The following is a 57,671-nucleotide window of genomic DNA, read 5'->3' as shown; positions in this document are numbered from 1 at the left end:
TCAAACCCTCTTTCGAACCGACGCTTCTCGTAGCACGAAGACGCGTGCCATCCACTTTTGCGGCGGGCAAACCGCGAAAGCTTCGCCGCGCGCGGGAGTACTTCGCGTGTGCGCGGGGCGCGCCCCGAGCGGCGCTGCCGGATCAGCTCTTGGCCTTGGTGGCCACCGGCTCCGGCAGCGGCTTGGCCGCCAGCGTGCGCACCTGCTGTACGAGGTGGTTGTGCGCGTCGAGGAAGGCCGCGGCGATCACCTTGGCCTCGTTGGTATTGCTCCAGCCGAGGCCGCCGATGCCACCGCCGCCGCCGGCGACCAGGCCGCCGAGACCCAGGTCGGTGCTGCGCGCCGCGCCGGTGGCCGACGACAGCTGCTCGGTGGTCTCGTTGTCGGTCAGCAGCAGCACGACCTGCGCTTCCTTGAACTTGACCTGCTCGGCGGCGCCGGCGAACTTGTTCAGCACGGGAATAGCCGCCAGGATGCCGCCGAGCTGGCGACCGGCGTCCTGCTCGCTGAAGGTCAGGCTGGGCACGACGCTGTACTGCGCGACGATGCCGCGGCCCTTCTTGACGCTGCCGTCCTCGCGCAGGATGCCCTGCTCCTTCAGCTCCTGCTCGCGCACCGTGGCCTTCAGGCCGCTGTTGCGGTCGACGATGCGGAAGCAGCCGCTCTGCTGCATCAGCACGCGCACCAGCGGCAGCGGCGACTCGGGCAGGCCGCCGCGGCCGATGCCGGTGTAGCCGTTCTGGTTCTCGACCAGCGAGACCACCGCCACCGGCGCGTCGCACTTGACCAGCTGCTTGGCCGCGTTGTTCGCCCCCTGCGGGCCGGCGCCGCCGGTGACCACCGAGCCGCCCTGGCCGAGCTCGACGCCCTGCTTGCCGCAGCCGGCGATCAGGACGAGCGGGACGAGCGGAAGAAGAGCGGCGGCCACGCCGGCGAGTCGGGTACGCATGGTGATGGGGTCGTGTTGAGGAGGTTCAGGCCGCGGGCGCCGCGGCGGGCCGGCTGCCGAAGATCGCGCTGCCGATGCGCACGATTGTCGCGCCCTCGGCGATCGCCGCCTCGAGGTCGGCGCTCATGCCGATCGACAGCGTGTCCAGCGCCAGCCCGTCGGCCTTCAGCGCCTGGAACAGCTCGCGCAGCGCCCGGTGCGGCGCGCGCTGGGCCGCGAAGTCGCCGGCCGGCTCGGGAATCGCCATCAGCCCGCGCAGGGTGATGCGCGGCAGCATCGCCACCGCCCTGGCCAGCGCGGGAACCTCGGCCGGCTTCACGCCGCTCTTGCTCGATTCGCCGCTGATGTTGACCTGCAGGCAGACCTGCAGCGGCGGCAGGTGCGCCGGCCGCTGCGCCGACAGCCGCTCGGCGATCTTCAGCCGGTCGACCGAGTGCACCCAGTCGAAGGTCTCGGCGACGACGCGCGTCTTGTTGCTCTGCAGCGGCCCGATCAGGTGCCACTGCAGCGGCGGCTGCACGTCGGCCAGCGCGGCGATCTTGTCGAGCGCCTCCTGAACGTAGTTCTCGCCGAAGGCGCGCTGGCCGGCGGCGGCCACCGCGCGCACCGCGTCGGGGCCGAAGGTCTTGCTGACCGCCAGCAGCGTGACGCTTGGCACGGGCCGGCCGGCCTGCGCACAAGCGTGGCCGATCCGCTCCCGGACTTGTTGTAACTTGATGGACTCGCTCGTCATAATCGCCCGAGCCTACTGCACACCCCTCATGGACATCACGCAACTGCTGGCGTTCTCCGTCAAGAACAAGGCCTCGGACCTGCACCTGTCCGCCGGCCTGCCGCCGATGATCCGCGTGCATGGCGACGTGCGCCGCATCAATGTCGAGGCGCTGGACCACAAGGCGGTCCACGCGATGGTCTACGACATCATGAACGACGCCCAGCGCAAGCAGTACGAGGACGTGCTGGAGGTCGACTTCTCGTTCGAGATCCAGGGCCTGGCGCGCTTCCGCGTCAATGCCTTCAACCAGAACCGCGGCGCCGGCGCGGTGTTCCGCACGATTCCCAGCAAGATCCTGACGCTGGAGCAGCTGAACACGCCGAAGATCTTCGCCGACCTCGCGCTGAAGCCGCGCGGCCTGGTGCTGGTGACCGGCCCGACCGGCTCCGGCAAGAGCACGACGCTGGCCGGCATGGTCAACCACCTCAACGAGAACGAGTACGGCCACGTGCTCACCGTCGAGGACCCGATCGAGTTCGTGCACGAATCGAAGAAGTGCCTGGTCAACCAGCGCGAGGTCGGTCCGCACACGCTGAGCTTCGCGAACGCGCTGCGCTCGGCGCTGCGCGAGGACCCGGACGCGATCCTGGTCGGCGAAATGCGCGACCTCGAAACCATCCGCCTCGCGCTGACCGCCGCCGAGACCGGCCACCTGGTGTTCGGCACGCTGCACACCTCCAGCGCCGCGAAGACGGTCGACCGCGTGGTCGACGTCTTCCCCGCGGCCGAGAAGGACATGGTGCGCGCGATGCTGTCCGAGTCGCTGATCGCGGTGATCTCGCAGACGCTGTGCAAGCTGAAGGACGGCTCGGGCCGCGTCGCCGCGCACGAGATCATGATCGGCACCTCGGCGATCCGGAACCTGATCCGCGAGAACAAGATCGCGCAGATGTACTCGGCGATCCAGACCGGCCAGAACCTGGGCATGCAGACGCTGGACCAGAACCTGGCCGACCTGGTGCGGCGCAACGTCGTCTCGCCGATGGAAGCCCGCGCCAAGGCCAAGTTCCCCGAGAACTTCCCCGGTTGACCGCAGCGCCGCCCTCGCCCACACCCCGCCCGCTGCCCGCGCGCCGCCCCACCGAAGTCCCCTCGTGAAGACGCTGTTCAGCCGCCTGCGCAGCCGCCGTACCCCGGCCGGCGAGGAAGTCACCGACTCGGTGCTCGCCTCGAGCATGTTCCCGGCCGACGACGCCGCGCCGATGGTCGACTGGGCCACCCGCGCCGCCGAGCTGAAGGCCCATCCGCTGCCGCCGGCCGAGGCGGCCGAGCGCATGCTGCAGCTGTGGCGCGCCGATCAGCCGCTGGGCTCGCTCGGCGACGATGCACCGGCGCGGCTGGCGCGCTGGCTGCAAGGCGCCGACGTGCCCGCCGACCGCGAACTGCTGAAGCAGGACGAGATCGGCGACCACCTGCTGGTGCTGCTGGAAGGCCGCGTCGTCGTCGAGCGCAAGCATCCCAACGGCACCGCGACGCGGCTGATGGAAGCGCGCGCCGGCGACCTGCTCGGCGAAATGGCCTTGTTCGACGGCGGCCCGCGTTTTTCCGCCTGCCGTACGCTGACGCCCTGCTGCGTGGCCGTGCTCGACAGCGCCGCCCTCGATGGCCTGCTGGCCGAGGATTCCCCGCTGGCGGCCGCGCTGCTGGTATCGATCACGCGGCGCATCGCGCTGCGGCTGCGCCAGACCGGCGCGCGACTGTCCGCGCTGCTGGCGCCGCAGTGAGCTGGATGAAAGAGAGTTAGTCCATGGAACGCGACCAGGCCTCGAAGTTCGTCAACGACCTGCTGCGCCTGATGATCTCGCGCAACGGCTCCGACCTGTTCCTCACCGCCGACTTCCCGCCGGCGATCAAGGTCGACGGCAAGGTCACCAAGGTGTCGCCGCAGCCGCTGACCGGCCAGCACACGATGGCGCTGGCCCGCTCGGTGATGAACGACAAGCAGGCGGCCGAGTTCGAGAAGACGAAGGAATGCAACTTCGCGATCGCGCCGCAGGGCATCGGCCGCTTCCGCTGCAATGCCTTCATCCAGATGGGCAACATCGGCCTCGTCTTCCGCACCATCCCGCAGGTGCTGCCGACGATCGACCAGCTCGGCCTGCCGCAGGTGATGAAGGACATCTCGATGACCAAGCGCGGGCTGGTCATCATGGTCGGTGCCACCGGCTCGGGCAAGAGCACGACGCTGGCGGCGATGGTCGACTGGCGCAACGAGCACTCGCACGGCCACATCATCACGATCGAGGACCCGGTGGAGTTCGTGCATGCGCACAAGAACTGCATCATCACGCAGCGCGAGGTGGGCCTGGACACCGAGGGCTGGGAGCAGGCGCTGAAGAACACGCTGCGCCAGGCGCCCGACGTGATCCTGATGGGCGAGATCCGCGACCGCGAGACGATGGAGCACGCGGTGGCCTTCGCCGAGACCGGCCACCTGTGCATGGCCACACTGCACGCCAACAGCTCGAACCAGGCGCTGGACCGCATCATCAACTTCTTCCCGGAAGAGCGCCGCCAGCAGCTGCTGATGGACCTGTCGCTCAACCTGAAGGGCATCGTCTCGCAGCGCCTGCTGCCGCGCGAGGAAGGCAAGGGCCGCATCGCCGCGGTCGAGATCATGCTGAACACGCCGCTGGTGTCCGACATGATCTTCAAGGGCGAGGTCGGCGAACTGAAGGAACTGATGAAGCGCTCGCGCGAGCACGGCATGCAGACCTTCGACCAGGCGCTGTTCGACCTCTTCGAGGCCGGCCTCATCAGCTACGAGGATGCGCTGCGCAATGCCGATTCGGTCAACGACCTGCGCCTGACGATCAAGCTGCACAGCGTGCGCGCGCGCAGCAAGGACCTCGCGGCGGGCACCGAGCACCTGACGATTGTTTGAGCCCCCGGCCGCCGGGCGGCCGCCCCCCGCTACTTCGCCACCACCGTCACCGCGATGCGGTGATGCCGGCCGCTGCCGTCCATCGCGGTGATCGTGTGGCGGCCCGGTTCGGCCAGCCGCAGCGTCCACGCCTCGCCGCCGCGGCTGCGCTGCGCGTGCCGGCCATCGATCAGCCAATGCACCCAGGCGGCGCCGCCGCGGGCCTCGGCCTGGCCTTGCGCCGACAGCGCGACCGGGATCGCGTTCGCGCCCGGCGCGGCGCGCAGCACGGCGCCATCGTCGAGCCCGACGATGCGCAACGGCAGGCCGGATACCGCCGCCCGTTCGCCGCAGGGTGACGCCGCGGTGTCGCTGCGGAAGGCTTCGAGCGCCGCGGGCCAGCGCGCCTGCGAGGCATGCGGCCGGCCATCGGCGCAGTGGCCGGCGGCCCGCAGCAGCCCGTCGGTGCGGCCGCGCTCGGGCAGCGTGGGCGGCAGCGCGCCGTTCAGCGCCCAGCCGCTGCGGCGTTCGAGGCAGTGTTCCGGCGCGGTCGCCTCCAGCGCCTGCCCCAGCGGCCAGCAGCTGAGCGCCGGCTGCACGCTGGCCGGCCGGGCCAGCGTCGCCGGCGCGGCCGCATCCGGCAGCACCGCGACGATGTCGTGCAGCAGCGGCGCGGCGGTGTTGGCGCCGAAATGGCCGGGGTTCGGCGTGCCGTCGGGCCGGCCGACCCAGACACCGAGCGTGTGCGTCGGCGTCACGCCGATGGCCCACGCGTCGCGGAAGCCGAAGCTGGTGCCGGTCTTCCACGCGATGCGGCGCGGCGCCGCGGCGAAGGGCCGTTCGGGATGGCCGCCGCCTTCGAGGATGTCGCGCACGATGAAGGCCGCGCCCTCGCTCATCAGGCGCTGCTCGACGCGCGGCTCGTCGGGCATCAGGCGTGGCTTGCCGGCCAGGCCGCCACGGGCCAGCGCGCGGTAGGCGCCGACCAGCTCCTCCAGCGTCGTGCCGCCGCCGCCGAGGATCAGGCTCAGGTTCGGCGCATCGCCCTGCAGCAGCCGCAGGCGCACGCCGGCGCCGCGCAGCTGCGCCGCGAAACGCGTGGGGCCGATGCGGTCGAGCAGGTCCACCGCCGGCACGTTCAGCGACTTCTGCAGCGCCTCCGAGACGCTGACCGCGCCGCTGAAGCTGGCCTGGAAGTTGCCCGGTTGATAACCCCCGAAAGACTGTGGCGCGTCGATCAGCAGGCTCTCGCTGTGCACCAGCCCGTCGTCGAGCGCCATCGCGTAGAGGAAGGGCTTCAGCGTCGAGCCGGGCGAGCGCACGCCGCGGGTCATGTCGACATGCGCCGCGCGCTTGCCGTCGCCGAAGTCGACCGAGCCGGCGTAGGCCTGCACCTCGAGCGTGTCGTTGTGCATCACCAGCACCGCGGCCGAGACCTTCGGCGGCAGGCGGTTCGCGCGGTCGAGCAGGATGCGCTCGATGCTCGCCTGCAGCTCGACGTCGATCGTCGAGCGCACCGGCGTGCCGGGGGGATGCCGCTCGGCCAGCGCACGCCGGCGCAGCCGCTCGGCGGCCAGCGGTGCCAGCCACTGCGCGCGGATCGGCTGCGCGGCGACGCGTTCGAGCCTGGCGTCGGCCACCGCGGCCGCACTCCAGCGGCCCTGCTGCGCCAGGCGCTCCAGCACCTTGTCGCGCGCGGCTTCGGCCGCTGCGGGGGCCCGGTCCGGCCGCAGCCGCGACGGCGCCTGCGGCAGCGCGGCCAGCAGCGCGGCTTCGGCATGGCTCAGGCTGGCCGCTGACTTACCGAGGTAGGTGCGGCTGGCCATCTCGACGCCCTCGACGATGCCGCCCATCGGCGCATGGTTCAGGTACAGCGTCAGGATCTCGGTCTTCGACAGGCGCAGCTCCAGCTGCAGCGCCCGCAGCAGCTGCCGCAGCTTCGCGCGCGCCGTGCGCTGCGCGCCGGGCGCCGGCGGCTCGAGGATGCGCGCGACCTGCATCGTCAAGGTCGAGCCGCCGGACACCACGCGGCCGGCGCGCACCCATTGCCAGCCGGCACGCAGCAGCGCCAGCGGGTTGACGCCCGGATGCCAGCGGAACCAGCGGTCCTCGTACTGCAGCAGCGCCTCGAGGTACAGCGGCGCGACCTGCGCCGGCGTGACCGGCTGGCGCCAGACGCCGTCGGCGCTCGGGTAGGTGCGCAGCGGCGTGCCGTCGGCGGCGACGATCACGCTGCCGCGCTCGGTCGGCGGGATCGGCGGCGGCAGCGCCTGGTCCAGCGCGAGCAGCGCCGTCAGCCCGCCGGCCGCGGCCCAGCGCCAGCGCGAGCGTGTCGCCCACGAGCGCACGCGGGCCCCCCTAACGTCCCGACGACGCGGCCGCGGCCGGTGCCGCCGCCGCCACTGCCCCGCCGCCGCGTGGATCGGTGATCACGATCGGCGGCTCGATCGGCCCGATGCCGCGCAGCTCCGGCCGGTACATGTCCTCGGCGAACGGCGAGGGCACGACGAAGCGGCCCGGCGACACCACGCGCAGCAGGTAGAACACGTTGAGCCAGTTCTGGTCGATGCGTGCGGCGGCGACATAGCGGTCGTCGCGGAACTCGCGGTGCTTGATGCGGCCGTCGGCCATCGCCTCGCCGACGTTGATGCCGCCGACCGAGAACTCCTCCGCCTTCGGCCCCTGCGACAGGTTCAGGTTTTCGACCTCGAAGCCGGCCGGGATGCGGTCGACGATCAGCGCGTCCTCGATGCGTTGCCTCGAACGCGCCTGCACCCGCACGATCAGCATGTCGCCGACCGAGAAGCTGCGGCCGGCCGGCTTGCCGGTGAGGTCGAACCACTCGCGCTTCAGCTCGATCACGTCGGCCTTCGGCGCCGGCGTCTTCAGCGGGTAGCCGGTGGCCTCGATCTCGACGAAGAGCGCGGCATCCGACTGGCTGGCGAGGCTGATGCCCCTGGCCAGCGCCGCGGCGTCGAAGTGGCGCATCTCGGTAGTGGCCGACTTCAGCGTCTGCTGCTTCTCGCCGGTCTTCAGCGATACGCTCCACGGCTGGTCGCCGCGGCCGCCGGCCGCGCGCGCGGCCAGGAACAGCGCGAGCCGCTCCTGCGTCGAGTAGTACTGGCGCGACCCGAGCCGGTCGGCCAGGTCGAACAACAGGTTCTCGCGCCGCGCATGCGTCACCTCGTGGCGGTTCAGCAGCGCATAGGCGAGCGCGAGGTCGCGCGCCGGCGAGCCGTAGTCGCCCAGCCACTCGTAGCCCCAGCCGAAGTCGCGCGCCTGGATGCCGTAGGACCGTGCCATCGCATCGTCGAGCGCGACCTGCGAACGCGCGGCGTCGCCCATCAGCTTCAGCGCGATACCCAAGTGCACCAGCGGCAGCGGCGAGCGCGCGCGGTCGCGGTACTGGTCGTGCAGCAGCCGCAGCATCGCCAGCGGCGCCTTCTGCTCGCGCGCCAGCATGTAGCCCACGTGCGCGAGCTCGGCGAAGCGCTTGTGGCCGTCGCGCACCAGCTCGTAGTCGCGCGCGTTGAAGGTGGGCGCCGGGCCGCTGGCCTTGGCCGAGGCGGGCAGCGACGGGAAGCGGTTCGGCGCCTGGTTCAGCTCCTGCAGCAGCCAGTCCTGGCTGCGCTTGAGCATCGCCTCGGGCACCGTGAAGCCCTGCTGCTTCGCGTCGTGCAGGAAGCCGGTGACGTAGGCCGACAGCCAGGACTCGTAGGGCCCGTCGCCCCACAGCGTGTAGCCGCCGTTGGCCTTCTGCATGCCGGCCAGGCGCCCGATCGCGCCTTCGACGAACGCCGCGCGTTCGGCGCGGCTGCGCGCCTGCAGGCCCAGCGCCTGTGCGCCGGCTTCGTCGATGAACAGGTGCGGGTACGCGGCGCTGGTGGTCTGCTCGAGGCAGCCGTAGGGATAGTCGAGCAGGCCCTGCACCAGCCGGCTGACGTTCAGCGGCGGCTTGTTCGACAGCGAGACGCTGACCCCGGCCGACCCCTTGAAGTAGCGCTCCAGCAGCGCCGGCTCCAGCTTCAGCGTGCCACCCGGATCGAGCTTCGCGCGGCGCACTTCGCGCTCCTGCGCCGCCGGCGGCTGCACCTGCAGCACCGACTCGCGTGCGATGCTGATGCCGCTGGCGCTGGTGAGCTTCAATCGCAGCCGGCCGAGGCCGTAGGCGTCGGTGGCTTCGACCGGAAAGCGCAAGGTCGTGCGCTGCTGCGGTTTCAGCTGCACCGAACGCTCGCCATCAGCGACGCGCACCGGCTCGGCGCCTTCGAGCTTCAACGTCACGCTCTGCGGCTCGGCGGTGGTATTGGTGACGTCCAAGGCGAGCGTCGCCGCGTCGCCCGGCGAGATGAAACGCGGCATCGCGATCTCGGCGACGATCGGCGCGGCGGCCACCGTCTGCGCTTCGCCCGAACCGAACTTCTCGGCCGTCGCGGCCACCGCCATCAGCTTCAGCGTGCCGTTGAAGTCGGGGATGTCGAGGTTGACCGTCGCTTCGCCCTTGGCGTCGAGCTGCACCGGCCCGCTGAACAGGTCGACGAGCTTGACCTTCTTCGGCAGGCTCTTCGTGTCGCGCGCGCTCGAGTCGCCGCCGTAGGCCAGCTTGCCGCGCTGGCCGTCCATCTTCTCGATCAACTTGCCGTACATGTCGGCCAGCTCGGCATCGAAGCGGTGCTTGCCGAAGAAGAAGTCGGCCGGGTCGGGCGTCTTGAAACGGGTGATGTTCAGGATGCCGACGTCGACCGCCGACAGCGTGACAAACGCCGGCTGGCCGGCGAGGCCGTCGACCTTCAGCTTCACCGGCACGCGGGTTTCCGGCAACACCTTGGCCGGTGCCTGCAGCGCCACCTTCAGCTTGCGGTCGTCGCGCTGCAGCGGCAGGTGCACGAGGCCGAGCGCCCGCGCGGGCGTTACCTTGTCGCCCGCACTGCCGGGCCGGAACGCGCTGACCGCGACGTACAGGTCATGCCGGTTCCACGCCGCATCGATCGGCACCGACAACGTCGTGCCCTTGGCCGACACCGCGATGCGCTGGCTCCACAACAGCTTGTCGCCCTGCACGGTGACCAGCGCCTGGCCGTCGTGCGGCGGCGTGATGGTCAGCTGCGCGGCTTCGCCCGCCTTCAGCGGGGCGTTGGCCAGCTTGACCTGCACACGGTCTGGCCGGTTGCCGATGCTCTCGGCATCCTGCGCACCCCAGCCGGCGTAGAAGCGGTAGCGCAGCTTCAGCTTGGTCTGCGGGTCCTCGACTTCGAGCCGGTAGCGGCCGTAGCCGACCGGCAGGCGCAGCTTCGTGCGCGGGCCGGCCAGCACGACGCTGGCGCTGTCCAGCGGCTCGTCGTTCTCGGTCCAGCCGGAGTGCCAGCCCTTCTGGTCGTCGTAGCGCCAGTAGTACTGCCGGTCCTCGCGGATCAGCTTGACCGGGACGCTCATGTTGGACGGCAGCGCGACGAACTGGCCCTGCGCATTCAGGCGCGTCAGCTCGAACTCGGCGATGGCGCTTTCCTGCGCGACATCGCGGTCGAACAGCGGCCGCACCGCCAGCAGCGTGCGCGCCGGCCACACCGCGCGCTCGATCGAACGCACCACCGGCCGGCCGCCGGACTCCAGCAGGCTGAAGCTGCCGCGCACCAGCAGCGGCGACATCGCACCGGTGCCGGCCACCGGCAAGGTCACCGTGGCGTCGCCGTCTTCGTCGAGGCTCTGCTCGGGCACCTCCTCGCGCTTCTTCAGCGTGTCGTCGGCGACATCGCCGAAGACGAAACCGGGCCACTGCTGCGGCAGCGCGAAGCGCTGGCGCTCGGTGGTCGCGCTGACCAGCAGCCGGTTGCCGGCCGCCGGCGCGCCGAACAGGTAGGCGCCGCGCACCTGCACGTCGAACGCGTCGTTGCGCTCGAGCACCGGCTTGGCCGTCGTCAGGTCGAGCTTCATGCGCTCGGGCAGGAACTCCTCGACCTGGAACTCGAAACTCGCATCGGGCCGCTTCGCGCCGGGGTCGGCACGCAGTTCCATCGACCAGCGGCCGGTCTGCGCGTCGGCCGGCAGCGCAACCGTGCGCTGGAAATAGCCGGCCTGCTGCGCATTCGGCGCCCAGGTGGCGGTCGACACCGTGCGCCCATCGGGGCGCTTGAGCACCGCGGCCAGCGGCTGCGGCGCAATCGCCCGGCCATCGGCATTGCGTGCCAGCACCGACAACGCGAAGCGTTCGCCCGGGCGGTACAGGTCGCGGCCCGCATAGGCGAAGAGCTTGGTATTGCGCGACGGGTGGCCGCCGACATCGAACTCGGACAGGTCCAGCCCCGGCTCGCGCAGCGCGATGACGCTCATCTCCTTCGCGCGGCGCGCGACGAGCAGGGTCGCGCCCTCCGGCACGGTCGGGAAGTTCGCGTGGCCCGCGCCCGAGCCCGCGGCCTTGCCGAGTGAACGGCCATCGCCGTCGAGCAGCTCGAACTCGACGCCCGACAGCGCGTCGCCCGTCTTCAGCGAGGTGGCGAACGCATCGAGCGCGCCGACATGGCGCTGCGCGTGCAGGCCGATGTCGCTGACGTAGAAGTAGGTGACCTGGTAGTCGTTGGCGAAGCGGCCGGGCTGCGACATCACCGCGATGTAGACGCCCGGTTCCTGCAGCTCCTTGATGTCCTCGACCGGCAGGAAGGTCACGCGACGGCGGTTCTGCGCCGCCTCGGTCTTGAAGCGCCCGGCGTAGACGCTCTTCGTGCTGTTGTGCAGCTGGTCGAGGTCCCAGCCGTTGACGCGTCCTTTGAGCGTCGGGTTCGAGCCGCCCTCGTAGTCGCCTTCACCTTCGCCCTCGGAGGGTTCGGACGAGCGGCGCGAGCCGGCCACGCGTTCGAAGAAGCGCGGCAGGTCGTCGGGCTGCACGCGCAGGAACTGCAGGTCGACCTCGGGCACGTTCAGCGTGACGATCGGCAGGCCGCCGTTCTGCTGCGCCGGCAGCACGACGCCGCGGCTGGCGAAGTAGAACGACGGCGACATCGCCTCGCTGGCCAGTTCGCAGCGCTTGGGCTCGGCCAGCGTGCGGCCGTCGGCGGCGCGCAGGCCGGCCTGCACCTCGATGCGGAACTGGCGCTGCGGCGCGATGTACGGGAAGTACGCGATGCGCGGGTTGTCGCCGATCACCCAGCTGCCCTGCAGCAGCTTGCCCTGCGGGTCGGCTTTGGCGTTGGCGGCGCCGAGGTCCGACACCAGCAGCTTGTCCTGCAGCTTCTGCTTGCGGTCCAGCGGCTGGCTGAAGACCACCGCCAGCGCCGGGCTGTCGTCGAGCAGGCGCGCGACGCAGTCGCCGGCGACGAAAGGCGCGTTCGGATCGCTGCCGCCGAGCAGGCCGGCGCCGTCGCGGCCGCTCGGGCCGCCCGGGCCGCGCCCTTCGCGCCCCCACCACACCGCGGCCAGCGCCGCGAGCACCACCATGGCCGCCGCGACGACGGCGATCCAGCGTGTCCTGGACTGCATGCTTCTCCCCTCCGAGCTCGATAGTGCGGCGGATTCTGCAGTCTATGAACGGCTTGTCGCAGCGCGGTGTCGGGGGTTGCGGCGCATGTTTCATTCGCTGCAGCGGCGGCGCCTAAACTCCAGGCGCATGAAGACCTACGAACCGATCGCTGCGAAGTCCGTCGCCTTCCTGGGCCTCGGCGTGATGGGCCACCCGATGGCCGGCCACCTGGCGCGCGCGGGCCACCGCGTGACGGTCTACAACCGCACGCCCGCGAAGGCGGCGGCCTGGGTCGCCGAACATGCGGCCCACGGCGGCCGGTCGGCCCCGACGCCGAAGGACGCCGCCCAGGGCGCCGAGTTCGTCTTCGCCTGCGTCGGCAACGACGACGACCTGCGCTCGGTGGTGCTGGGCAGCGACGGCGCCTTCGCCGGCATGGACGCGGGCGCGGTCTTCGTCGACCACACGACGGCGTCGGCCGAGGTCGCACGCGAGCTCGGCGCCGAGGCCCAACGCCGCGGTTTGCACTTCGTGGATGCGCCGGTCTCCGGCGGCCAGGCCGGCGCGGTCAACGGCCTGCTGACGGTGATGTGCGGCGGCGACGAAGCGCCCTTCGACGCGATGCAGCCGGTGGCCATGGCCTTCGCGCGCGCGGTCACCCGGGTCGGCGGCAGCGGCGCGGGTCAGCTCGCGAAGATGGTCAACCAGATCGCCATCGCCGGCCTGGTGCAGGGCCTGGCCGAGGCCATCAGCTTCGGCGGCCGCGCCGGCCTGGACATGAAGCAGGTGCTGGAGGTCATCGGCAAGGGCGCCGCCCAGAGCTGGCAGATGGACAACCGCGGCAAGACGATGGTCGACGACCAGTTCGACTTCGGCTTCGCCGTCGACTGGATGCGCAAGGACCTCGGCCTGGTGCTCGACGAGGCGCGCCGCAACGGCGCCACCTTGCCGGTGACCGCGCTGGTCGACCAGTTCTACGGCGACGTGCAGAAGCTCGGCGGCGGGCGCTGGGACACCAGCAGCCTGATCCGGCGGCTGAAGTAGCCGCCGCGTCTTTCAGGCGCTATTGTTGCTTGGGCGGCTGACCGCTCGCGAGCTCGGCCTCGCTGATCAGCTCGAACACGCGCACCACCTTCTGCACGCCGCCGATCGAGCGCGCGATCTCGGTCGCGCGGTTGGCCTCGCGTTCGGTCACGCGGCCGAGCAGGAAGACCTGGCCGCGCTCGGTCACCACCTTGAACGCATTGGCATGCAGGTCGCGCGCGTCGATCAGGCTGGCCTTGACCTTGCTGGTCAGCACCGTGTCGTTGGAACGCGAGCCGAACGAGGTCGGCGCCATCACCGCGAGCTCGTTGACCACCGAGCGCACGTTCTCGATCTGGCCGACGATCTGCTCGACCGCGCCGCGATCGGCGTCGCCCGGCACCTCGCCGGTGACCAGCACCTGGCGGTTGTAGCTGGTGACGTTGACATGGCCGCGCTCACCGAGCGTGGCGTTGATGCGGTTGACGGCCTTCAGCTCGATCGCCTGGTCCTCCAGCTGCGCACCTGAGGTGCGGCGATCGGCCGCCACCAGGCCGCCGACGACGGCACTGCCGACGACGAGGCCGGCGCAGCCGCCAAGCAGCGGCGCCACCAGTGCACCGAGGGCCAGCGCAGCGACGCCGCGCGACAGAAGGGTCTTGGAAAAGTTCATGCAGGGTCCTGTTGTTCGCCGAGCAGTTGCATGTCGATCGCGTCGCACAGGCTGTGCAGCACCAGCAGCTGCACTTCCAGCACGCGGGCACGGCGCTCGGCCGGCACGGTCAGCAGCACGTCGGTCTCGCCGAGCACCTCGCGCAGCGCGCCGCCGGTGCGGCCGGTGAGCGCGATCACCGTCATGTCCTTGTCCTGCGCCGTGCGCGCGACGTCGACCAGCGCGATCGCATCGCCGTCGGCATCGATCAGCAGCAGCAGGTCGCCGGGCTGGCCCAGCGTCTCGACCTGGCGCGGCCAGCGCGAGGCATCGGCGCCGAGCGCCATCGCGGCCAGGCCGGGGCGTTCACGCTCGAAGCCCTGCAGCAGGTCGTTGGCCACCAGCTGCGCCAGCGGCGCCGCGCCGGCGAGGCCCGCGACCAGCATGCGGCCGCCGGCGGTGAAGCCGGCGACGATGGCCTGCACCGCATCGGCCACCGGCCGCGACAGCACTTCCGCGGCCTGGTACTTGAGGTCGGCGCTTTCGAAGAAGTGCTGCTGGATGCGCTGCTCGAGCATGCGCGGGATCATAAGACAGGGGGTTGCAAGCAGCGGTTACGGGCCCCTCGCCGGACGGGCCGGGGGACTGGTCCCGCGCCTCATCCGGCGTCGAAGGCCGCCTTCAGCCACTCCAGCCGATCCCCCTCGATCGCGATGACGTCGAACCGGCACGGCGGCGGCGAGGCCAGCCGCATCAGGTAGTGCTGCGCCGCGCGCACGATGCGCCGCTGCTTGACGCCGCCGACGCTGGCCGCCGCACCGCCCGCGCCGCCGCTGGCGCGCGAACGCACCTCGACGAAGACCAGCGTGCCGTCACGGTCGGCGACGATCAGGTCGACCTCGGCGCCGCGCGCATGCGGCCCACCGGCCACTCGATAATTGCGGCTGACCAGCCGCAGGCCCTGCTGCTTCAGGAAGGCGAGCGCCCGTTCTTCCGCCACGTCGCCGCGTGCCTTGGTCGTGCCCACCCTGCCTTCTGCCGTGACCATCGTCCCCTCCCTGCTCCTGCAAGCCGCCGCCGCTGCGGCCGGTGGCCAGCGCTTCGCGGCCGGCGCACTCTACGTGGTCGCCACGCCGATCGGCAACCTCGCCGACATGACGCTGCGCGCGATCCACCTGCTGGGCCTGGTCGACGCGGTGGCCTGCGAGGACACGCGCGTGACGGGCCGGCTGCTGCACCACCTCGGGCTAGACAAGCCGCTGATCACGCTGCACCAGCACAATGAACATGCCGCCGCGCAGCAGGTCATCGCGCGGCTCGCGGCCGGCGAGCGCGTGGCCTATGCCAGCGATGCCGGCACCCCGGCGGTGTCCGATCCCGGCGCGGCGCTCGTCGCGGCGGTGGTCATGGCCGGGCATCGCGTCGTGCCGATCCCGGGCGCCAGCAGCGTGGTCACCGCGCTTTGCGTCGCCGGCGATGCGCAGGCCGAGGGTTTCGCCTTCCGCGGCTTCCTGCCGGCCAAGGGCCAGGAACGACAGGGCGCGCTCGATGAGCTGCTCGTGGCACCCGGCAGCCAGGTGCTGTTCGAGGCGCCGCACCGCATCCAGAAGCTGCTGGAAGCGCTGGCCACCGCCGCGCCGGCGCGGCGCCTGACGATCTGCCGCGAGCTGACCAAGCAGTTCGAGGACGTGCACACGCTCGCCGCGGCCGACGCCCCGGCGTGGCTGGCCGCCGATGCGCAGCGCGAGCGCGGCGAATTCGTGCTGGTGCTGCATGCCTCACCGCGCAGTGAGGCCACCGATGCCGACGCCGTGGGCGCCGAGGCCGAACGCGTGCTGGTGCCGCTGCTGCGCGCGCTGCCGCTGAAGCAGGCCGTTGCGCTGGCGGCCGAGATCAGCGGCGCGCCGCGCAATGCGCTCTACACCCGCGCGCTCGAACTGCGCGAGGACTAAGATCGGCCGATGATTTCCCGCGAACCCACCCTCGAACGCCTGGCCATCGCCCGTTCCCTGCTGCTCGACCCCTTCGGCCTCGACGAGCCCGGGCTCGTGAGGGCGCTGGGTACCATCGGCGAGCACCGCGTCGACGACGCCGACCTGTACTTCCAGATCACCCGCCATGAAGGCTGGAGCCTGGAGGAAGGCATCGTCAAGAGCGGCAGCTTCTCGATCGACCAGGGCGTCGGCGTGCGCGCAGTGGCCGGCGAGAAGACCGCCTTCGCCTATTCCGACGACATCTCCGAGGCCTCGCTGCTCGATGCCGCGCGCACCGTGCGCAGCATCGCCGCCGCCGGCCAGAGCCGGCGCGTGAAGATCGCCGGCGCGCCGAAGATCGCCGGCAGCCGCGCGCTGTACGGCCCCACCGATCCGATCGCCACGCTCGACAGCGCGCAGAAGGTCGCGCTGCTGGAGAAGATCGAACGTTTGGCCCGCGCGCGCGACCCGCGCATCGTGCAGGTGATGGCCGGGCTCGCCGCCGAATACGACGTCGTGCTGGTCGCGCGCGCCGACGGCACGCGCGCGGCCGACGTGCGGCCGCTGGTGCGCATGTCGATCACCGTGATCGCCGAGTCCAACGGTCGGCGCGAGGTCGGCTCCGGCGGCGGCGGCGGCCGCTTCGGCCTGGGCTATTTCCAGGACGCTCAGCTCGAACGTTATGTCGATCAGGCCGTCAACGCGGCGCTCGTCAACCTGGAGTCGCGCCCGGCGCCGGCCGGCGAGATGACGGTGGTGCTCGGCCCCGGCTGGCCCGGCGTGCTGCTGCACGAGGCGGTCGGCCATGGCCTCGAGGGCGACTTCAACCGCAAGGGCTCGTCCACCTTCGCCGGCCGCATCGGCCAGCGCGTGGCCTCCAAGGGCGTCACCGTGCTCGACGACGGCACGCTGCCGGACCGCCGCGGCTCGCTGAACGTCGACGACGAGGGCCATCCGTCGCAGCGCAACGTGCTGATCGAGGACGGCATCCTGAAGGGCTACATCCAGGACTCGATGAACGCGCGGCTGATGGGCGTCGCGCCGACCGGCAACGGCCGCCGCGAGAGCTACGCGCACGTGCCGATGCCGCGCATGACCAACACCTACATGCTGGCCGGCACCCAGACCAAGGAAGAGATCGTCGCCAGCATCAAGCGCGGGCTGTACGCGGTGAACTTCGGCGGCGGCCAGGTCGACATCACCAGCGGCAAGTTCGTGTTCTCGGCGAGCGAGGCCTTCTGGGTCGAGAACGGCCGCATCCAATACCCGGTGAAAGGCGCGACCATCATCGGCAACGGGCCCGACGCATTGACGCGGGTCAAGATGATCGGCAACGACCTCGAGCTCGACACTGGCGTCGGTGTCTGCGGCAAGGAAGGCCAGAGCGTGCCGGTCGGCGTCGGCCAGCCGACGCTGCGCATCGACGGGCTGACGGTCGGCGGCACCGCCTGAACCGGCACGGCCCGGCGTCAGGCCGGCCGCTTTGCACGCCGGCTGAGACTTTCTTCGATTGACCGCGCCGCCGTCAGGCGGCAGCATGCCTGCGCACCACTAGGGCGTTGGGAGCCTCGATGGGGAGGACGGGCATCGGCAGGGCATGGCACGCGGCCACCATGCGGCGTGCACGTGGCCAGTCGGCCGCGATGCGGCCTGCGCGCGGCACGCTGGCCGCGCCGCGGCGTGTGCTCGCCTGGTTCGCCGGGCTGCTGCTGCTCGTGCTGGCGGGATTCGCCCACGCCGCCGAGCCCACGCCGGCCGCCGACCCGCTTCCGCCGGTCATCGTGGTCGGCCTGATGGCCAGCTTCGCGCCGTACCAGGTCTGGCCCGAAGGCGCCGACCCCGGCGGCATCGACGTCGACCTGCTCGATGCCCTCGGCCGCACGCTGCGGCGGCCGGTCGCCTACCGGCGCTTCGAGCGCTTCGAAGACGCGCGGCGCGCGCTCGAACGGCGCGAGATCGACGTGCTGTCGGCGATGGCCCGCACGCCGGCGCGCGAAACCACGCTGCGCTTCACGCGCCGCTACGCGGTGCTGCAGCAGGCGCTGGTCGGCCGCGACAGCGAGACCTCGCTGCCGGACGGCCCGGACCTGGGCGGCCGGCGCATCGCGGTGGTGCGCGGACATCCTTCGGAGAACAACGCGCTGCAGCGCTTCCCGCTCGCGCCGCGCACGCCGTTCGACACCATCGAGCAGGCGCTGGACGCGGTGGCCGCGCAGCGCGCCGACGTGCTGCTCGAGGCGCTGCCCGCGGTCGTGCACGCGATCGAACGCGACCGCCGCGGCGGGCTGGCGGTGCTGCGGCGCCTGACGCTGGCCAGCGGCGAACTGCACCTCGCAGTGCTGCGCGATCAACCCGTGCTGGCCGACGCGCTCGACCAGGCGCTGGCCCGCCTCGGCGCCCCGGCGATCGAGCAGATCGAAGCCCGCTGGCATCCGGTCCCCGTGTACCTGCGCAGCACCGATGCCGCCGTGGCCATGCCCGCCTTGCCGGCCGGCACGCCGGCGCTGCGCATCGGTTATGCCCGCGACGACTGGCCCTACAGCGCGCTCGAAGGCGGCGAGGCCCGCGGCATCGCGATCGAGCTGATGCAGGCCGTGGCCCGGCGCGCGGGGCTGCGCATCGACTCCTTCGTGCCGCTGGACCGCCGGGCGCTCGACGCGGCGCTGGCGGACGGTCGCATCCACCTCGCGCTCGGGCTGGCGGAGACTGCCGCCCGGCGCGGCACGCTGCGCTTCGTCGGGCCGTACCACAGCAGCCCGGTGGTGCTGGTCAGCCCGCTGAAGGCGCCGGTCTGGGAACTGCACCAGGCGTCGGGTCGGCCGCTGGCGGTGGCCGAGCACGAGCTGATGCAGGCCTTCCTCGCCGTGCGCCACCCGGGCATCAGGCCGCTGCGCTGCAACTCGGCGGCGGCCTGCCTGGCGCTGGTCGACAACGGCCAGGCGAGCGCCGCGGTGCTCAGCCTGGACGCGATGCGCGAGCAGCACGGCAATGCGCAGGGCCTGTATGTCAGCGGGTTCGTGCCGGGTTTCGCCGACGAACATCACCTGACCCTGCCGGCGGCTCACGCCGCGCTGGCGCCGGTGCTGCGCGCCGCGCTCGACGGCGCACTGCAGCAGGACCTGCCGGCGATCGAACGCGCCTGGGCCCAGCAGGTGCGTGAAGCCTGGCCGCTGCAGCGCCTGCTGCGCTGGGCGATCGGCGCGGCGCTGGTCTTCTTGCTGCTCGGCGCCGCTTGGGGCTGGCACAGCCGGGCCTTGAAGCGCCAGATCGCGCTGCGCCTTGACACCCAGAAGCGTGCCGAGCAGGCCCAGGCCGTCGCCGAGCAGGCTCACCGCGAAAGCGAGCACTACCTCGCGTTCATGGCGCACGAGGTGCGCAACGCGCTGCAGTCGGTGGCCGGCGCCGTGGCGCTGCTGCGGGGCTCGGCCCGCGGCGATGCGCGCACGCAGTCGATGTTCAACGCGCTGGCGCACTCGGCGCGCGCAACGCTCGGGCTGCTCAACAGCCTGCTCGACCGCCACCGGCTGCACGCCGGGCAGCTGAGCCTGAGCCTGGCGGCCGAGCGCCCGCTGGACATGGCCGAGGCGGTGGTCGACGAGATGCGCCCGGCCGCGCTGGCCAAGGGCCTGACGCTGAAGCACGAGGCCGATCCGTCGGCCGCGGCATGGGTGCGCTCGGACGCGCTGCGCGTGCAGCAGGTGCTGCGCAACCTGATCGTCAACGCGATCAAGTTCAGCGAGCGCGGCTCGATCACCGTGGCGACGCGCTGCTGGCCGGACGACGGCGGGCGGCTGACGATCGAGTTCGCCGTCGAGGACCAGGGGCCGGGCCTCGATGCCGCCCAGCGCGCGCGGCTGTTCGAACGTTTCCAGGCCGGTCGCGGCGACCGGCCCGGCAGCGGGCTCGGCCTGGCGCTGAGCCGCGACATCGCCACGCTGCTCGGCGGCGCGCTCGACTGCGACAGCACGCCCGGCAGCGGCAGCCGCTTCGTGCTGCGCTTCTTCGCCGACCCGGCCAGGCCCGAGTCCACGCGCGCCGGCCTGCCGAAGCGGCTGCTGCTGGTGGAGGACTCGCCGGTCTACGGCATGCTGCTCGAACAGGCCTTCCGCCAGCAGGGCGTGCAGGTGGCGTGGGCGACGACGCTGGAAGAGGCACGGGCGATGTGGCCGCGCGAGGCCCCCGACCTCGTCGTCAGCGACGTGCACCTGCCCGACGGCACGGTCGACGACCTGCTGCGCTGGCGCGCCCTGGATGCCGACCCGGGGCCGCCGATGGCCGTGATGTCGGCCGAGCTCACCGGCGACGACGTGCTGCGCTACACCGCGCTCGGCGCCGCTGAGGTGCTGGTCAAGGACGCCGACCCGATGGCGTTCGTCGCGCGGGTGCTGCGCGGCGCCGCGGTGCCCACGGCACGCACGCCGTCGGACAGCGCGGCCAACGCGGCGTGAGGTGGCGCGGGGGGTTTTGCACCGCAGCAATCGCGTGCTACAGTTTCGCCCCATGCGTTCGGCCGTTTTCTTTTTTGGCTACTTTTGGTTCTCGCACCGCACCGGCGGAGGAGAGGCCAGCCTGTAGCCCCAAAGCGAACAGCGAACCTCAACGAACCGCCGGCAACCCCGGCGGTTTTTTTTCGTCCCGTCCATGAAAGATGCAGCCCATGAGCCCCAAGTCCCCCAGCAGTCATGCCCACGCTGAAGGCGGCGGCTTCGGCTACGCGTTGAGCGAGAAGACCAGCGAAACCGACGACCAGCGCATCGAGGATGTCGTGCCGCTGCCCCCGCCCGAGCACCTGATCCGCTTCTTCCCGATCGCCGGCACGCCGGTGGAGAAGCTGGTCGGCACCACGCGCGAATCGGTGCGTCGCATCCTGGCGGGCAAGGACGACCGGCTGCTGGTGATCATCGGCCCCTGCTCGATCCACGACCCGGCCGCCGCGATCGACTACGCCCGCAAGCTCAAGGCCGAGCGCGAGAAGTACGCCGGCACGCTGGAGATCGTGATGCGGGTGTATTTCGAGAAGCCGCGCACCACGGTCGGCTGGAAGGGCCTGATCAACGACCCCTACCTCGACGAGAGCTACCGCATACACGAGGGCCTGCGCATCGCGCGGCAGCTGCTGGTGGACATCAATCGCCTGGGCGTGCCGGCGGGCAGCGAGTTCCTCGACACCATCAGCCCGCAGTACATCGGCGACCTGATCAGCTGGGGCGCGATCGGCGCACGCACCACCGAGAGCCAGGTGCATCGCGAGCTGGCGTCGGGGCTGTCGGCGCCGATCGGCTTCAAGAACGGCACCGACGGCAACCTGAAGATCGCCACGGATGCCATCCAGGCGGCCTCGCGCCCGCACCACTTCCTGTCGGTGCACAAGAACGGCCAGGTGGCGATCGTCTCGACCAAGGGCAACAAGGACTGCCACGTGATCCTGCGCGGCGGCAAGGCGCCGAACTACGACGCGAAGAGCGTCGCCGACGCCTGCGCCGAGCTCGAAGCCGCGAAGCTGCCGTGCCGGCTGATGATCGACTGCAGCCACGCCAACAGCAGCAAGCAGCACCAGCGCCAGGTCGACGTCGCGCGCGACATCGGCGCGCAGCTCGCCGAAGGCGGCCGCTGCATCTTCGGTGTGATGGTCGAGAGCCACCTGCAGGCCGGCGCGCAGAAGTTCACCCCCGGCAAGGACGACCCGGCGGCACTGGAATACGGCAAGAGCATCACCGACGCCTGCATCGGCTGGGACGACTCGCTGGCCGTGCTCGACATCCTGAGCGACGCGGTGAAGACCCGACGCGCGCAGCCGCAGCGCAGCTAGCTCACCTGTGTGGCGCTCGCAACCGGAGGTTGCGAGCGTTCATCGAAGGTTGTCTGGCGCAAGGCACGGCAAGAATGCTGGCGCGGTGGGCCGATCGCGCGTGCAATGAAGACCTCCCATCACTTTGAAGGATAGGTCTCCTCGATGATCAGAACACTGAAGCAGTCGCTCGTTCCGGCCGTGGCCGCGTTCCTGCTCGCCGGCGGCGCCGCGTGGGCCCAGCAGCCGGTGCAGCCGCCGCAGCCGGCACCGCAGGCGCCGGCCGATCCGGCCGAAGCCGCCTTCCGCGGCGCCGACACCAACAAGGACGGCCAGCTCAGCCGCGAAGAAGCCGGCAAGCTGCCGGCCATCGCCGCGCGCTTCGACGAGCTCGACAAGAACAAGGACGGCGCCTTGAGCTGGGACGAGTTCCGCGCCGGCCACCGCGCCGCGCCCTGAGCATCGGCGCGGCCTCCTGGAACGGGCCGCGATGAATCAGGACGGCGCCGCCTCGCCGTCCGCGGACGCCTGTTGCGCCGCGAGCCGCTCGCTGCGCCAGTAGACGTCGTCGCCGCCGAGCCCGTCGAGGTTCGCGCGGTTCAACACCCGCGCCAGCACGAACAGCAGGTCCGACAGCCGGTTCAGGTACTGGCGCGGCGCTTCATTGACCGCCTCCTGCGCGCCGAGCGCGACCACCGCGCGCTCGGCCCGCCGCGCGATGCTGCGGCTAACGTGCGACAGCGCCGCGCTGCGCGTGCCGGCCGGCAGGATGAATTCGGCCAGCCGCGGCAGCGTCGCGTTGTGCTCGGCCAGCGCCTCGTCGAGCCGCAGCACGGCCTCGGGCTTCAGCAGCGTGTAGCCCGGGATTGACAGCTCGCCGCCGAGGTTGAAGAGCTCGTGCTGGATCACCACCAGCAGCTCGCGCACCGCGTCCGGCAGCGGTTCGGCGAGCAGCACGCCAAGGCTGGAGTTCAGCTCGTCGACGTCGCCCATCGCCTGCACGCGCAGGTGGTCCTTGGGCACGCGGGAGCCGTCGCCCAGGCCGGTGGTGCCGTTGTCACCGGTGCGGGTGGCGATCTGGGACAGTCGATTGGCCATGGTGTGTGTCTTGCGATTTCGCAGCAATGAGCCTGCGATCTTGCCCGAAGGCGCGCTCCTAGAATGGCCCCGACGAATCCGCATCGTCCGGAGAGTGCCGATGAACGCCACGCTGCCCGCCCACCTGCTGCCGCTGCAGCCGCGTCCGGTGCCCGCCGAGATGATCGAAGCGCTGAAGATGCGCTTCGGGCCCCGCTGCTCGACCGCGATGGCGGTGCGCGAGCAGCACGGGCGCGACGAATCCCCCTTCGACGTGCCGCCGCCCGAGGCGGTGGTCTTCGCCGAGAGCACCGCGGAGGTGGCCGCCGCGGTGGCGCTGGCCGCGCAATACGAAGTCCCGGTGATCCCCTACGGGGTCGGCTCGTCGCTCGAAGGCCACTTGCTTGCTGTGCAGGGCGGCATCAGCATCGACGTGTCGCGCATGAACAAGGTGCTGCACGTGCACCCGGAGGACCTGACGGTCACCGTGCAGCCCGGCGTCACCCGCAAGCAGCTCAACGACGAGATCCGCCACACGGGCCTTTTCTTCCCGATCGATCCCGGCGCCGACGCATCGATCGGCGGCATGGCCGCGACGCGCGCCAGCGGCACGAACGCGGTGCGCTACGGCACGATGCGCGAGAACGTGCTGGCGCTCGAAGTGGTGACGGCGTCAGGCGAAGTGATCCGCACCGGCACGCGGGCGAAGAAGTCCAGCGCCGGCTATGACCTGACGCGTCTTTTGGTGGGTAGCGAAGGCACGCTGGGGGTGATCACCGAAGTCACCCTGCGGCTGTATCCGCAGCCCGAATCGGTGTCGGCCGCGGTCTGCCACTTCCCGAGCATCGCCGACGCGGTGGCGACGACCATCGAGGTCATCCAGCTCGGCGTGCCGATCGCGCGCTGCGAGCTGCTCGACGCCAACGCCGTGCGCGCGGTCAACCGCCACGACAAGCTCACGCTGCGCGAGGCGCCGATGCTGCTGATGGAGTTCCACGGCAGCGAGGCCGGCGTGCGCGAGCAGGCCGAGATCGTGCAGGCCGCGGCGTCCGAGCACGGTGGCGAGCACTTCGAGTGGGCGACGACGCCCGAGGAACGCACGCGGCTGTGGACCGCGCGCCACCATGCCTACTTCGCCGCGCTGCAGCTCAAGCCCGGCTGCCGCACGGTGACCACCGACACCTGCGTGCCGATCTCGCGGCTGGCCGACTGCATCGCGCTGGCGGTGGACGAGGCCGAAGCGGCCGGGCTGCCGTACTACATCGTCGGCCATGTCGGCGACGGCAACTTCCACATTGCCTACCTGATCGATCCGGCGATCCCGGCCGAACGCGATCTCGCCGAGCGCCTGAACGACCAGCTGGTGCACCACGCGCTGAAGCTCGAAGGCACCTGCACCGGCGAGCACGGCATCGGGCTGCACAAGCAGGCTTTCCTGCTGGACGAGGCGGGCGCCGGGGCGGTCGACATGATGCGCGTGCTCAAGCGCGCACTGGACCCGAAGAACATCCTGAACCCGGGCAAGATCTTCGCACTCTGAGCGGCCGGTGGCCGCTCATCTCGTGTACTAGGCGGCGCGCCGCGTCGGCGGCTCGGCGTCACCGCGCTCGCGCAGCCACTGCGTCAACGCCTCGGCCTCCAGCGGCCGGCTGAACAGGTAGCCCTGGCCGCGCGCGCACTGCATCTGCTGCAGCAGCGCGGCCTGGCCGGCGCTCTCGATGCCTTCGGCGACGGTGGCCATGCCCAGCGTCTGCGCGACGCGGATCGTCGCCTCGATCAGCGCGCGGTGGTATTCGCTGGTCTCGGCATGGCTGACGAAGCTGCGGTCGATCTTCACCGTGTCGACCGGCAGCTGGTGCAGGCAGGCGAGCGACGAATAGCCGGTGCCGAAGTCGTCCAGCGCGATGCCCAGGCCCAGCGCCTTCAGCTCGCGCAGCCGCGTGCGCGCGAGCTCGTCCTGCGCGGCCAGGCTCTCGGTGACCTCGAGCTGCAGCTGCGCCGGCGCGATGCCGCTGGCCACGAGGCAGGCCTGCACGTCGGCGACGAGGTCCGGCTGGCGCAGCTGCACGGTCGACAGGTTGACGGCGATCGACTGCGGCGCCAGCGGTCCGAGCGCCTGCTGCCAGGCGACGAACTGGCGGCAGGCGGTGGCCAGCACGCGGCGGCCGATCTCGACGATCAGGCCCGATTCCTCGGCGACCGGGATGAACTCCACCGGCGCGACGATGCCGCGCGCCGGATGGCGCCAGCGCACCAGCGCCTCGACCGCGCCGGCGCGGCCGGCCACGAAGTCGATCACCGGCTGGTAGACGACGAAGAGCTCGTCGCGCTCCAGCGCCAGGCGCAGGTCGTTCTCGATGCTCAGCGTGCGCGCGACGCGCTCGTGCATCGACGGGTCGAACACCACGTAGCGGCCGCGGCCGCCGCGCTTGGCTTCGTACATCGCGGTGTCGGCGTCGCGCATCACCGTGTGCGCGTCGTTGGCCGCCTGCTCGGACGTGACGATGCCGATGCTGGCGGTGGAGTGCACGACATGCGGGCCGATGCGATAGGGCTCGGCCAGCGAATCGAGCAGGCGGCGCGCGACGGCGCAGGCATCGTCGCGGCCGCGCACGTGCTCGAGCACGACGACGAACTCGTCGCCGCCGATGCGGCCGGCGGTGTGCTCGGTCGCTTCGTAGGCCGGGTCGTGGCCGATCACGTCGCCGGGGCGCAGCGTGCGGCGCAGCCGGTTGGCGATCTGCCGCAGCAGTTCGTCGCCGACCGCATGGCCCAGCGTGTCGTTGACCTGCTTGAAGCGGTCGAAGTCCATGAACAGCACCGCATAGCCGAAGCCTTCCTGCTCCTGCGACCGCTGCAGCGCCTGCTGCACGCGGTCGAACACAGCGGCGCGGTTGGGCAGCTGCGTCAGGCCGTCGGTGCGCGCCGCGTGGCGCAGCATCGCCTGCATCTGCATCTGCTCGGTCATGTCGAAGTGCAGGCCGGCGACGCGCCGCGGCTGGCCCTGCTCGCCGCGCTCGGTCACCGTGCCGCAGCTGAGCACGGTCGCCCATTCGCCATCGGGGCGGCGCAGGCGCTGCTCGCAGCGGAACGGCACGTCGGGGTTCGCCAGGTGCTGCGCCATCGCGTCGCGGCGCGGCGCGCGGTCGTCCGGGTGCACCAGGTCCTCGAGCACGTTGTCGGCCTCGAGGTCCAGTTCGCCGGGGCGGTAGCCGAGCATCGTCACCAGCCGGTCGTTGCACTGGAAGCGGCGGTTGGCGATGTCCCACTGCCAGGTGCCGACGCCGGCGGCCTCGACCGTCATCTGCAGCAGCACGCGCTGGTTGCGCTGCTCGGTGACATCGATGAAGCACGAGACGACACCGGCCGAGCGGCCGAGCGCGTCGACCACCGGCTCGGCATTGACCAGCAGCCAGCGCAGCTCGCCGTCGGCGCGCGTGATGCCGAGGATGCGCCCCTGCACGCCGGCGCCGCTGCGCAGCGCGAGCGTGCCGGGGCGGTCGTCCATGCCGCACTCGCTCAAGTCCTCGTTGAGCACCTTCCAGCTCGGCGGCAGCGGGGCCTGCAGCAGCACCTGCGCGCGGTCGAGCTCCAGCATGCGCAACGCAGCCGGGTTGCACTCGACCGAGCGGCCGTGCTCGTCCTGCACCAGCACGCCGGTGGGCAGCGCGGCGAGCAGCGCGGCGGTCTTCAGGCGCTCGGTCACACGCTCGGTCACATCGCTGCCGACGCCGACGAAGCCGGTCAGCGCGCCATCGGCATTGCGCAGCGGCTGCAGGTCGAGGTCGAGCCAGAACTCGCGGCCGTCGCGGGTGCGGCTGAGCACCTCGACGCGCGCGCCGCCGCCATCGCCCTGGGCCCTTCGCAGGCGCTGGATCGCCGCCGGTTCGGCGCCGCCGGCCAGCAGCATGCGCAGCGAGGGCTGGCCGATGACCTCGGCCGGGCCGAAGCCGGTGATGCGGGTGAAACCCTCGTTGACCCAGACGATGCGGCCCTTGGCATCGGTCAGGGTCACCGCGTGGTTGGTGCGCTCGGCCACCAGCGCCAGGCGCGCCAGCTCGTCGGCCTGCGCGGCGAGCTGGCGCGTCTGGCGCCGCACGGCGCGCGCGGTCGGCTCGGCGATGCCGAGCGCCAGGAAGACCAGCATCGCCGCGATGTACAGCGCCGACGATCGCTGCGCGCCGATCGCCTCCTCGCTGCGCGCGCGGGCCGCGTCATTCGAACGTTGGGCCAGCGACTGCGCTGCATCGAGCGCGGGCGCCACCTCGGCCTGCAGCGCGCCGACGCCGGCGCGCAGCTCATCCTCGGCAGCGGGTTCGAGCAGGCTGCGGCGCACCGCGTCGCTGCGCTCCCACAGGCGCGCGCGCGCTTCATGCCAGTCGCGCAGCGCCGGACGCAGCAAGGTCGCGGCGTTGGCCGAGGCCTCGGCCTGCAGGCCGATCAGCTCGTCGAGCCGGCCGGCTTCGACGCGCCATTCGTCCAGCGCCTGGCGCAGCGAGCGGTCGATCGTCGCGCGCTCTGCCGGGTGTGCCTGCAGCAGCAGCGCGGCGTGGCGCGCGATCTGCTGGCTCCACATGCCCTGGCGGCCGGCGAGGCCGACGATCTCGGCGTCGACGCCGCGTTCGCGCTCGATCCACTCGCTCTGCTGCTGCTGGCCGAACACCACCGCGCCGACCAGCACCAGCACGGCGAAGAGCGCGATGCGCACGCGCTGGTGCATGCCGCCGGCGAAGACATCCGGCGGCTCCTCGCGCGCCGTGTCGCCGCCGCGCGCCTCGGCAAAGCGTTGCGCCCGGTAGCGCACGCCCAGGTACAGCACCGGCGCCAGCAGCGCGCCCATCAGCAGCGCGCCGACCAGCGCACCGAGCCAGCCGGCACCCGCCGACCAGTCGGCCAGCACCAGCGAGGTCATCGTGCCGGCGGCGAACACCGCGGCGGCGATGGCGAACAGGTCCAGCGCCAGGTGCCACCGGGACGGATGGATCGAGCGACGCGGGGCCGGGGTCGACGGCAAGAGCGGGTCTCCGGATGAAAGCCATGCCCTCGGGCAGCCAAGCCCGATGGTCTGCTCGTCCTATCGACCCGAAACGATGCGAACTTGAATCGAACCCGCCGCCGGGCGCGAACGCCCCGCGCGGCGCGTGATTTGTTCGCTTACTGCTGCGGCGCGCCGACGGACCAGCGCTTGGTCACGTCGTTGCGGGAGTTGACGCTTTCCAGGTGCACGCCGAAGCCCCACAGCCGCGCGACGTGCTTCAGCACCTCCTGGGCGCCGTCGTCCAGCGGGCGGTCGTTGTGCTGGAAGTGGCGCAGCGTCAGCGAGCGGTCGCCGCGCAGGTTGACGTTCCAGACCTGGATGTTGGGCTCGCGCGAGCCGAGGTCATACTGTCGCGACAGCGCCTCGCGCACGCGCTTGTAGCCCGCCTCGTCGTGGATCGCGCTGACCTCGAGCTCGCTTTCCTTCTCGTCGTCGTGGATCGCGAAGAGCCGGAAATCGCGCATCATCTTCGGGCTCAGGTACTGGCCGATGAAGCTCTCGTCCTTGTAGTTGCGCATCGCGTGGTCGAGCGTCGGCACCCAGTCGGCGCCGGCGATCTCGGGGAACCACTGCCGGTCTTCCTCGGTGGGGTTCTCGCAGATGCGCTTGATGTCGGTGTACATCGCGAAGCCGAGCGCATACGGGTTCAGGCCGCTGTAGCCGCGGTCGCCCACGCGCGGCTGGTAGACCACGTTGGTGTGCGACTTCAGCCACTCGATCATCACGCCGTCGGTCAGCCAGCCTTCGTCGTACATCGTGTTCAGCAGCCGGTGGTGCCAGAACGTGGCCCAGCCCTCGTTCATCACCTGGCTCTGGCGCTGCGGATAGAAGTACTGCGCCACCTTGCGCACGATGCGCACGACCTCGCGCTGCCAGGGCTCGAGCAGCGGCGCGTTCTTCTCGATGAAGTACAGCAGGTTCTCCTGCGGTTCCTCGGGGAAGCGGCGGGCCTCGACCGGTTCGTCGGCCTTGCCGGCGCGCTTGGGCAGCGTGCGCCAGAGGTCGTTGACCTGCTGCTGCGCGTAGGACTCGCGGTCCTTGCGGTCGGCCAGTTCCTGCGCGAGGCTCTTGCGGCTGGGGCGGCGGTAGCGGTCGACGCCGTGGTTCGACAGCGCATGGCAGGAATCGAGGAAGGCCTCGACCACGTCCATGCCGTGGCGCTCCTCGCACTCGGCGACGTAGTTCTTCGCGTAGACCAGGTAGTCGATGATCGACGACGCGTCGGTCCACATGCGGAACAGGTAGTTGCCCTTGAAGAAGCTGTTGTGGCCGTAGGCGGCATGCGCGATCACCAGCGCCTGCATCGCCATCGTGTTCTCCTCCATCAGGTAGCTGATGCAGGGATTGCTGTTGATGACGATCTCGTAGGCCAGCCCCATCGCGCCGCGCTTGTAGTTGCGCTCGGTGGCGATGAACTCCTTGCCGTAGCTCCAGTGGCGGTAGTTCACCGGCATGCCGACGGACGCGTAGGCGTCCATCATCTGCTCGGCGGTGATGATCTCGAGCTGGTTCGGGTAGGTGTCCAGCCCGTAGCGCTCGGCGGTGCGGCGGATGACCTCGTGGTAGCGCTCGATCAGATCGAACGACCAGTCGCTCGGGCCGGGCAGGCGCTCGACCTGGCCGCCCCACGGCAGCGGACCACGCAGCGGACGTTCAGGCACCAGCACTGCACTCATGCGAATCCTCGTCGTTCATGCTGCGGCGGCCGCGCCTTCCTTCTTGAAGAGATCGCGGAACACCGGGTAGATCTGCGTCTGGTCGGTGGCCTTGCGCATCGCGAAGTGAGGGTAGGTCTCGGCGAGCTGGGAGTATTCCTCCCACAGATTCTGCTCTTCCTCGGCCACCTGCACGTACGCGAAGTAGCGCACCAGCGGCAGCAGCTTCTCGGCCAGCAGCTCGCGGCAGCGGCCGGAATCATGGTGCCAGTTGTCGCCGTCGCTGGCCTGCGCGCCGTAGATGTTCCACTCGCTCGGGCTGTAGCGGGCGCGGATGATCTCTTCCATCAGCACCAGCGCACTCGACACCACCGTGCCGCCGGTCTCGCGGGCATGGAAGAAGTTTTCCTCGTCGACCTCCTGCGCCTGCGTGTGGTGGCGGATGAAGACGATGTCGATCTTCTCGTAGTGCCGCGTCAGGAACAGGTACAGCAGGATGAAGAAGCGCTTGGACAGGTCCTTGCGGCCCTCGTCCATCGAGCCGGAGACGTCCATCAGGCAGAACATCACCGCCTTCGACGTCGGCACCGGCACCTTGATGCGGTTGCGGAAGCGCAGGTCGATCGGGTCGAGGTAGGGAATGCGCTCCAGGCGCGCCCGCAGCGCGGCGATCTCTTCCTCGAGCGGCTTGATCTCCAACTCGGCGGTCTTGTCGCCGTTGAGCGCCGCGAGCTTGAGCTCGGCGAGCTTCTCTTCCATCTCGCGCAGCTCGCGGCGCGAACCGGAGCCGATCGCGAGGCGGCGTCCGATCGCCCCGCGCATCGAGCGCACGACGTGCAGGTTGTTCGGCGTGCCGTCGCTGACGAAGCCGGCGCGCTGGCTGCGCCACTCGGGCGTCTCGGCGAGCTGCGTGCGGATCAGGTGCGGCAGGGCCAGGTCCTCGAAGAAGACCTGCATGAACTCTTCCTTGCTGAGCGTGAAGGTGAAGTCGTCCTCGCCCTCGCCCTGGTCGCTCGCCTGGCCCTTGCCGCTGCCGCCGCCCTGGCCGCCCTTGGGCCGCTCGATGCGGTCTCCGCGCACGTACTCGCGGTTGCCCGGATGCACCATGTCGCGCACGCCACCCTGGCCGTGGTGGAAGACCGGCTCCGACAGGTCCTTCTTCGGGATGCGGATCTCTTCGCTGCGCTCGAGGTCACGGATGCCGCGGCCGTCGACCGCCCGCCGCACCGCTTCCTTGATGTGGCCCTTGTAGCGGCGCATGAAGCGCTCGCGGTTCCCGATCGACTTGTTCTTGCCGGCCAGCCGCCGGTCGATGATCTGCTGCAGCATCCCGTCCTCTCGCTTTGGCGGTTAGTTGCGCTGCCCCCTGAATCCGTTCTAGCTCGACTTGCGGACGCGCAGGTACCACTCGCAGAGCAGGCGCACCTGCTTCGGCGTGTAGCCCTTGGCGACCATGCGGGTGACGAAGTCCTCGTGCTTCTTCGCCTCGTCGGCGCTGGCCTTGGCGTTGAAGCTGATCACCGGCAGCAGCTCCTCGGTGTTCGAGAACATCTTCTTCTCGATCACCGTGCGCAGCTTCTCGTAGCTGGTCCAGTTGGGGTTGCGGCCGGCATTGCTGGCGCGCGCGCGCAGCACGAAGTTGACGATCTCGTTGCGGAAGTCCTTCGGGTTCGCGATGCCGGCGGGCTTCTCGATCTTCTCGAGCTCGGCATTCAGCGCCGAACGGTCGAAGACCTCGCCGGTGTCGGTATCGCGGTACTCGTGGTCCTGGATCCAGTAGTCGGCGTAGGTCACGTAGCGGTCGAAGATGTTCTGGCCGTACTCCGAGTAACTCTCGAGGTAGGCGGTCTGGATCTCCTTGCCGATGAACTCCGCGTAGCGCGGCGCCAGCTGCTCCTTGATGAACGCGACGTACTTCTGCTCCTGCTCCTGCGGGAACTGCTCGCGTTCGATCTGCTGCTCGAGCACGTACATCAGGTGCACCGGGTTGGCGGCGACTTCCTGGCTGTCGAAGTTGAAGACGCGCGACAGGATCTTGTAGGCGAAGCGCGTCGAGATGCCGCTCATGCCTTCGTCGACGCCGGCGTAATCGCGGTACTCCTGGTAGCTCTTCGCGCGCGGGTCGGTGTCCTTGAGGTTCTCGCCGTCGTAGATCTGCATCTTCGAGAACAGCGACGAGTTCTCCGGCTCCTTCAGGCGCGTAAGGATCGCGAACTGGCTCATCATCTTCAGCGTGCCCGGGGCGCACTTGGCCTCGGCCAGCGACGAGCCGCGGATCAGCTTCTCGTAGATCTTGACCTCTTCGCTAACACGCAGGCAGTACGGCACCTTGACGATGTAGACGCGGTCGAGGAAGGCTTCGTTGTTCTTGTTGTTGCGGAAGGTCTTCCATTCGCTCTCGTTCGAGTGCGCGAGGATGATGCCGTCGAAGGGGATCGCGCCGAAGCCTTCGGTGCCCTTGAAGTTGCCTTCCTGGGTCGCCGTCAGCAGCGGGTGCAGCACCTTGATCGGCGCCTTGAACATCTCGACGAACTCCAGCAGGCCCTGGTTCGCGAGGCACAGGCCTCCGGAGTAGCTGTAGGCGTCCGGGTCGTCCTGCGCGTAGGTCTCGAGCTTGCGGATGTCGACCTTGCCGACCAGCGAGCTGATGTCCTGGTTGTTCTCGTCGCCGGGCTCGGTCTTGCAGACGGCAATCTGCTTGAGCACCGACGGGAAGCGCTTGACGACCCTGAACTTGCGGATGTCGCCGCCGAACTCGTCGAGCCGCTTCACGGCCCACGGGCTCATGATGCGGTTCAGGTAGCGGGCCGGGATGCCGTATTCCTTCTCGAGGATCGCCCCGTCTTCGGTCGCATTGAACAGGCCGAGCGGCGACTCGTTGACCGGCGAGCCCTTCAGTGCGTAGAAGGGCACGTCCTGCATCAGCAGCTTCAGGCGTTCGGCGATCGAGCTCTTGCCGCCACCGACCGGCCCCAGCAGGTACAGCACCTGCTTCTTCTCTTCGAGGCCCTGGGCCGCATGGCGGAAGTAGGAGACGACCTGCTCGATCGAATCCTCCATGCCGTAGAACTCGGCGAAGGCCGGATAGATCTTGATGACCTTGTTCGCGAAGATGCGCGACAGGCGCTGGTCGTTGCGGGTGTCGACCATCTGCGGCTCGCCGATCGCCTTGAGCATGCGCTCGGCTGCAGTGGCGTAGGCGAGCGGGTTGCGCTTGCACTCGGCGAGGTAGTCCTCGAGGGACATCTCCTCTTCCCGCGTGCGTTCGAAGCGAGCGGCGAAACTGCTGATCACGTCCATGCGGACCTCCTTAGGCGGACACAGCGCCGATGCAGGAGTGGCTCCCCATCGGCGTCGGGGAAGTTCTGATGAAGTCCCGGCTTCACGGGCCCAGGCTCCATCAGAGCTTTCCGGTCGGCTTCACGCCAGTGATCAGTTCAGTCGATGTCTCCAGCTTGGATCAGTCCCGGTTGCGGCGAGCGGCCGAGAAGACACCGTAAGACGGTGCTGTTCCCAACCTGCCCAGCAAGCGCCGCGCCAGGCTCGAGGTCCATCGTATACGTGCTTCAACGCCGGCGCATCGGGCTTCGCCGACAACCGCGCACGGCTTGCGAACATCATGCGCCCAAACGCGAAGTGATGCACGCCTGCGGACGCGCGCGCGCCACACCGAAGGACCGCGTGCCGCACCATGCCAGCGGCCCTCAGCGCTCCGGCGCGCCGAGCCGATCGAGCAGGCCGTTGAGCTCGTCGAACGACGCGAAGGCGATGACCACCTCGCCCTTCTCGCCGCGCGCGCCGCGTGCACCACGCGGATGCAGCCGTATCTCGACCTTCGCGGTCAGGGCATCGGCGAGCTGCTCTTCCAGGCGCAGCAGGTCGCGCGACTTGTCCTGCTTGACGCGCAGCAGCGTCTTCTGTCGGCCCGGCGCCTGCGCCTTGGCCGCCAGCTTCTCGGCCTCGCGCACCGACAGCTTCTTCGCGACGATCTCGTTCGCGTAGAGGATCTGCTCGGCCGCATCGAGCGGCAGCAAGGCGCGTGCATGGCCCATGTCGAGGTCGCCGGCCATCAGCATCTGCTGCACCTGTGCGCTGAGGTTCAGCAGGCGCAGCAGGTTCGTCGCCGCACTGCGCGAACGTCCGACCGCCTGCGCGGCCTGCTCGTGCGTCAGGTGGAACTCGTCGACGAGTCGCTGCAGGCCCTGCGCCTCTTCGAGCGGGTTGAGGTCCTCGCGCTGGATGTTCTCGATCAGCGCCATCACCGCGGCGGCTTCGTCGGGCACGTCCTTGACGAGCACCGGCACCTCGTCGAGCCCGGCGAGCTTCGCGGCACGGAAGCGGCGTTCGCCGGCGATGATCTCGTAGCCGTTGGCACCGACCGGGCGCACCAGGATCGGCTGCATCACGCCCTGGCTCTTGATGCTCTCCGCCAGCTCGTACAACGAGCCTTCGTCCATGCGGGTGCGCGGCTGGTACCTGCCGGCACGCAGCCGGGTCAGCGGCAGCGTGCTCGGCCGCGTGTCGGCGGTCGCCGATTCGCTGACCTTGGGGCCGAGCAGCGCTTCGAGGCCGAGGCCGAGGCCCTTGGGTTTCTTCGTGACCATGGAGCGGGATTGTCAGGCCAACGGCCGCGCCGCAAGACGCTGCAGAAGCCGCCAGCCTTCGGGCCAGTCGCCGAGGCCGCTGTCGCCGTTGATGTGGCCGCGCGGGCCGATGTGTTCGATCGTGCAGCCCCAGTCCGAGGCCATGCGCTCGCCGCGTTCTTGCGCGCAGTACGGATCGTCTTCGCTCAGCACCGCGATGGCGGGGAACGGCAGCGGCCGATTCGGGATCGGCCCCCAGGCCTGCAGTTGCGGCGGCATGTCCTCGCGCACGATGTCGGGCAGCGCGACGAGCAGCGCGCCGCGCACGCGATCGACGTGCCGCGAGTGCGTCGCCCACGCGGCGACGAGCTGGCAGCCCAGGCTGTGCGCGGCCAGCAGCGCGGGCCGGGCATCGGCCAGCAGCACCTCGTCGAGCCGCGCCATCCAGTCGCCGCGGCGCGGCCACCACCAGTCGTCCTGCTGCACACGCTCCGCGCCATGAAGCCGTTCCCAGCGGCTCTGCCAATGCGGCGGATCGGAATCCAGCCAACCCGGCAACAACAGCACCCGCATCGAATCCATCATCTTGGCCTTATCCTTCGGGTTCTCCCGCATCCACGATCCAGGACTGTAGCCATGACCCACCGCATCTTCGTCGACGGCCAGGAAGGCACGACGGGCCTGCGCATTCACGAGATGCTCGCGCGCCGCAACGATGTCGAGGTCCTGCGCATCGATGCCGACAAGCGCAAGGACGCGGCCGAACGCGCCCGCCTGCTGAACGCCGCCGATGTCGCGTTCCTCTGCCTGCCCGATGCCGCCGCGCGCGAAGCGGCCGCGCTGGTGAACAACCCCAGGACCTGCCTGATCGATGCCAGCACCGCGCACCGCACGGTGTCCGGCTGGGCGTTCGGCCTGCCGGAGCTGGCGGCCGAACAGCGCCAGCTCATCCGCGACAGCAAGCGCATCGCGAACCCGGGCTGCCATGCCAGCGCCTTCATCCTGCTGGTGCGGCCGCTGGTCGACGCCGGCCTGATCCCGGCGGACCTGCCGCTGACGGCGACCTCGATCACCGGCTACTCCGGCGGCGGCAAGAAGATGATCGAGCAGTACCAGGCCGGCGGTGATCCCGCGCTCGACGCGCCGCGGCCCTACGGGCTGGCGCTCGGCCACAAGCACCTGCCGGAGATGGTGGCCCACGCGCGCTTGACGAAGAAGCCGAACTTCATGCCGATCGTCGCCAATTTCTACAAGGGTTTGGCGGTGAGTGTGCCCTTGCACCTGTCGCAGCTGAAGCCGGGCACCGACGGCGCGCTGCTGCAGCGCACGCTGGCCGACCGCTACGCCGGCGAGCGCTTCGTCAAGGTGATGCCGCTGTCCGATCCGGCGACGCTGGAGAGTGGCTACTTCGACGTGCAGGCCTGCAACGACACCAACCGGGCCGACCTGTTCGTGTTCGCCAGCGCCGAGCAGGCGATCCTGATGGCGCGGCTCGACAACCTCGGCAAGGGCGCCAGTGGCGCCGCCGTGCAGTCGATGAACGTGCATCTGGGGCTGGACGAAGGCCTGGGGCTGTAGGTCCGGCCGGTTGCCCGCGGGCCTGCGGGCGGCGCCTTTCGGCGCCGGGTCAGTGCGCGTCGGCCTCCGGCGACCGGTAGTGGTAGCCGTACGCATCGGCAAAGCCGAGCCGCCGGTACACCGCCCGCGCGGCGTGGTTGGCCGCGTCGACCTGCAGGTAGGCCACCGCGGCCCCCCGTGCGCGCGCCATCGCCAGCAGGTTCTGGCACAGGCTGCGCGCCAGGCCGCGGCCGCGCTCGGCGGGATCGGTGAAGACATCGTAGATGCCGACGAGGCCGGCTTCGGCAGCCACCTGGCCGCAGGCGGCGACGCGGCCGTCCTCGCGGCGGCGCAGCACCCAGCCTTCGTAAGGCACCGGCGATTGCGCGAGGCGTTCGGCATGCGCGGCGCGCTGTGCAGCCGGCGAACCGCGCATCGCCCCGACCTGCTCGGCGAAGTCCGCTGCCGCGAGCCGCTCCATCGCGTAACCCGGCGGCAAAGGCACCGCGTCGACCGGCACCTCGCTCGACACCATCACCCGCGTGTCGTCGATGCGATGCATGCCGCGCGCTTCGAGCAGCGCGTCGAGGCCCTCCGGCCGCGAAAACGGCGTGATGCGCAGGAACAGCGGCAGGCCGGCGTCGCGGAACAGCGCCGCGCAAAGATCGAGCCGCTCGTCGACCGGCAGCCGGCCGTCGGCCACCGGCTGCACGCAGCGCGCGCGTTTGGCCTTGCCGGGCGACGTGCGCACCAGCCAGCCGTCGATCCAGCGTTGCTGCGGCGGCGCGCTGGCGTTGAGACCGGCGTCCTCGACGCGCGACAGCAAGCGTTCCGGCCAGGGAGTGTCGAAGCGCATCAGCGCAGCCCTTTCACCCGCTGCACCAGCTCGCGCGCGAAGTCGATGTAGGCCTGCGCGCCCTTGGAGGCGGGGTCGAACACGACGCCGGGCTGGCCGTAGCTGGGCGCTTCGGCCAGGCGCACGTTGCGCGGAATCACCGCGTCGAACACCTTGTCGCCGAAGTGCGCGCGCAGCTGGTCGCTGACCTGCTGCTGCAGCGTGATGCGCGGGTCGAACATCACCCGCAGCAGGCCGATGATCTGCAGGTCGCGGTTCAGGTTGGCGTGCACCTGCTTGATCGTATTGACGAGGTCGGACAGGCCTTCGAGCGCGAAGTACTCGCACTGCATCGGCACGATCACGCCGTGCGCGCTGCACAGGCCGTTCAGCGTCAGCAGGCTCAACGACGGCGGGCAGTCGATCAGCACGAAGTCGTAGTCGTCCTCGGTGCCGGCGAGCGCGCGGCGCAGGCGTTCGTTGCGGTGCTCCAGCGCGACCAGCTCGACCTCGGCGCCGGCCAGCTCGCGGTTGGCGCCGAGCACGTCATAGCCGCCCTTCTCCGAGCGCTGCCGCGCTTCGCCGATGGCCGCCGATTCGAGCAGCACGTCGTAGACCGACAGCGGCATCGCGCGCTTGTCGATGCCCGAGCCCATGGTCGCGTTGCCCTGCGGATCGAGGTCGATCACCAGCACACGCTGCTTGACCTGCGCCAGGCCGGCGGCCAGGTTCACCGTCGTCGTCGTCTTGCCGACGCCGCCCTTCTGGTTCGCGATGCAAAAGACTTTCGCCATGGGCGGAGTATCGCCGGAGGGGTCGCCGCGACGGCTTCGCGCAGGCGCCGGCGAACGCGTGGTTCAGCGCCCGCCGTGGGGCCGCAGCCACACGAGGCAGCGCTGCTCGGGCAGCCCAGGAACGCGCAGTGGTTCCACGTGAAACACCGACACACCGGGTCCCAGCGCCGCGGCTTCGTCGTCGGGCGCCCGGCCCTTCATCGCGAGCCAAACGCCATCCGGCGCAAGCTGCGTCCGGGACAGCGTCGTGAAGTCGACCAGCGATGCGAAGGCGCGCGAGACGATCACATCGAAGCGCGCGTCGGCCGGCAGCGCCTCGACGCGGCCATGCACCGAGCGCAGGTTCGGCAGCGCCAGTTCCCCGGCGACCTGGCGCACGAAACCAGCCTTCTTCGCGACCGCGTCGATGCAGGTCACCGACCAGTCGCCCTGCACGATCGCCAGCACGACCCCCGGCAGCCCGCCGCCGCTGCCGACGTCCAGGATGCGCAGCGGCCGGCCCTGGGCGTGGCGCCGCAGCGCCGGCAGCACCGCGAGGCAGTCGATCAGGTGGTGGCTCAGCATCTGCGCCGGATCGCGGAGGGCCGTCAGGTTGTAGACGCGGTTCCAGCGCTGCATCAGCGCAAGGTAGGCGATCAAGCGGTCGATCGCCGCCGGCTCCAGCGGAAGGCCGAGCTGCTGCGCCGCGCCGGCAATGGCCGCGCGGGCGGCGGCCTCGGGCGCGGCGGGGTCCGCCGAAGGCTCCAGGCCCATCGGTTCAGGCTGCATCACGGTCGCTGTCAGCCGGGGTCCGGCGCGGTTCGGCGAACCCGGCGAAACGACCGCGCTTCAGGTGCACCAGCAGCAGCGAAATCGCCGCCGGCGTCACGCCGGAGATGCGCGAGGCCTGGCCCAGTGTCTCGGGGCGGTGGCAGCTCAGCTTCTGACGCACCTCGAAGCTCAGCGCGGTGACCTGGCCGTAGTCCAGCTCGGCCGGCAGGCGCAGGTGCTCCAGGTTCGACGCGCGCTCGACTTCCTCGACCTGCTTGCCGATGTAGCCGGCGTACTTGGTCGCGATCTCGACCTGCTCGACCACCGCGTCGGCGAGCAACGGGTCCTGCAGCTCGATGCTCAAGGTTTCACGTGAAACACGGGCCTCGGGCCGGGCGATCGCCGCGATCGCGGCGACCGTGTCGAAACCGATCCCGGGCCGGCGCAGCAGGTCCGCCAGGTTGTACTCCCGCTCGATCGGCTTGCCCAGCAGCCGCTCGCCGTCCGCCGCCGGCAGGATGCCGGGATGCACCCAGGTCGACTTCAGGCGTTCCATCTCGCGCGCCACCGCGTCGCGCTTGCGGTTGAAGGCCGCCCACCGCACGTCGTCGACCAGACCGACCGTGCGGCCGAGCTCGGTCAGGCGGGCATCGGCGTTGTCCTCGCGCAGCTGCAGCCGGAACTCGGCGCGGCTGGTGAACATGCGGTACGGCTCGCTGACACCCTTGGTGATCAGGTCGTCGACCAGCACGCCCAGGTAGGCCTGGTCGCGCCGCAGCGTCATCGGCTCGCGGCCCTGCGCCTGCAGCGCGGCATTGACCCCGGCATACAGGCCCTGCGCCGCCGCTTCTTCGTAGCCGGTCGTGCCGTTGATCTGGCCGGCGAAGAACAGCCCGCCGATCGAACGCGTCTCGAAACTGGACTTCAGCGCCCGTGGATCGAAGTAGTCGTATTCGATCGCATAACCCGGCCGCAGGATGTGCGCGCGCTCCAGCCCCGGCATCGACTGCACCGCGGCGATCTGGATGTCGAACGGCAGCGAGGTCGAGATGCCGTTCGGGTAGAACTCGTTCGTCGTCAGCCCTTCCGGCTCCAGGAAGATCTGGTGCGAATCCTTGTCGGCGAAGCGGTTGACCTTGTCCTCGATGCTCGGGCAGTAGCGCGGGCCCACCCCCTCGATCACGCCGGTGAACATCGGGCTGCGGTCGAAGCCGGAGCGGATGATCTGATGCGTGCGCGCATTGGTGTGGGTGATCCAGCAGGGCACCTGGCGCGGATGCTGGGCGGCCGAGCCGAGGAAGCTGAACACCGGCACGGGATCCAGGTCGCCCGGCTGCTCGACCAGGCGGCTGAAATCGATGCTGCGCCCGTCGATGCGCGGCGGCGTGCCGGTCTTGAGGCGGCCCTGCGGCAGCTTCAGCTCCTTCAGCCGGGCCGACAGCGTCACCGCCGGCGGGTCGCCGGCACGGCCGGCGGCGTGGTTCTGCAAGCCGACGTGCACGCGGCCATCGAGGAAGGTGCCGGCGGTCAGCACCACCGTCTTCGCGCGGAAGCGGATGCCCACTTGCGTCACCGCGCCGGTCACCCGCTCGCCGCCGGCACCGTCGGATTCGACGACCAGGTCGTCGACCGCCTGCTGGAACAGCCACAGGTTCGGCTGGTTCTCGAGCCGATGGCGGATGGCTGCCTTGTAGAGGATGCGGTCGGCCTGCGCCCGCGTCGCGCGCACCGCCGGGCCCTTGGACGAGTTGAGGATGCGGAACTGGATGCCGGCTTCGTCGGTCGCCGCCGCCATCGCGCCGCCCAGCGCATCGACTTCCTTGACCAGGTGCCCCTTGCCGATGCCGCCGATCGACGGGTTGCAGCTCATCTGCCCCAGCGTCTCGATGTTGTGGCTCAGCAGCAGCGTGCGGCAGCCCATGCGGGCCGCGGCCAGCGCGGCCTCGGTGCCGGCATGGCCGCCGCCGACGACGATGACGTCAAAACTTTCGGGGTGCAGCACGATGGATGCGGCGGCGCGCGCCAAGGAGCGCGCCTGACCGTGTGGGGAATCGAACCGGCCATTGTAGAAATTCAGGCCGATTCGCGGGCGTCGCTCGTGCAATGGCCGCCTAACATGCGCGCGATGGAATGCCGGCCCCGCTGCGCCGCGTGCTGCATCGCGCCGTCGATCAGCTCGCCGATTCCCGGCATGCCCGACGGCAAGCCGGCCGGCGTGCCGTGCGTGCAGCTGGACGCACAAGGCCGCTGCCGGCTGTTCGGTCAGCCGCAGCGGCCCGCGGTGTGCGCCTCCCTCCAGCCGTCGCTGGAGATGTGTGGCGAGTCTCGGCAGCAGGCCATGCTCTGGTTGGCACGGCTCGACCGCCTGACCCGTCCGTCGTTGTAGTTTCCCTGAGCAGTCTTGTTGTCGTGGTGAAAAGGGCCCGTCCTGGTTCTACCAGCCGCCCTTCGGCGCCCACCAGCCACCCTTCGGTGACCACCCGCCCTTCGGCGACAGGCTCGACGCGTCAAGGGCATGGCTGGGTTTCATGGCGGACCTCGTGGGCTGGTTGAACACCCCACTCGGCGGGGCTGGGTGTCATTCCAGCCGGTCCGCCCTTCGCCGCCAATCTGTCAACTCTGACAGGTGATGCCCGGAGATCAGTGAATCAGCCCCAGTCGCAGCGCCTTCAGCACCGCCTGGTTCTTGTTGCGGCAGTCGAGCTTGCGCATCGAATTGCCGATGTGCAGCACCGCCGTTCGCTCGCTGATGCCGAGGATGCGGCCGACCTCCCAAGCGGTCTTGCCGGCCATGGTCCAGCTGAGCACCTCCACTTCCCGCCGCGTCAGGGACGGACGGTCGGGCTGCTGGCGCGAGGGCACCAGCAGGCGCATCGCGGCATCGAGGGCATACGCGGTGAACACCTGGATGTCCGACAGCAGGCGCTGGCGTTCACCGGCATCGATCGGCAGCGCGCCATCGCGGTCGATGCCCAGCATGAAATGGTGGCGCTCGGGCAGGTGCAGGGCCAGCGCGACGCCCGAGCGGTAGCCGAATCGGGCCTGCTCCTCCCAGAGCGGGCCCCGCCCGGCATCGACATAGGTCGACTGGTCCCAGGCGATAGGGATGCTGTAGGCCTTGCAGTACTGCATCACCGGATCGGCCTGCTGCAGGTCCGAGCTGTCGAAGACCGCGCGGTAGGCGGCCGGCGTGTTGTCGATGACGACGAACTCGCTGCGCTGCAACGCGACCGGCCGTTCGTCGCCCGCCTGCTCGGGGGCCGTGGCGGCCGGCGGCTCCGGATCGATCACCACCATCGCCGAGACGGTGTCGAAGCCCAGTTGCCGGGTCGTCCGCACGATCTCATCCCGGAACTCGTCGGGGGTTCGAGCCTGGAGCAGCGGCGAATAAAGCGCGGGCAACATTCGTGCGACATGCGCGGCGGACCGCGCCGGCAGGGCGCCGCCCTGCAAGGTTTGACAGATATCCAGCGCCGGCGGCTTGCCGAAAACTGTCCGGTAACCACCCGCTCAGGGAGATCGCCGTGACCGCACCCGCTGCCCCCTACTGCCCGACCTGGAGCCTGCACGCATGGAAACCCGTATTCTGTCGGTTGGACCGGATTTCCTCGCTGCGACTCCGGCATTTGGGCACAGAAGTCACGCAGCAACGTGACGTTTCTCAAAGGGCGCAGGCCGATCCGGGCACCTGGACCGGCGGCCTGACGATGTGGGCGGCCCACCTGCCCGACTGCGGCGATGTCGGACTGGCCTGGCAGTGGATGCTGGACGAGCGCCGCGGCGACGTGCTGCTGCGCGACCTGTTCGGCATCGTCACCAACCTGCGCCTGTGCACCGCCACCGACGAGGTGCTGCCCGCCTTCCACGCGATGCGCCACCACGGCGACCTGATCCGTGCGTTGCCGTGGACCGAGCGCGTGCTGCAAAGCTGCCATCCGGCGCCCGTCTGGGCCGTCGCGGCCTGAGCCGGATCCGCGCCCGGCGCGAGCCGGGTCAGCGCAACGCCGCGCCGCGCAGCTGGCGCGCGACGAAAGCCACGCACAGCGCAGTACCGACCGCCGCCACCAGCAACGGCGGCAGCAGGTCCATGCCGGTGATCAGCTCGCCCTTGAGCACCCGCGCCATCAGCGTGATCTGCGCCAGCGCCGGCACCCACAGGTGCCAGGCCTTCTCGCCTTCCTGGTTGAACAAGGTCACCAGCGGCAGCAGCGACACCACCAGGATCACCACCGTGTTGTTGGCCTGCGCCTCCTTGAAGGTCTTGCAGCGGATCGCCACCGCCATCAGCAGCGCCGACAGCATCGCCGCCAGCGGCAGCAGCAGCGCGACGAAGAGCGACGCCTCGCGCACGCCGAACTGGAACATCGCCGCCAGGGTCTCGCTGCGCAGCAGCCACTGCGCCGGCAGGAAGCTGAAGCTCGCCAGCAGCGCGATCAACATGCCGACCACCGCGACGGCGCCCCATTTGCCGAGCACCAGCGCACCGCGCGACGCCGGGTTCATCAGCAGCGGTTCCAGCGAGCCGCGCTCGCGCTCGCCGGCGGTCGTGTCCAGCGCCGCGTTCAGCGCACCGTAGAGCACCGCCATCAGCACGAAGAACGGCAGCAGGCCGCTGGTCAGCTGCGCGGCGCGGGCGCGGGGGTCGGCCAGGTCGCGCTCCTCGATCTGCACCGGCTGCAGCAGCGCCGGGGCGACGCCGCGCCAGGCCAGCCTCAGCAGCGCCTGCTCCTGCCCGAAACCCTGCAGCAGCCGCACGACCCGGCCCAGACCGCCCTGCGCGCGGGTATTGCCGCTGGCGCCGACCACCTCCACCAGCGGCGCCAGGCCCTGCGCCAGGTCCGCCTCGAAGCCCGGCGGCACGACGATCACCGGATCGCCGAAGGACTTGGACACCAGCGCGCGCTCGTAGTCGGCAGGCGCCGGCTTGACCACGAAGGTCTGGCGCTCGAGGTAGTTGCGCAGGCTCGGCGCGTGCTCGATGCCCACCGCGTAGACCTCGCGCGACTCCGCGCGCTGCTCGATGCCGGCGATCAGGAAGGACATCGCGACCAGGATCAGCGGCCCCATCGCCACCGACGACAACATCACCACCGCCAGCGTGCGGCGGTCGCGCAGGGCATCGACCAGTTCCTTGACGAACACGATCCACGCGAGCTTCATGTCTGCCCCTCGTCCGACGAGTACGTCGGCCGATCCCCCGCGGGGATGGCGGGCCGGCTTGGGGCGGCCCGGCGCTCGGCCCGCCCCGCGTGCACCCCGTCGCCGGCCCGTTCGGCCGGCTCGAACGCCAGCTGCACGAAGCAGGCCTCGAAGTCGTCGAGCCCGGTGCGCGCGAGCAGCTCGGCCACCGTGCCCTCGGCCACCGTGCGGCCGTGCGAGACGACGATCACGTGGTCGCACAGCCGCTCGACCTCCTGCATGATGTGCGTCGAGAAGACGATGCACTTGCCTTCCTCATCGCGCAGCCGGCGCAGCGCCTCGCGCAGGCTGCGGGTGGCGATCACGTCGAGGCCGTTGGTCGGCTCGTCGAGGATGATGTGCGAGGGGTCGTGCACCAGCGCGCGCGCCAGCGCGGTCTTCATGCGCTCGCCCTGGCTGAAGCCGTCGGTGCGGCGGTCGAGCAGCGCGCGCATCTCCAGCGTGTCGGCCAGCTGTTCCGCGCGGGCCTGCGCACGGTCGGCGTCCAGCCCGTGCAGGCGGCCGTAGTAGACGATGTTCTCGCGCGCCGTCAGCCGCGGGTACAGCCCGCGCGCGTCGGACAGCACGCCCATGCGCGCCAGCGCCGCCCGCGGCTGCGCGCCGACGTCGATGCCGTCGACGGTGATGCGGCCTTCGTCCGGCCGGATCAGCGCGGCGATCATGCGCAGCGTCGTCGTCTTGCCGGCGCCGTTGGGCCCCAGCAGCCCGGTGATGCGGCCGGCGGTGGCGCGAAAGCTCAGGCCCTGCACCGCCTGCACGGTGCGCGCATGCCGGCCGCGGCCCTGCACGAAGCGCTTCGCCAATCCCTGCACCTCGATCATCGTGTCTCCTGGGCCGCCGGGCCGCTCGCGCCGACCGGCACGAAGGCCGGCGGCCGCGGCAGGGTCGCGGCGCAGCCGGCGTCCACCTTCATCGCCTCGTCGTCGTTCGCGGCGTCGACGAAGCGCACCACCGCGTCGCGCACGCAGGCCAGCTGCAGCACGCCGTGGCCGGCCTCGGGCACCACCACATGCCGCGCCGTCGGCCCCAGCAGCTGCGCGACGCGTGCGCCATGGCGCGGCGGCGTCACCGGGTCGGCGCCGCCGGACAGCACCAGCACCGGCGCCGGCGCCGGGCCGATGCGGTAGAACTCCGCCGGCGGCGTGCCGCGCGGCCAGTCGGCACAGACGCGGCCGTACATCGCCGCGAAGGCGCCGCCGAAGTCGCGCCCTTCGCTGACCGCCACCGCCGGCGCCGCGGCCGACAGGTCCTCGCTGCAGACCACCGAGAAGTGCATCCCCGTCGCCATGTTCTCGCCCGCCGCCAGCGACGACGCCAGGCCGATCAGCGGCTCGAAGCGGCCGCCCGCCGCCGCATCGATCGCCGCCGGCAGGCCCGCCGCCAAGGTCGGCGCGTACAGCGGCCCGCGCACCGCGCCGAGCAGCATCGTGCGCGACAGTCGCACGGTTTCCGGCTGGCCGGTCAGCGGATGCTGGACGCTCACTTCGCGCGGCAGCGATGCCAGCAGCCGCTGCCACTGCGCGCGCAGGTCCGGATGGCGCCGGTGGCAGGCGGCGTCCTTCGCGCAGGCGTCGAACACTGCGTCGAACGCCGCCTGGTTGTCCTGCGAGAACGCCGTCGGCAGGCGCATGTCCGGCGGCGCGACGCCGTCGATCACCGCCCGCCGCACCTGCTGCGGGAACTGGCGCATGTATTCCAGCACCGCGCGCGTGCCGTACGAGCCGCCGATGGCATTGATCCGCGCGGCGCCGAGGGCCTGCCGCACCGCGTCGATGTCGGCCATCGCGATCGTCGTCGTGTACTTCGTCAGGTCGCCATGCGGCAGCTGCTGCAGCGCGCTGCGGCAGGCGGCGACGCGCCGCTCCAGGCGCGTTTCGTCGAACAGCTCGGCCAGCGGCCTCGACGGCTGGCGCTCGCCGTCGTCGGGGCACTTCAGCGGCGCGCTGTCGCCGGTGCCGCGCTGGTCGACGAAGACCAGGTCGCGCCGGTTGCCGAAGCGCGCGAAGCGCTTGGACAGCGGCCCGGCCAGCTGCACCGCGCTCTGCCCCGGTCCGCCGGCGAAGAAGAACACCGGGTCCGGCGCCTTGCGCCGCGCCAGCGCCGGCAGCACCGCGTAGTGCAGCGTGATCTGCGCGCCGTTCGGCTGCGCCGGGTCGAGCGGCCGCTGCAGCGCGCCGCACAGCGCTTCGTGCTCCACGCCTTTCAGGCGGCAGGCCTTCAGCGTGGCGGCCGGCGCCGACGACGCGGCGCAATACAGCACCAGACCGGCGCCAGCCAGCCACGACCATGCGGTTCCCATGGGCGCGATTCTGGCGCGCCGGCGGTCGGGCGGCGGCACGATCGGTCGAACTGCGGATTCTGTAACTCGAACGGCCGGTTTCTCGCCCTGGTTCGTGCATGCTCCTGACCTCGCGGATGAGCGGCCGTCGCTGCCCGGGCAGATCGAGGAGCCCGGTAACACGGCGAACGCCCAAGGGACGAGAGCAGGGAGGAACATGAACTATCAACGCCACATCGATGGCATTCGTGCGCTCGCGGTGCTGGCTGTGGTCGCGTACCACGCCGGTCCGGGGCTGCTGCCGGGCGGTTTCCTCGGCGTCGACGTGTTCTTCGCGATCTCCGGGTTCGTGGTGACCGCCGCGCTCAGCCAGCACCGAGACGAACGCCTCGGCCCCTTCCTGGCCGGCTTCTACAAGCGCCGCCTGACGCGCATCGTGCCCGCCGCGCTCGCCGTCCTGGCGCTGTCGTGCGTGGCGTGGGTGCTGCTGATTCCACGCTCGTGGCTGGGCGCCGAGGCCGAGCGGGTCGCGATGTTCGCCTTCGCCGGGCTCGCCAATGTCGCGCTGACGACCCAGGCTGACACCTACTTCTCGCCGCGCGCGGAATTCAGCCCCTTCACGCACACCTGGTCGCTCGGCGTCGAGGAGCAGTTCTACCTCGCGGCCCCGTTCCTGGTCTTCCTGGCGTTGCGGTCGCGGCGCTTCGCGATCCCGCTGCTCGGCGCGGCGTCGCTCGCCTCTCTCGCGTTGTGCGCCGCGTGGACGCAGACGGACCCGACGCGCGCCTTCTACGGCATCGCCAGCCGCTTCTGGGAACTGGCGGCCGGCGTGCTCTGGTACCTCTGCGTCTGGCATCAGCGGCCCGCCGCCGGCGCGCCGCTGCACCGGCGTGCCTGGGGCATCGCAGGCGCGCTGCTGCTCGGCGCGGCCGCGTTCTTTGCGAACCAGCGCACGGCGCCGTTCCCCTGGGCCGGCGCGGCCATCGCCGGCGCGCTGCTGCTCATCGGCTGGCCGGGCGCACGCCCCCAGGGCGTCGCTGCCGTGCTGAGCTCGGCGCCGCTGCAGTGGGCGGGCTTGCGGTCCTACGGCCTCTACCTCTGGCACTGGCCGATCTTCGTCATGATGCGCTGGACTTGGGGCATGGAGTCGGCGCTCGCGATCGCCTCGGCCATCGCGTTGTCCCTGCTCGCCGCCGCGGCGTCCTATCGCTTCGTCGAACAGCCGCTGCGCCGCAGCGAGCCTTGGCGCCGCCTGCCCGCGCTCGTCGCGACGCCGTGCATGATCACCGCCACCGCCGCCGTCGCGTTCGGCGCGCACACGCTGTTCGAGCAGCGGCACCGGCTGTCCCTGTCCGAGGTCGAGCGTCACGCGGTCGACTGGTACGCCGAGCACCACGACCCCACGTTGCGGGCACCCGCCTGCGGCCTGGCCGGCCCGCGCTACCGCAACCTGCCTGGCCAGTTCGTTGTCGAGCACCTGCCCTGTCCGCCCGAAGCGACGGGCGCCACGGCGGGCCGGCGCCTGTACGTGCTTGGCGACTCGCACGCCACGATGCTGCTGCCGATGCTGCAGCGGCTCGCCGTCGGCGAGTCCGTGCACGTCGTCACGCACCAGGTCCCCGGCTGCCAGTACGTCAACCTGCGCGAACCGATGTCGTCGGAGCAGCCGACGCGCTGCTCGAAGGAGGCCCGCATCGCGCTCGACGAAGTGCTGGCGCAGGCCCGGCCAGGCGATGTCGCGCTGCTGTCCTCGCTGCGGCTGCCGCGCTTCGGCAACCAGTGGGCCTTCGGGGACAGCGCGCCGGTGATCGCCCAGCATTTCAGCGGCGCCCAGGCCGCGGCGCGCGAGCGCTACGTCGTGGAGTCCGACGCCTGGATCAAGCCGCTCGTCGATCGAGGCCTGCACGTCGTGCTGTTCGCGCCCGCGCCGATCTTCAGGGCCCCGGCCTTCCGCTGCGTGGATCCGTGGACGGCCCGCAACCCGATCTGCAGCAACGGCCTCACCGAACGACGCGAAGAGGAGATCGCGTTCCGCGCGCCGATCCTGCAGGCCCTGGAAGCGATCCGCGCGCGCCACCCGGCGCAGCGCGTCAGCATCTTCGACCCCTTCGATGCCTTGTGCCCGGACGCGTGGTGCACGGCGATCACGGCGTCGCGACAGCCGCTGTACTTCGACGGCGACCACCTCAGTCGGTTCGGCAACGAACGCATCTACCCCGCGTTCCTGGCGCACTGGCGCACGCTGGCGCCGGCGCCCGTGCCGCCAGGCGGCGAACCCGTGCTGTCGGCGCTGGGCGCCACGCAGCGCACACGCCGTGCCGCGGACGGCCGCTCCTAACACGACCCGGCGAGGCGCACCGGGCAACATGGGTATTGGGGCCAGGGCTATCGTCCGAGCCCGTCAACGACAACCCCAGGAGGTGACATGAAGCTCTACTACAGCCCCGGCGCGTGTTCGCTGAGCCCGCACATCGTGCTGCGCGAGGCCGGCCTGCCGTTCCAGCCGGTGCTCGCGAGCACCAAGACGCACCAGCTCGCCGACGGCACCGACTACTACACCATCAACCCGAAGGGCTACGTGCCGCTGCTGGAGCTCGACGACGGCCAGCGCCTGACCGAAGGCCCGGCGATCGTGCAGTACATCGCCGACCAGGTGCCGGCGAAGCACCTCGCACCGGCCGCCGGCACGATGGCGCGCTACCGGCTGATCGAGTGGCTGAACTTCATCACCACCGAGCTGCACAAGACCTACTCGCCGCTGTTCAACCCGGCGATGCCGGAAGAGGCGAAGAACCTCTTCAAGGAGAAGCTGCGCGGCCGCTACGCCTACATCGACCAGCAGCTCGAAGGCAAGGACTACCTGATGGGCGAGCAGTTCTCGGTCGCCGACGCCTACCTCTTCACGGTGACCAACTGGGCCAAGCCGATCGGCCTGGACCTGAGCGCGTTCGAGCGCGTGCTGGCGTTCCAGAAGCGCGTCGCCGCGCGGCCGGCGGTGCAGGCCGCGCTGGAAGCGGAAGGTCTGAAGAAGTGAGCGACGCGGGCCGCGCCGGCGCGGCCCGCCCGCCGCCGGTCAAGCCGACGGTTTGACGGCCAGGCTCTTCGCCAGCGCGTCGCAGGTGGCGCGCTGCGCGTCGCTTGTATCGAGCTTGCCGCAGACGCCCTGCAGCTGCGCACGCAGCCGCTCAACCGCCGCGGCCTGCTTGCCGCCGGCGTTCCAGGCCACCAGCTTCACGCCGACGCGCTGCAGCGAGCGAGCGCTGCGCTCGTAGAACGCGCCCTTGTCCTGCGCGGCTTCGCTGAACAGCTGCGCCGCGGTCTTTTCGATGCGCGCCGCATCCTGCGGCGCCAGCTCGACCAGCGCGCTGAAGTACGACGCGCCCCATTGCAGCCGCGTCGCCGGGCCTTCGCTCTTGTCGAAGGCCTCCTGGTACCAGCGCAGCGCGTCGTCGGTGCGGCCGAGCTTGCGCGCGTTGCCGCCGAGCTGGCTCATCAGGTAGTAAGGCGAATGGCTCTTCGCGAGGTTGGCCTTCAGCAGCGCATCGCTGTCGGTCCACAGCCCCGCCTGGCCGAGCAGGTAGGCCGCCGAGGTGATCACGGCCTGCCGTTCGTAGCCGTCGGTGATCTCGCGGTCGTCGCGCGCCACGACGTCGCGCACGTCCTTCAGCAGCGCGGCGTCGAGCTTCGGCTGGCGCTCGTCCTTCGGCATCTCGATGCGCGCGAGGTCGACGCGGGCGATCAAAGCCGACATGCGATCGGCCCGCGACAGCGTCGCATCCGCCTGCAGGCGCTTCAGCGCGGCGTCGAATCCGGCGACCAGCTTCGTGCGTTCGGCGCCTTCATCCGGCGTCAGCGCGCGGGTGATGTCGGCGGCATCGTTGACCAGTGTCTCCATCTGCGCGCGGCTGGCGACCGGATCGGCCAGCAGCTTCGTCACCCGCGTGCGCAGCGCCGCATCGGCCTTCAGGCCCTTGCCGTCGTCGCTCGCGCCCAGCGCCTTCAGCAGCAGGCGCGTCGACGACTCGGTTTCCTTCGGCGGGCAGGCGGCGGCCAGCTGCGCCAGCAGCGCGGGCCGTTCGGCTTCGGGCACCAGCGTGTCCTGGTCGGTGTCCCACGAGTACATCGCCAGCGCGCGCCATTCGTTGGCCGTCAGCTTCTTGCCCGCCCGGGCATCGGCCAGCACCGCCTTGGTCGGCCGGCCTCCGGCGAGGCCCTGCTGCAGCAGCGCCATCACCTTCGGCGCGTCGGCTTCGCCGGGCAGGCGGGTGATCTCGACGCCGTCGGCGTTCATCAGGATCACCGTCGGGTAACCGCGCACCTTGAAGCGGCTGCCCAGCTTCTGCGCGCCGGGCAGGTCGCCGTCGACGAACACCGCGACGAAGTTCTTGCCCTGCGCAATGAAGTCCTGGCGGTTGAACAGCGTCGCCTTCAGCTGGTTGCACGGCGGGCACCACTTCGCGCCCCAGTACAGCAGCAGCGGCTTCTTCTCGGCCTTCGCCTGCGCGAACGCGGCATCGACCTCGGCATCCGCCGCGGCGGCGATCCACGCGACGCCCGGGCCGGGCAGGTTCGAGGGCGCGGCCGGCGCGCCGGTGGCCAGGCACAGCGCGGTGGACAGGACGGCGGCGCGGGCGACCAGGGTGAGGTGGCGACGCATCGGGGCTGAGCTCCTTCGTGGGAAGCGTGAAGAGCATCGATTGTGCGCTGCCACGCCCGACCCCGTTGCGCCTGCGGCCGGGAGGAAACCCGTGCCGCACGCTCCGTCACGCGGCTACAGCGCCGCCTGCGAATCGTCGTCGTGCGGCTCGGGCGTCGCGCGCGCCAGCGCCATCCAGATGCCGAAGGGCAACTTCAGCGCCCGCTGCGGCGCGGCGCGCTGCACGTCGAGCGCACCATCGGCGCGCTCGACCATCACGCCGTAGCACTCGGGCACGTCGCCGGCATCACCGATGCCCTCGGCCAGCACGTACCAGCACTGGCCGCCGATCTGCCGGTAGGCCTCGCCCTTGGTCGGCCTGCGCAGGTCGGCCAGCAGGTCGGCGCGGCGCACCTTGATCTCGTGCACCACCGGCTCGAGGTAGTCCTCCACCGTCGTGTGGCGGATCGAATAGACGTCCGGCATCGCCATCACCCAGGCCGCGGTCTCGCCCTCGCCGACCAGCGCACGCAGCGACAGCCCGCGCCAGACGATGCGCCCGCTGCGCTGCATCGCCCGCGCCACGCGGCCCACCAGCGCCTCGTGCGCATCACGCGCGCCACGGTTGCGCTCCAGCGTGCGCATCAGCAGCGCGATGCCGGCATCGGTGACGCGCATCGTCTCGCGGCCGTGGCCGTCACGCTCGCGCGCCAGCAGGCCGGCGGCCAGCAGCTCGAGCTCGACCACGTCCTGGAACGGCCAGCCGGCCGAACGCCACAGCTGGCGCAGCCGGCGCTGGTGCACGACGCCGATCGGCGTCTGGTGCATGTCGCCGATGGGCGTCTTGTGCACGACGCCGATCGGCGTCTGGTTCACGGGGTCGATCGCCGGCGCCCCCGACGTGACCGACAACGGCAGTTCGCCCGGTTTCACGCCGCCGACAGGATGCGAAAGGCCGGCACCGGGCGCTGGAAGCCCTTCAGCGTCAGCGCGCCGGCGGGCTCGGCGAGCAGGTCCACCTGACCGTCGAGCGCGCCGACCACCCGCTGCGAGGCCAGGATCTCGCCCCCCGCCGCTTCACCGCACAGCCGCGCCGCGAGGTTGGTGACGTTGCCGATCGCGCCGTAGTCGATGCGGCCCTCGAAGCCGATGCCGCCGATGGTGGCGAAACCCTGCGCGATGCCGATGCCCATCCTCAGCTCGTAGCCGCGGCGCTGCCAGCCGGCGCACAGCGCGTCCATCGCCTGCTGCATCGCCAGCGCCATGCGCGCGGCGCGCGGCGCGGGATCGGGAATGACTTGCGGGTCGTTGAAGAAGATCATCATGCCGTCGCCGGCGAAACGTTCCAGCGTGCCTTCGTGGGCCTGGATCAGCCGGCCCATCGCCGCATGGTATTCGCGCAGCACGCCCATCACTTCCTCGGGGTCGGCGGTCTCGGTGAAGGCGGTGAAGCCGCGCAGGTCGAGGAAGACGACGGTGATCTCGCGCCGATGGCTCTGCAGCGGATCGGCCGCGCCGCCGGCCAGGATGGCCTCGGCCAGCGCCGGCGAGAAGAAGCGCTTGAGGCGCCCGACCTGTTCCAGCTGCGCCGCCGCGTCGGCCACGCGCTGCTCCAACGTGCGGTTCCAGTCCGCCAGCTCGGCCCTCTGCCGCTGCACCTCGTCGTAGAGCGCCTTGATGCGCAGCAGCGAACGCACGCGCGCCAGCAGCTCGGCCTGCTGCACCGGCTTGCTGATGAAGTCGTCGGCGCCGGCCTCGAGCCCCTGCACACGTTCGCTCGCCGCATCGAGCGCCGTCACCAGCACCACCGGCAGCATCGCGTGGCGGCCATCGGCGCGCAGGCGCCGGCAGACGTCGTAGCCGCTCAGGCCCGGCATCATCACGTCCAGCAGCACGAGGTCCGGCGTCTCGTCCTCCAGCGCGGCGAGCGCCGCTTCGCCGGAGGCGGCCGTCGTCGTGCGGTAGCCCTTGGCCGACAGCAGGTCGGCGAGCAGCTTCGCGTTCTTCGCGATGTCGTCGACGACCAGGATGTGCGCCGGCCCGGCCTTCACGCCGATCCCCCTGGCGTTCGGCCGGCGGACAGGAAGCGGCCCACCGTCGCCAGGAAGGGCTTCAGCGAAATCGGCTTGGCGACGAAGGCATCGAAGCCGGACGCGGTGATGCGGTGCTGCTCCTCGGGCATCACCGAGGCCGAGATCGCCAGCACCGGCACCGCGTCCAGGCCCGGGTCCTCGCGCAAGCGGCGCAGCACGGTGATGCCGTCGATGTCCGGCAGCTGGATGTCCAGCAGCACGAGGTCCGGCCGCCGCTCGCCCAGCGCCAGCGCCAGGCCCTGCGTGCCGGTCGGCGCCTCCAGCACCTCGTGGCCCTGGTGGCGCAGCACGTCGCGCAGCAGCTTCAGGTTCTTCTCGTTGTCCTCGACGATCAGGATGCGGCTCATGTCAAGGCACCTCCGTGTCGTGCAGCGGCAGCGTGAAGCGGAAGGTCGAACCGGCGCCCGGCGCGCTGACCAGCGTGATCTCGCCGCCGTGCAGCTGGACGAAACGCCGCGCCAGCGCCAGGCCCAGGCCGCTGCCTTCGGCCTTGCGCAGGTAGTCGCCGCTGGCCTGGCGGAATTCCTCGAACACCTTGGCATGGTCCTCGGGCGCGATGCCGACGCCGCTGTCGGTCACCGCGATCTCGGCGACATCGCCGGCCCGCCGCGCGCGCATGCTGACCTGGCCGCCGGCCGGCGTGAACTTCACCGCGTTGGACAGCAGGTTCACCACCACCTGCTTGACCTTGCGCGCGTCGGCCACCCATTCCTGCAGGCCGTCGCCCACTTCGAGCGATAGCGCGAGGCCCTGGCGCGCGGCGCGTTCGCGCACCAGCGTCAGCGAATGCTCGAGCAGCAGGCCGAGGTCGAAGCGCGTGAGGTCCAGCTCCATGCGCCCGGCCTCGATCTTCGACAGGTCGAGCACGTCGTTGATCAGCGACAGCAGGTGCTGGCCCGACGAGTGGATGTCCTGCAGGTACTCGTCCTGCTTCTCGTTCAGATCGCCGAACAGGCGCTCCAGCAGCACCTCGGAGAAGCCGATCACCGCGTTCAGCGGCGTGCGCAGCTCGTGGCTCATGTTGGCGAGGAACTCGCTCTTGTGGCGGTTGGCCGCCTCGAGCTGGCGGTTCTTGTCCTCGATCTCGTGGAACAGGCGCACGTTCTCGATCGCGATCACCGCCTGGTCGGCGAAGGTCTTCACCAGGTCGATCTCGACCGCGGCGAAGGGCCGCACCTCGTTGCGCAACAGCGCGATGACGCCGATCGCCTCGTCCTCGCGCAGCATCGGCACCGCCAGCACGGTGCGGAAGCCGTAGCGCGCCTGCAGCTCGCGCACGGCCGGGTATTCGACGTCGATCAGCGGCAGCACGTCCGGCACATGCACGCAGCGGCGCTCGACGAATGCGCGCCCGCCGATCGACTGCCGGTCCAGCGGCAGCCACTCGCGCTCCGTCACGTCGCGGTAGGCCGCCCCGTAGCTCGTGGCCGCACGCAGCTGGCCGTTCTCGGCCAGCCAGACGCGGCTGCCCTCGGCGCGGCACAGCAGTCCGGAGCGCTCGGCCACCGTGTCGAGCACCGGCTGCACGTCGGTCGGCGAGCCGCTGATGACGCGCAGCACCTCGGCGGTGGCGGTCTGGCGGTCGAGCGCGTCGCGGATCTCGTGGAACAGCCTCACGTTCTCGATCGCGATCACCGCCTGGTCGGCGAAGGTCTGGGCCAGCGCGACCTGCGCGTCCTCGAACGGGCGCCCGCCGATCGAGTTGCTCAGCGCGATCACGCCGATCGGCTCGCCCTCGCGCAGCAGCGGCACCGCCAGCACGTTGCGGAAGCGGCCGAGCTCGACGAGGTCCCGGCGGCCGTACTCGGCATCGGCCTGCACGTCCTGCACGCACACCGGCTCGCGCTGCAGCAGCGCGCGGCCGACGATGCTGTCGCGGCCCGGCCGCATCGGCCGTTCGCGCAGCTGCGCCAGGTAGCGGGCCTGCTCGCCGGCATCGCGCTGCCAGCTCTGGTAGGCCGCGGGCAGGTAGGCGCCGCTGCCGTCCGGCCGGAACAGCACGGCCCCCTCGGCGCCGCACAGCCGGCACGCACTCTCCAGCAGCGTCTTCAGCACCGCGTCGAGGTCGAACGCGCTGCGGCTGATCAGCTTCAGCACGTCGGCGGTCGCGGTCTGGCGCTCCAGCGCCTCGCGCGTCTCGTGGAACAGCCGCACGTTCTCGATCGCGATCACCGCCTGGTCGGCGAAGGTCTGCGCCAGCGCGATCTGTTGCTCGCCGAAGTCGCCGGGCGTGCCGCGCAGCACGCCGATGCAGCCGATGGCCTGGCCTTCGCGCACCAGCGGCACGAAGAGCGCCGAGCGCCAGCGCGCATCCGCGGCCAGCTGCAGCGAGCCTGGATAACGCCCGATCAGCTCGTCCGGATGCCGGACGACGACCGCGCGGGACGTCAGCACGCAGTCGCCCGACGCGGTATTGCCATCCAGCGGCCATTCCCACACGCCTTCGGTCTCGATGTCCTGTGCCGGATCGGCGGCGAAAGCCACGCGCTTGAGCAGCCCGTGCTCGGGCAGCACCAGGATCGCGTTGCCGCCGAACAGCCGCTGGCAGCTGGCGACGATCGCATCGAACACCGGCTGCGTATCGTCGACCGAGCGGCTGATGACCTGCAGCACCTCGGCGGTCGCGGTCTGGCGCTCCAGCGCCTCGCGCGTCTCGTGGAACAGCCGCACGTTCTCGATCGCGATCACCGCCTGGTCGGCGAAGGTCTGCACCAGCTCGACCTGGCGCTGCGGCACGGTGCCCGGCTCGTTCCAGGCGACGACGATCGCGCCGACCGGCACGCCTTCCTTCAGCAGCGGCGCGCCCAGCATCTTGCGCCAGCCGCCCAGCCGCGACGACACCCTGTCGAACTGCTCGTCGGCCCACGAGTCCTCGACGACGACGACGCGCGACTGCAGGATCACGCGCCCGCTCATCAATGCCGGGTCGGGCGGCATCGGAAAGCGCTGGCGCATGTGCTCGACCACCTGCGGCGTCCAGTTGCGGTAGGCCGCCAGGTGCAGCTGCGTGCCGTCGAAGCGGAACACCGCCGCGGTCGCGCTGCCGAACAGGCGCATGCCGCTGTCGAGGATGGCCTCGAACACCGGCGCGGTGTCGCCCGGTGATTCGTTCATCACCCGCAGCACGCCGCTGATCGCCGTCTGGTAGTCCAGCGCTTCGCGCAGCTCGGCGGTGCGGGCGTCGACCGTGCGCTCCAGGCCGGCATACGACTCGGCCAGCCGCGCGCTCATGCGGTTGAACTGCTCGGCCAGCGCCTGCAGCTCGTCGCCGGTGTGCACGTCGATGCGCTGGTCGAGCTCGCCGGCGCCGATGCGCTGCGCGCCGGCATCGAGCACGCGGATCGGCCGCACCAGGCCGCGCGCCAGCAGCAGCGCGGCCAGCGCCGACAGCAGCAGCCCGCCCGCCAGCAGCGCCACGGTGCGCACGATGGCCGCGTCCAATCGGTGATAGACCTCGGAGGACGGCTGCTCGGCGAAGACGCGCCACTGCAGCGACTCGATCGGCGCCACCGCCGTCAGCACGCGGCGGCCCGCGAGGTTCACCGACTGCAGCGCGCCATCCGCCGGCGGCGCGGCGACGTGCGGCAGCGCGGCGAGGCTGGTCTTGCGCAGCACCAGGCCGATGTCCGGGTCGGCGACCAGGAAGCCCTGCGCATCGACGACGTAGGCCTTGCCCTCGCGGCCGACCTGGATGCGCGAGATCACGTCCCAGATGAACTTCAGGTTCAGCTCGGCCACCGTCACTGGCCCCTTGTCGCTGCTGCGCACGGCCACCGTCATGTAGGGCTCGGTCTCCTTGCGGAAGTACACCGGGCCGTACCACGGCCGGCCGCGGCCCGGCGCGGTGAAAGCGGCCTCGGCCGAGCGGTCGCGCCCGCCGCCGACGGTCTCCAGCGCCAGCCGCGACACGCTGACCTGCTCGCGCCCGGCCGCGTCCAGCCATGCCGCATCGGTGACCTCGGGCTGCTGGCGCAGCAGCTTGATCAGCTCGATGCGGCGCAGCTCGTGGTCGTCGGCATCGAGCTGTGGCAGCGCGGCCAGCCCGAGCTGGCGCGTGACCTGGCCGATGTACTGCTCGATGCGCGCCGCGGCGCCCACCGCCTTCTCGTGCTGCAGGTCCGCCAGCGCAGCGCGTGTCTCCTGGTACGAGAAGACCAGCCCGATCGCGCCCGACGCCAGCAGCGAAACGCTGACCAGCGTCAGCATCAGCAGCAGGTACTTGCGGAAGAGGCGACCGTGGTAGCGGTTGGCGACGGGCGCGGGTGGTTCGTCCGCCGCGGCCGGGCCGACGTCGGCGATCGGCTCGCGCGCGGTCACCGCTCGCCCCTCACCGCATCACCTCGTCCGCGTCGGCCAGCGGCGGCCGACGCCGCGCCGACCACGCCGGCGACGCTGCCCGGCAGCCACGCCCGCCGCTTCATTCCAGCACCTCGTCGGCCGCCAGCAGCAGCGGGCGCGGCACGGTGATGCCGAGCGCGCGCGCCGCCTTCAGGTTGATCACCAGCACCAGCTTGTTCGCGCGCTCGAACGGCATCTCGGCCGGCTTCGCGCCCTTGAGGATCTGGTCGGCCAGCACCGCGCCGCGGCTGAACACTTCGATGAAGTCCGCCTGGTACGACGCCAGGCCACCGCCGTGCAGGTAGTCGCGGCCGCCCCACACCGACGGCAGCCGGTACTGGTTGCACAGCTCGGCGATGCGCCCCTTGTGCATGAAGATCATCGGATCGGCGAGCACCATCACCGCCTCGGCGCGGCCGCGCCTGAAAGCCTCGAAGGCGTCGCCGAACTGCTCCGGCGTGGTGGCCAGCGCCACCTGGGTCTGCAGCCCGAGCGGCTCGCCGAAGCGCCGCAGGGCGCGTTCCAGCGGCTCCTGCTTCGCGCTGGCAGTGTTGCCGAGCACGCCCACGCGCTGCGCCCCCGGCAGCAGGGCCTTGATCAGCTCCAGCCGCTTGGCCAGCAGCTCGGCCCCCCACGAGCTGATGCCGGTGATGTTGCCGCCGGGCCGCGCGAAGGTCTTCGCGAAACCGAGCTCCACCGGGTCGTCGACTGCCAGCGCCAGGATCGGCACGGTCGTCGTCGCCTGCTGCAGCGCGCGCGTCGGCGCGTTGGCCGTCGACACCAGCAGGTCCGGCTGCCAGCGCAGCAGTTCGTCGGCGAGCGGCGCCAGGCGGTCGGCGCGGCCTTCGGCGAAGCGGAACTCGATCACGTGGTCGCGACCCTCGACGCGGCCGAGCGCGCGCAAGCCTTCGCGGAAGGGCCGGATGAGGTGGCGCTGGATCGACTCGTCGGGCGACATCCCGCCGTTGAGGAAGCCGATGCGCTGCGGCCGCGGCTGCGCGCCGATGCGCGGCGCGAACAGGACGGCGGCCATCGCGCCGAGCGCGCGGCGTCTCGCAGGACTTCGCGGTTCCGCCATCGTCCCTCCCACGTCGGAGGATCCGGAGATTCGGGCCCGGCCGCGACGCCCGCCGCGACCTGCGTGCATTGAACCACCGTTGCCCGCGCCGCGGCAGCCCCGGGCGGTGTTGCTTTCGCACTGCGCCCGCGTGCGGTCGGTCACAGGCGCGCGGTGAACCACGAGCCTGGGCGGCGGGGCGGCGCGCGCCTAGTCTTGTGGCATGACCAACCCAGGAGACCGCGACATGTCCGCAGCCGAGCTGTCCGTGTGCCCGCCCCCCGCCGACGACGTGCCGGCGCTGCTGC

General features: G+C 70.9%; 44 protein-coding genes (1 of these 44 cut by a window edge). 16 read left to right on the top strand and 28 right to left on the bottom strand.

Annotation, left to right across the window (positions count from 1 at the left end; translation table 11 throughout):
• Positions 1 to 142: 142 nt before the first annotated feature.
• Positions 143 to 949, bottom strand: a complete 807-nt coding sequence (locus P1K89_RS21060) for a CsgG/HfaB family protein (protein ID WP_284618472.1) — start codon at positions 947 to 949, stop codon at positions 143 to 145.
• Positions 950 to 974: 25 nt separating this feature from the next.
• Positions 975 to 1,682, bottom strand: a complete 708-nt coding sequence (locus P1K89_RS21055) for a YggS family pyridoxal phosphate-dependent enzyme (protein ID WP_284618471.1) — start codon at positions 1,680 to 1,682, stop codon at positions 975 to 977.
• A 28-nt stretch (positions 1,683 to 1,710) separates the two neighbouring features.
• On the opposite strand from P1K89_RS21055, the gene P1K89_RS21050 reads away from it, so the two are divergent.
• The 3 genes from P1K89_RS21050 (at position 1,711) to P1K89_RS21040 (ending at position 4,608) form a co-directional block, all read left to right on the top strand.
• A complete protein-coding gene (locus P1K89_RS21050; protein WP_284618470.1) occupies positions 1,711 to 2,754 on the top strand; it encodes a type IV pilus twitching motility protein PilT in 1,044 nt (347 codons plus the stop codon).
• Between the two features lie 64 nt (positions 2,755 to 2,818).
• Entirely contained in the window at positions 2,819 to 3,448 is a 630-nt protein-coding gene (locus P1K89_RS21045; RefSeq protein WP_284618469.1) for a cyclic nucleotide-binding domain-containing protein, read from the top strand.
• Between the two features lie 23 nt (positions 3,449 to 3,471).
• Positions 3,472 to 4,608 carry a PilT/PilU family type 4a pilus ATPase gene (locus P1K89_RS21040; RefSeq protein WP_284618468.1) on the top strand — a complete coding sequence of 379 codons (1,137 nt, stop codon included), beginning with the start codon at positions 3,472 to 3,474 and terminating at the stop codon, positions 4,606 to 4,608.
• Positions 4,609 to 4,637: 29 nt separating this feature from the next.
• Here the strand turns inward: P1K89_RS21040 and pbpC are convergent, their stop codons facing one another.
• Positions 4,638 to 6,935, bottom strand: a complete 2,298-nt coding sequence (gene pbpC, locus P1K89_RS21035; RefSeq protein WP_284618467.1) for a penicillin-binding protein 1C — start codon at positions 6,933 to 6,935, stop codon at positions 4,638 to 4,640.
• Between the two features lie 10 nt (positions 6,936 to 6,945).
• Positions 6,946 to 12,057 carry an alpha-2-macroglobulin family protein gene (locus tag P1K89_RS21030; protein ID WP_284618466.1) on the bottom strand — a complete coding sequence of 1,704 codons (5,112 nt, stop codon included), beginning with the start codon at positions 12,055 to 12,057 and terminating at the stop codon, positions 6,946 to 6,948.
• Between P1K89_RS21030 and P1K89_RS21025 the strand changes: the two genes are divergently transcribed.
• On the top strand, positions 12,014 to 13,081 hold the full coding sequence (locus P1K89_RS21025) for an NAD(P)-dependent oxidoreductase (RefSeq protein ID WP_350081811.1): 1,068 nt from the start codon (positions 12,014 to 12,016) through the stop codon (positions 13,079 to 13,081). The genes P1K89_RS21030 and P1K89_RS21025 overlap by 44 nt on opposite strands.
• 19 nt (positions 13,082 to 13,100) lie before the next feature.
• On the opposite strand, the gene P1K89_RS21020 is transcribed toward P1K89_RS21025, so the two are convergent.
• The 3 genes from P1K89_RS21020 to P1K89_RS21010 form a co-directional block, all read right to left on the bottom strand.
• Complete coding sequence (locus P1K89_RS21020; RefSeq protein ID WP_284618464.1) at positions 13,101 to 13,733, bottom strand: BON domain-containing protein; 633 nt, start codon at positions 13,731 to 13,733, stop codon at positions 13,101 to 13,103.
• On the bottom strand, positions 13,730 to 14,290 hold the full coding sequence (locus P1K89_RS21015; RefSeq protein ID WP_284618463.1) for an SIS domain-containing protein: 561 nt from the start codon (positions 14,288 to 14,290) through the stop codon (positions 13,730 to 13,732). Before P1K89_RS21015 ends, P1K89_RS21020 begins: the two co-directional genes overlap by 4 nt.
• A gap of 80 nt (positions 14,291 to 14,370) precedes the next feature.
• On the bottom strand, positions 14,371 to 14,760 hold the full coding sequence (locus tag P1K89_RS21010) for a YraN family protein (protein ID WP_284618462.1): 390 nt from the start codon (positions 14,758 to 14,760) through the stop codon (positions 14,371 to 14,373).
• On the opposite strand from P1K89_RS21010, the gene rsmI reads away from it, so the two are divergent.
• From rsmI to P1K89_RS20985, 5 genes are all read left to right on the top strand, one after another.
• Positions 14,753 to 15,664 carry a 16S rRNA (cytidine(1402)-2'-O)-methyltransferase gene (gene rsmI, locus P1K89_RS21005; protein WP_284618461.1) on the top strand — a complete coding sequence of 304 codons (912 nt, stop codon included), beginning with the start codon at positions 14,753 to 14,755 and terminating at the stop codon, positions 15,662 to 15,664. The genes P1K89_RS21010 and rsmI overlap by 8 nt on opposite strands.
• 9 nt (positions 15,665 to 15,673) lie before the next feature.
• Positions 15,674 to 17,137 (top strand): metalloprotease TldD, encoded by a 1,464-nt coding sequence (tldD, locus tag P1K89_RS21000; protein WP_284618460.1) that lies wholly within the window; start codon positions 15,674 to 15,676, stop codon positions 17,135 to 17,137.
• Positions 17,138 to 17,298: 161 nt separating this feature from the next.
• Positions 17,299 to 20,133, top strand: a complete 2,835-nt coding sequence (locus tag P1K89_RS20995; protein WP_284618459.1) for a transporter substrate-binding domain-containing protein — start codon at positions 17,299 to 17,301, stop codon at positions 20,131 to 20,133.
• Positions 20,134 to 20,342: 209 nt separating this feature from the next.
• Positions 20,343 to 21,494: a 3-deoxy-7-phosphoheptulonate synthase gene (locus P1K89_RS20990; RefSeq protein WP_284618458.1), complete on the top strand. Its 1,152-nt coding sequence runs from the start codon at positions 20,343 to 20,345 to the stop codon at positions 21,492 to 21,494.
• 144 nt (positions 21,495 to 21,638) lie between these two features.
• A complete protein-coding gene (locus P1K89_RS20985) occupies positions 21,639 to 21,932 on the top strand; it encodes an EF-hand domain-containing protein (protein ID WP_284618457.1) in 294 nt (97 codons plus the stop codon).
• 36 nt (positions 21,933 to 21,968) lie between these two features.
• Here P1K89_RS20985 and P1K89_RS20980 read toward each other — a convergent pair whose 3' ends face one another.
• Positions 21,969 to 22,571, bottom strand: a complete 603-nt coding sequence (locus tag P1K89_RS20980) for a cob(I)yrinic acid a,c-diamide adenosyltransferase (protein WP_284618456.1) — start codon at positions 22,569 to 22,571, stop codon at positions 21,969 to 21,971.
• A gap of 100 nt (positions 22,572 to 22,671) precedes the next feature.
• On the opposite strand from P1K89_RS20980, the gene P1K89_RS20975 reads away from it, so the two are divergent.
• Complete coding sequence (locus P1K89_RS20975; RefSeq protein WP_284618455.1) at positions 22,672 to 24,090, top strand: FAD-binding oxidoreductase; 1,419 nt, start codon at positions 22,672 to 22,674, stop codon at positions 24,088 to 24,090.
• Between the two features lie 27 nt (positions 24,091 to 24,117).
• Here the strand turns inward: P1K89_RS20975 and P1K89_RS20970 are convergent, their stop codons facing one another.
• The 6 genes from P1K89_RS20970 to P1K89_RS20945 all read right to left on the bottom strand — a co-directional run bounded on the left by P1K89_RS20970 (position 24,118) and on the right by P1K89_RS20945 (position 34,408).
• Complete coding sequence (locus P1K89_RS20970) at positions 24,118 to 27,564, bottom strand: EAL domain-containing protein (protein WP_284618454.1); 3,447 nt, start codon at positions 27,562 to 27,564, stop codon at positions 24,118 to 24,120.
• Between the two features lie 140 nt (positions 27,565 to 27,704).
• Positions 27,705 to 29,264, bottom strand: a complete 1,560-nt coding sequence (locus tag P1K89_RS20965) for a SpoVR family protein (protein WP_284618453.1) — start codon at positions 29,262 to 29,264, stop codon at positions 27,705 to 27,707.
• Between the two features lie 15 nt (positions 29,265 to 29,279).
• Positions 29,280 to 30,572: a YeaH/YhbH family protein gene (locus tag P1K89_RS20960; RefSeq protein ID WP_284618452.1), complete on the bottom strand. Its 1,293-nt coding sequence runs from the start codon at positions 30,570 to 30,572 to the stop codon at positions 29,280 to 29,282.
• Between the two features lie 48 nt (positions 30,573 to 30,620).
• Complete coding sequence (locus P1K89_RS20955; RefSeq protein ID WP_284618451.1) at positions 30,621 to 32,543, bottom strand: PrkA family serine protein kinase; 1,923 nt, start codon at positions 32,541 to 32,543, stop codon at positions 30,621 to 30,623.
• 404 nt (positions 32,544 to 32,947) lie between these two features.
• On the bottom strand, positions 32,948 to 33,847 hold the full coding sequence (locus P1K89_RS20950; RefSeq protein WP_284618450.1) for a ParB/RepB/Spo0J family partition protein: 900 nt from the start codon (positions 33,845 to 33,847) through the stop codon (positions 32,948 to 32,950).
• Positions 33,848 to 33,859: 12 nt separating this feature from the next.
• Positions 33,860 to 34,408, bottom strand: coding sequence for an RBBP9/YdeN family alpha/beta hydrolase (locus P1K89_RS20945; protein ID WP_284618526.1), 549 nt, complete (start codon positions 34,406 to 34,408; stop codon positions 33,860 to 33,862).
• Positions 34,409 to 34,462: 54 nt separating this feature from the next.
• Here P1K89_RS20945 and argC point away from each other — a divergent pair, with 54 nt between their 5' ends.
• The gene (argC, locus tag P1K89_RS20940) at positions 34,463 to 35,404 is read left to right on the top strand and encodes an N-acetyl-gamma-glutamyl-phosphate reductase (protein WP_284618449.1); all 942 of its coding nucleotides are present in this window, start codon (positions 34,463 to 34,465) and stop codon (positions 35,402 to 35,404) included.
• A 49-nt stretch (positions 35,405 to 35,453) separates the two neighbouring features.
• Here the strand turns inward: argC and P1K89_RS20935 are convergent, their stop codons facing one another.
• The 4 genes from P1K89_RS20935 to mnmG form a co-directional block, all read right to left on the bottom strand.
• Positions 35,454 to 36,239, bottom strand: a complete 786-nt coding sequence (locus P1K89_RS20935) for a GNAT family N-acetyltransferase (RefSeq protein ID WP_284618448.1) — start codon at positions 36,237 to 36,239, stop codon at positions 35,454 to 35,456.
• Positions 36,239 to 37,012 carry a ParA family protein gene (locus P1K89_RS20930; RefSeq protein WP_284618447.1) on the bottom strand — a complete coding sequence of 258 codons (774 nt, stop codon included), beginning with the start codon at positions 37,010 to 37,012 and terminating at the stop codon, positions 36,239 to 36,241. The genes P1K89_RS20935 and P1K89_RS20930 overlap by 1 nt, the downstream gene beginning before the upstream one ends.
• Before the next feature lie 63 nt (positions 37,013 to 37,075).
• Positions 37,076 to 37,780, bottom strand: a complete 705-nt coding sequence (gene rsmG / locus P1K89_RS20925) for a 16S rRNA (guanine(527)-N(7))-methyltransferase RsmG (protein WP_284618446.1) — start codon at positions 37,778 to 37,780, stop codon at positions 37,076 to 37,078.
• A complete protein-coding gene (gene mnmG, locus P1K89_RS20920) occupies positions 37,770 to 39,764 on the bottom strand; it encodes a tRNA uridine-5-carboxymethylaminomethyl(34) synthesis enzyme MnmG (protein WP_284618445.1) in 1,995 nt (664 codons plus the stop codon). The genes rsmG and mnmG overlap by 11 nt, the downstream gene beginning before the upstream one ends.
• Before the next feature lie 123 nt (positions 39,765 to 39,887).
• Here mnmG and P1K89_RS20915 point away from each other — a divergent pair, with 123 nt between their 5' ends.
• Entirely contained in the window at positions 39,888 to 40,148 is a 261-nt protein-coding gene (locus P1K89_RS20915) for a YkgJ family cysteine cluster protein (protein WP_284618525.1), read from the top strand.
• Between the two features lie 254 nt (positions 40,149 to 40,402).
• On the opposite strand, the gene P1K89_RS20910 is transcribed toward P1K89_RS20915, so the two are convergent.
• A complete protein-coding gene (locus P1K89_RS20910) occupies positions 40,403 to 41,167 on the bottom strand; it encodes a helix-turn-helix transcriptional regulator (RefSeq protein WP_284618444.1) in 765 nt (254 codons plus the stop codon).
• Positions 41,168 to 41,169: 2 nt separating this feature from the next.
• On the opposite strand from P1K89_RS20910, the gene P1K89_RS33455 reads away from it, so the two are divergent.
• The gene (locus P1K89_RS33455; RefSeq protein ID WP_501040107.1) at positions 41,170 to 41,727 is read left to right on the top strand and encodes a DUF4902 domain-containing protein; all 558 of its coding nucleotides are present in this window, start codon (positions 41,170 to 41,172) and stop codon (positions 41,725 to 41,727) included.
• Between the two features lie 28 nt (positions 41,728 to 41,755).
• Here P1K89_RS33455 and P1K89_RS20900 read toward each other — a convergent pair whose 3' ends face one another.
• From P1K89_RS20900 to P1K89_RS20890, 3 genes are read right to left on the bottom strand one after another with little or no spacing between them, the layout of a single operon-like run.
• Positions 41,756 to 42,922, bottom strand: coding sequence for an ABC transporter permease (locus P1K89_RS20900; RefSeq protein ID WP_284618442.1), 1,167 nt, complete (start codon positions 42,920 to 42,922; stop codon positions 41,756 to 41,758).
• Positions 42,919 to 43,782 carry an ABC transporter ATP-binding protein gene (locus P1K89_RS20895; protein WP_284618441.1) on the bottom strand — a complete coding sequence of 288 codons (864 nt, stop codon included), beginning with the start codon at positions 43,780 to 43,782 and terminating at the stop codon, positions 42,919 to 42,921. Before P1K89_RS20895 ends, P1K89_RS20900 begins: the two co-directional genes overlap by 4 nt.
• On the bottom strand, positions 43,779 to 45,260 hold the full coding sequence (locus P1K89_RS20890) for an alpha/beta fold hydrolase (protein WP_284618440.1): 1,482 nt from the start codon (positions 45,258 to 45,260) through the stop codon (positions 43,779 to 43,781). Before P1K89_RS20890 ends, P1K89_RS20895 begins: the two co-directional genes overlap by 4 nt.
• On the opposite strand from P1K89_RS20890, the gene P1K89_RS20885 reads away from it, so the two are divergent.
• Positions 45,259 to 47,577, top strand: a complete 2,319-nt coding sequence (locus P1K89_RS20885) for an acyltransferase family protein (protein ID WP_284618439.1) — start codon at positions 45,259 to 45,261, stop codon at positions 47,575 to 47,577. The genes P1K89_RS20890 and P1K89_RS20885 overlap by 2 nt on opposite strands.
• Before the next feature lie 87 nt (positions 47,578 to 47,664).
• On the top strand, positions 47,665 to 48,273 hold the full coding sequence (gstA, locus tag P1K89_RS20880) for a glutathione transferase GstA (protein ID WP_284618438.1): 609 nt from the start codon (positions 47,665 to 47,667) through the stop codon (positions 48,271 to 48,273).
• Positions 48,274 to 48,312: 39 nt separating this feature from the next.
• On the opposite strand, the gene P1K89_RS20875 is transcribed toward gstA, so the two are convergent.
• The 6 genes from P1K89_RS20875 to P1K89_RS20850 form a co-directional block, all read right to left on the bottom strand.
• On the bottom strand, positions 48,313 to 49,896 hold the full coding sequence (locus tag P1K89_RS20875) for a thioredoxin family protein (protein WP_284618437.1): 1,584 nt from the start codon (positions 49,894 to 49,896) through the stop codon (positions 48,313 to 48,315).
• Positions 49,897 to 50,010: 114 nt separating this feature from the next.
• The gene (locus P1K89_RS20870; RefSeq protein ID WP_284618436.1) at positions 50,011 to 50,808 is read right to left on the bottom strand and encodes a hypothetical protein; all 798 of its coding nucleotides are present in this window, start codon (positions 50,806 to 50,808) and stop codon (positions 50,011 to 50,013) included.
• On the bottom strand, positions 50,805 to 51,926 hold the full coding sequence (locus P1K89_RS20865) for an adenylate/guanylate cyclase domain-containing protein (protein WP_284618435.1): 1,122 nt from the start codon (positions 51,924 to 51,926) through the stop codon (positions 50,805 to 50,807). The genes P1K89_RS20870 and P1K89_RS20865 overlap by 4 nt, the downstream gene beginning before the upstream one ends.
• Positions 51,923 to 52,315, bottom strand: coding sequence for a response regulator (locus P1K89_RS20860; RefSeq protein WP_284618434.1), 393 nt, complete (start codon positions 52,313 to 52,315; stop codon positions 51,923 to 51,925). Before P1K89_RS20860 ends, P1K89_RS20865 begins: the two co-directional genes overlap by 4 nt.
• Position 52,316: 1 nt before the next feature.
• Positions 52,317 to 56,285 carry a GAF domain-containing protein gene (locus P1K89_RS20855; protein ID WP_284618433.1) on the bottom strand — a complete coding sequence of 1,323 codons (3,969 nt, stop codon included), beginning with the start codon at positions 56,283 to 56,285 and terminating at the stop codon, positions 52,317 to 52,319.
• Positions 56,286 to 56,385: 100 nt separating this feature from the next.
• Entirely contained in the window at positions 56,386 to 57,339 is a 954-nt protein-coding gene (locus tag P1K89_RS20850) for an ABC transporter substrate-binding protein (RefSeq protein WP_284618432.1), read from the bottom strand.
• 271 nt (positions 57,340 to 57,610) lie between these two features.
• Here P1K89_RS20850 and P1K89_RS20845 point away from each other — a divergent pair, with 271 nt between their 5' ends.
• Positions 57,611 to 57,671 carry the beginning of a hypothetical protein gene (locus tag P1K89_RS20845; protein ID WP_284618431.1) on the top strand. It continues 80 nt past the right edge of the window, so 61 of the gene's 141 nt are visible here — the first part of the coding sequence; it begins with the start codon at positions 57,611 to 57,613; its stop codon lies beyond the right edge, outside the window.

This window comes from Aquabacterium humicola, from assembly GCF_030167915.1.
GTDB lineage: Bacteria > Pseudomonadota > Gammaproteobacteria > Burkholderiales > Burkholderiaceae_C > Pseudaquabacterium > Pseudaquabacterium humicola.
This window is presented reverse-complemented; position numbering and strand designations above follow the sequence as displayed.

Bases quoted from the DNA above. Each gene is read 5' to 3' on its own strand.
- P1K89_RS21060 (WP_284618472.1), bottom strand. From the start codon at position 949: ATGCGTACCCGACTCGCCGGCGTGGCCGCCGCTCTTCTTCCGCTCGTC.
- P1K89_RS21055 (WP_284618471.1), bottom strand. From the start codon at position 1,682: ATGACGAGCGAGTCCATCAAGTTACAACAAGTCCGGGAGCGGATCGGC.
- P1K89_RS21050 (WP_284618470.1), top strand. From the start codon at position 1,711: ATGGACATCACGCAACTGCTGGCGTTCTCCGTCAAGAACAAGGCCTCG.
- P1K89_RS21040 (WP_284618468.1), top strand. From the start codon at position 3,472: ATGGAACGCGACCAGGCCTCGAAGTTCGTCAACGACCTGCTGCGCCTG.
- P1K89_RS21025 (WP_350081811.1), top strand. From the start codon at position 12,014: ATGGCCGCCGCGACGACGGCGATCCAGCGTGTCCTGGACTGCATGCTT.
- P1K89_RS21030 (WP_284618466.1), bottom strand. From the start codon at position 12,057: ATGCAGTCCAGGACACGCTGGATCGCCGTCGTCGCGGCGGCCATGGTG.
- P1K89_RS21020 (WP_284618464.1), bottom strand. From the start codon at position 13,733: ATGAACTTTTCCAAGACCCTTCTGTCGCGCGGCGTCGCTGCGCTGGCC.
- P1K89_RS21015 (WP_284618463.1), bottom strand. From the start codon at position 14,290: ATGCTCGAGCAGCGCATCCAGCAGCACTTCTTCGAAAGCGCCGACCTC.
- P1K89_RS21010 (WP_284618462.1), bottom strand. From the start codon at position 14,760: ATGGTCACGGCAGAAGGCAGGGTGGGCACGACCAAGGCACGCGGCGAC.
- tldD (WP_284618460.1), top strand. From the start codon at position 15,674: ATGATTTCCCGCGAACCCACCCTCGAACGCCTGGCCATCGCCCGTTCC.
- P1K89_RS20995 (WP_284618459.1), top strand. From the start codon at position 17,299: ATGCGGCGTGCACGTGGCCAGTCGGCCGCGATGCGGCCTGCGCGCGGC.
- P1K89_RS20990 (WP_284618458.1), top strand. From the start codon at position 20,343: ATGAGCCCCAAGTCCCCCAGCAGTCATGCCCACGCTGAAGGCGGCGGC.
- P1K89_RS20985 (WP_284618457.1), top strand. From the start codon at position 21,639: ATGATCAGAACACTGAAGCAGTCGCTCGTTCCGGCCGTGGCCGCGTTC.
- P1K89_RS20980 (WP_284618456.1), bottom strand. From the start codon at position 22,571: ATGGCCAATCGACTGTCCCAGATCGCCACCCGCACCGGTGACAACGGC.
- P1K89_RS20975 (WP_284618455.1), top strand. From the start codon at position 22,672: ATGAACGCCACGCTGCCCGCCCACCTGCTGCCGCTGCAGCCGCGTCCG.
- P1K89_RS20965 (WP_284618453.1), bottom strand. From the start codon at position 29,264: ATGAGTGCAGTGCTGGTGCCTGAACGTCCGCTGCGTGGTCCGCTGCCG.
- P1K89_RS20960 (WP_284618452.1), bottom strand. From the start codon at position 30,572: ATGCTGCAGCAGATCATCGACCGGCGGCTGGCCGGCAAGAACAAGTCG.
- P1K89_RS20955 (WP_284618451.1), bottom strand. From the start codon at position 32,543: ATGGACGTGATCAGCAGTTTCGCCGCTCGCTTCGAACGCACGCGGGAA.
- P1K89_RS20950 (WP_284618450.1), bottom strand. From the start codon at position 33,847: ATGGTCACGAAGAAACCCAAGGGCCTCGGCCTCGGCCTCGAAGCGCTG.
- P1K89_RS20945 (WP_284618526.1), bottom strand. From the start codon at position 34,408: ATGGATTCGATGCGGGTGCTGTTGTTGCCGGGTTGGCTGGATTCCGAT.
- argC (WP_284618449.1), top strand. From the start codon at position 34,463: ATGACCCACCGCATCTTCGTCGACGGCCAGGAAGGCACGACGGGCCTG.
- P1K89_RS20935 (WP_284618448.1), bottom strand. From the start codon at position 36,239: ATGCGCTTCGACACTCCCTGGCCGGAACGCTTGCTGTCGCGCGTCGAG.
- P1K89_RS20930 (WP_284618447.1), bottom strand. From the start codon at position 37,012: ATGGCGAAAGTCTTTTGCATCGCGAACCAGAAGGGCGGCGTCGGCAAG.
- rsmG (WP_284618446.1), bottom strand. From the start codon at position 37,780: ATGCAGCCTGAACCGATGGGCCTGGAGCCTTCGGCGGACCCCGCCGCG.
- P1K89_RS20915 (WP_284618525.1), top strand. From the start codon at position 39,888: ATGGAATGCCGGCCCCGCTGCGCCGCGTGCTGCATCGCGCCGTCGATC.
- P1K89_RS20910 (WP_284618444.1), bottom strand. From the start codon at position 41,167: ATGTTGCCCGCGCTTTATTCGCCGCTGCTCCAGGCTCGAACCCCCGAC.
- P1K89_RS20900 (WP_284618442.1), bottom strand. From the start codon at position 42,922: ATGAAGCTCGCGTGGATCGTGTTCGTCAAGGAACTGGTCGATGCCCTG.
- P1K89_RS20895 (WP_284618441.1), bottom strand. From the start codon at position 43,782: ATGATCGAGGTGCAGGGATTGGCGAAGCGCTTCGTGCAGGGCCGCGGC.
- P1K89_RS20885 (WP_284618439.1), top strand. From the start codon at position 45,259: ATGGGCGCGATTCTGGCGCGCCGGCGGTCGGGCGGCGGCACGATCGGT.
- P1K89_RS20890 (WP_284618440.1), bottom strand. From the start codon at position 45,260: ATGGGAACCGCATGGTCGTGGCTGGCTGGCGCCGGTCTGGTGCTGTAT.
- gstA (WP_284618438.1), top strand. From the start codon at position 47,665: ATGAAGCTCTACTACAGCCCCGGCGCGTGTTCGCTGAGCCCGCACATC.
- P1K89_RS20875 (WP_284618437.1), bottom strand. From the start codon at position 49,896: ATGCGTCGCCACCTCACCCTGGTCGCCCGCGCCGCCGTCCTGTCCACC.
- P1K89_RS20860 (WP_284618434.1), bottom strand. From the start codon at position 52,315: ATGAGCCGCATCCTGATCGTCGAGGACAACGAGAAGAACCTGAAGCTG.
- P1K89_RS20850 (WP_284618432.1), bottom strand. From the start codon at position 57,339: ATGGCCGCCGTCCTGTTCGCGCCGCGCATCGGCGCGCAGCCGCGGCCG.